We start from the raw sequence: 56,473 nt of genomic DNA, 5'->3' as shown, positions 1-56,473 counted from the left end.
GCTTCAACTTTCGCGGTGTCGGCCGCAGTCAGGGCAGCTTTGACAACGGTATTGGCGAACTCAGCGATGCAGCATCTGCGCTCGATTGGGTTCAGTCGATCCACCCAGAGGCGCAAACCACTTGGGTTGCCGGTTACAGCTTCGGCGCTTTGATCGGCATGCAGTTGCTGATGCGCCGCCCCGAAGTGCGCGGATTCATCTCGGTCGCACCGCCCGCTAACATGTATGACTTCAGCTTCCTTGCGCCCTGCCCGGCTTCGGGCATCTTCATTCAAGGTGCCGCGGACACGGTGGTGCAACCGACCGCCGTGCAGAAGCTGGTCGATAAGTTGCGCACGCAAAAGCACATCACGATCCATCATGAAGAGATCCCGCGCGCCAACCACTTCTTCGAGAACGAAATCGAAGATCTGATGGGCTCAGTCGATAATTATCTCGACTTCCGACTCGATCCGGACTGTCCGATCAAGTGATGACGTAAGCGGCGCAGAGTTCTGCGTCGACGCGCACAGTTCATCTGTTAATCAAACACTTAATTGTGCGAACGCGCGCGTAAATGAACATGCCTTGCATCAATTTATGTTATGTTGTAACATTTTATTTGTGGCGCCGCTTGCAGGTCCATAAATGGCAGAAAAGCCCCGATGCGGCCCCGCTTTGGAAAGAGAGGAGCCGAAAACATGGCATTTGCAGATCAGAAGAGCCTGAAGGAAAGCAGCGCTGGCATGGCAGGCGCGATAATCCTGCCCGCAGCGCTGGGCGCAATTTTTATCTCGGGATTGGCGGTAAAAGACATCATCCTGCCGCCAAAGCATAAGCCCATTAAAGGCATAACGGTCAAACTTCCGCCCCCACCACCGCCAGAGGAAATCGTCGAACCCAAACCGCAGCAAGACACAGCTTCCACTCAATTGGTGGCGCCGGAACGCCCGATTGAAATCCCGACTTCGGACTGGACAGTGAAGCCAATTGAACAATTGCCCCCGATCGGTGGCGAGGTAATCCCCTTCGCCTTGCCGCCGATTGACACCGGCCCAGGCTTCGGCTCGATCAAGCCGGCGGTCGCCACGCCGCGCAATGATCCGGGCCGTTGGGTGACGGAGAGCGACTATCGAACCGTCTGGATCAATCGCGATTGGACCGGCACTGCGCGTTTCTCGCTTGAGATCAATGCAAGCGGGCGCGTCACAGGCTGTGAGATCACGCGCTCAACCGGGCATAATACGTTGGACAATGCGACATGCCAGCTGATCGCCAAACGTGCTCGATTTAGGCCTGCGACCGATGCAAGCGGCCAAGCCGTCGCCAGCACTTATTCCAATGCAATCTCTTGGGAGCTACCCGACTAACTTCGATCACTCACCAGTGATCTGCTGCACCTGATCAAGCGGAGCCTCTCCGCTTGATCCGGGCAGCGTCCAGATCAACACATTCACCACTGCAATCACCGCAAGCAGAAGCATCAACAGCGGCTGCTTGAGCGGTGCGCCTTTACGCCAAAGCAGATACGCACCAACGACCAGCGCGCCCGCAGCCAACATGATGATCGAAAATACCGCATTCATGGCGTGAAACTCCTTGTATGGTCCGTTAGACGATTTGCACCCGGTAGCAAACGGGGCAAGATTGACACGGGCTTTCGCCTCGCTAACACCGACCGCATGATCAAAAGCTCCATTTCGCTCACACGTCGCCAGACCCTCGCCGGGCTTGGCGCGACGACCGCACTTACTTTGTCTGGCTGCGCCGCGATCCCGCGTCCAGAGGGGATTGCGCAGGCTCAAACGATCGGTGCTGAGCGTTTGCTCGAGGTGGTGGCGTATAATCTGCTCCATCACGAGCCGAGCCGCGCAACGACGCTCGGCGTTGATACCGGTCGCTATGCCTATCTTCGCGGAAAGCTTGAGGATCAATCGCCAGAAGGCCAGCAAGCCTATGCCAGTACTTTGCGTGAAGACCTGGCGCGGGTGCGGGCGTTTCCGAAGGATGGCCTCGACAGCACCAACCGCACCAATCTGGAAGTGGTCGAAAGTGCATATGAGCTCGCCCTCGACGGCTTTGCCCTGCCCTATGGCGATACGCCCGTCGGCAGCTGGCGCACCGCACCCTATGTGGTGATCCAGAATGTCGGTTCTTACATCGGCGCGCCGCGTTTCATGCAGTCAGACACGCCGATGGGAGATAGCGACGATGCCGACGCTTACATCGAACGGATGCAGCAGCTTCCCACTGCGTTCGACGGGGAACTGGCGCGGATCAAAGCGGCGCGCGCGATGGGCGTTGTTCCGCCCGATTTCCTGCTCGACAAGGCCATCAACCAGATGGAGCAAAGCATCGCCAGCGCCGGCAAAGGCGAACTGTTCGCGGAACCTCTGCGTGCAAGATTGCGTGAGGCCGGTATGCCGGAAAGTCATGCGAACCTGGCGAGCAGGCTGGAAACCGGCCCGATCGCTGAAGCGCTAACCCGTCAGTTGGAAGAATTGCGCGTAGAGCGCGGAGTTGCGACTTCCGAACCCGGGATTTCCACCCGTCCACGTGGTGATGAATTTTACGCCTGGGCGCTTCGTTCAAGCACCACAACACGTATGACGCCCGATGAAATCCACCAGCAAGGTCTGGAAGAACTCGAAGCGCTTCATTCGCGGATGGACCCCATCTTGCGCGAGATCGGTTATACTGATGGTACTGTAGGCGAGCGTATGCAGGCGCTTGGTTCTGACCCGCGATATATGTTTGCAGAGGGGGATGCGGGGCGCGAGGAAATCTTCGAATTCATCTGGGACCGGATCAACTGGATCAAGAGCCAAATGCCGCGCGCCTTCAACACGCTGGTCGATCCCAATCTGGAGGTCACCCGAATTCCCATCGCGGAAGAAGCCGGCGCACCGGGCGCCTACGGCGGCGCTGGTAGCAAGGACGGCACCATTCCCGGACGCTTCTGGATCAATCTGCGCAGCACAGACCTGCACCGTAAGTATGATCTGGCTGACCTGACCTATCACGAGGCCATTCCCGGCCACGTATGGGAAGGCGAATATTCCAACCGCTTGCCCTTGATCCGCTCGATCCTCGCCTTCAACCCGTTCAGCGAAGGTTGGGCATTGTACGGCGAGCAATTGGCCGACGAGCTTGGCGCTTATGACGATTTCAAGGTTGGGCGTTTGGGCTATCTGCAATCGCTCGCGTTTCGTGCTTGCCGTATGGTGGTCGACACCGGGCTGCACTCCAAGGGCTGGAGCCGCGAACGTGCAGTCAATTTCTTTGTTGAACGCAATGGCTCCAAACCGATCGAAGTGAGCGGCGAGGTTGACCGCTATTGCAGCTGGCCGGGCCAGGCGACGGGATACAAGCTTGGCCATAGCCGGATTGTCGATCTGCGCAGCCGCGCCGAGGCTGAGCTGGGCGCAGCGTATGACTTCAAGGCATTCAACGATGCTGTGGTGCTGGGCGGCAACGCTCCGCTCAACGTGCTGGAAGCGAATGTAGAGCGGTATATTGCCAGCGCCTCAAAATAGTCCAGATTATTGCTCTAGCCACACATGGCAATGATGCAGGAATTAACACTGGCGGTAACTACACCGTTGGACATGCTCATGACTTCTCACCACATTGGAGTAAAGTTTGAGTGATAACCGAAGGTCTGTGACGCCTGCGGCCAAATAAACAAATGAAAAGGGCCCGCTCCCGAATGGGAACGAGGCCTTCCTCTCCTCTACGTTAATCTTGTCAGGCGGCAACAATGCTGCGCGGAGCAGCTTCGCGAACACCTTGATCAACGTGATCTGCAAACTGCGCAAAATTCTCAACGAACAGCTTCACCAGCTTCTCAGCGGTGCGGTCATACTCTTCCTTGTCGGTCCATGTGCCGCGCGGATCGAGGATCGCGGTGTCCACTCCCGGAACGGCAACCGGCACATCGAAGCCGAAATTCACGTCCCTGCGGAACTCGACATCATTCAAGCTTCCATCGAGCGCTGCATTAAGCAGTGCGCGCGTCGCTTTGATCGGCATACGATTGCCCACGCCATATTTGCCGCCGGTCCAGCCGGTGTTGACCAGCCAGCACGCAACGCCGCCCTTGGCGATGCGTTCTTTCAGAAGATTGCCGTAAACGCTCGGGTGGCGCGGCATGAACGGTGCCCCGAAACATGTGCTGAAGGTGGCTTCAGGCTCGGTCACGCCGATTTCTGTACCCGCTACCTTTGCGGTATAGCCCGACAGGAAGTGATACATGGCCTGATCGGGTGTAAGCCGGGCGATCGGAGGCAAAACGCCAAATGCATCAGCGGTCAGCATGATAACATTGCTGGGCACCGGTCCGAGATTGTGTTCCGAAGTGTTCGGAATAAATTCGATCGGGTAAGCACCGCGTGTATTTTCGGCGAGCGTATTGTCATCGAAATCGAGTTCGCGGGTCTGCGGATCCATCACGACATTTTCGAGCACTGTGCCAAACCGTCGTGTTGTTGCGTAGATCTCCGGTTCAGCCTCTTCAGACAGGCGGATCATCTTGGCATAGCAGCCCCCTTCAAAATTGAAGACCGCGGTGTCTGACCAGCCATGCTCGTCATCACCGATCAGCGTGCGGCTTGCGTCTGCAGAAAGCGTTGTTTTGCCAGTTCCGGACAATCCGAAGAAGACGGCAGTCTTGCCGTCTGCGCCGACATTGGCCGAACAGTGCATCGGCATCACACCCTTGGTCGGCAGCAGATAATTGAGAATGCCGAAGACACTCTTCTTCATCTCTCCGGCGTAGCGTGTGCCGCCGATCAGGATCAGTTTCTCACTAAGGTTCACAGCAATCACAGTTTCGCTGCGAGTGCCGTGGCGTTCCGGATCAGCGCGGAAGCTTGGCAGATCAATGATCGTGTATTCAGGCGCGAAGTCAGCCAGTTGATCCGCAGTCGGGCGAACCAGCATCGTGCGGATGAACAGATTGTGCCAAGCAAGCTCGTTGATCACACGCACATTTACGCGGTATTCCGGCTGTGAACCACCGAAAAGGTCCGCAACGAAAAGCTCGTCCTTCTCCTTGAGCGCAGCCAGAAAGTCTTCCTTCAGCGCGGCGAAATGCTCAGGCGTCATGCTGGCGTTGACTTTTCCCCACCAGACGCTGTCTTCAGTCTCTGCATCGCGAACGATGAATTTGTCTTTCGCGCTGCGACCTGTGTGCGGGCCGGTTTGCACAACCAGCGCGCCATGGCGCGACAGTTCGCCTTCGCCCCTGGCTAATGCTTGCTCGACCAGTTGCGGTGTGCCGAGGTTTGAGTGAATGCGAGAGGCGGTTTCAATGCCCTGGGCGGACAAGGGAACGGCAAGCGAAATGGACACGCGATTCTCCTGGATGCTTCCGGAACTGACCTGAGCTGCAATCAGGCCTGTGTTTTGCTTCAATGCGCCGTTGCATGCACGGGCCCATAGATGAGCTATGCATACGAATGTGCGGAATCGAGTTGTTCTCTAGTCTGGAGCTTAGGTGAGGTCAAACCACGAGCGCCATATAGCCACAATCTGTCCGATTCTTGCGACCATTCGTTGTTTCATTTCGCCGGACACGCTAATTGCGTATGGATAGCGCGATGAAAGGGCCAGAAATGGACAATTCTGCGGCCGAATCTGGCCAAACAAGCGAGAAATCTGTGATCGCGCTGGTCGACGACGACCGCAACATCCTGACGTCGGTTTCGATTGCGCTTCAAGCGGAAGGGTTCACCACTCGCGTTTATTCGGATGGCGAAACGGCCTTGAAGGCCTTGCTGGACAATCCGCCAGATCTGGCCGTGTTCGATATCAAGATGCCAAAGATGGACGGGCTGGAGTTGCTGCGCCGCGTTCGGCGCGAGTCTGCCCTGCCTGTCATATTCCTGACCAGCAAGGATGACGAGCGCGACGAGGAGATCGGGCTAGAGTTGGGCGCCGATGACTACATCGCCAAGCCATTCAGCTTGCGTCTTTTGCTGGCTCGCATCCGCGCAATTTTGCGACGCGCTGATCATATCAATGCGGGCGAACAAAGCGACCCAGGCAATTCCGATCAGCGGCAAACAGTCATTGCACGCGGACGTCTCTATATGGACCCGTCACGGCATCATGTAACATGGAACGAGCAGCCCGTTTCGCTGACTGTCACGGAGTTTCTGATCCTTGAAGCGCTTGCGGGCCGTCCCGGGGTCATCAAGAGCCGAAACCAACTCATGGATGCGGCATACCCGGATGATGTCTTCGTCGATGACCGAACAATCGACAGCCATATCAAGCGGATGCGCCGCAAGTTCCGCCAGGTCGACGACGATTTCAGCGCAATCGAAACGCTTTACGGTGCAGGGTATAGTTTCACAGATGGCTGATCCCGCGCGTCCATCAGCCTTGGCCCCGGCAATTGACCGGCTGGGCTGGAGTTCCCGCCTGTCGCTGACTTCGCGGATCCTGGCTGTGAACATTCTTCCTCTGCTCTTTTTGGGCGGCGGCATCTTTTACCTCGACACCTACCGTACCCAGCTCCTCAACGAGCGCTACAAGCTGGCGCGGATCGAAGCGCAGATCACCGCTGAAGCGCTCGCTGGTGCTTCGCGGACACGTCAGGAAGCCTTGCTCGTGCAGATCGGTAAAGAACAGCGCATGCGGCTCCGCATGTTCGATGCGGAAGGCTTGCTGTGGGCGGATAGTTTCGCGCTCGATGAACCCTCTTTCCAACTCGATCAGCCCGGCGATGAACCGCCCGGTGAGCGCTTCGCCCGCTGGCTTGATCGAGCCCTAGATACGATTGTCAGCGCTGAACCGGTGACTGACTATATCGAACCCGAATCGCAGCGTGCGGATGCTTGGCCAGAGGTTGTTCGCGCACGCGACGAAGGGGTGAGCCAGATCACGTTGTATGACTGGCTCGACGGAACACCAGTTATCACTGCTGCAGCGCCGGTGGGCTTGAATGGCGCCACGCTGTTGACCACCCGCAATGCGGTAGACATCACTGAGTCTGTTCGCGCGGCCCGTTCAACGCTTGGCCTGGCTGTGCTGCTCGTTCTGGTAGCTTCGATCCTGCTTTCGCTCTTTCTTGCGCGGACTATCGTCGCGCCGATCAGGTTGCTATCATCAGCGGCGGCAAAGGTACGCCAAGGCCGCGACCGCGAAGTAGAGGTGCCACGTCTACCGAATCGCCGCGATGAGATCGGCACACTCGCACGCTCCGTCTCTGATATGACGAGCGCATTGAGGCATCGCATCGATGCCGTCGACAGTTTTGCCGCCGACGTCGCGCACGAGATCAAGAACCCACTGGCGAGCCTGCGCAGCGCAATGGAATCTCTTCCCCGCGTGGAAGACCCGGAACTGCGCAACCAATTGCTCGCTGTCGCCACCCATGACGTGCGACGGATTGATCGCCTGGTTTCCGAGATTTCTGACGCCAGCCGGATCGATGCAGAAATGTCGCGGGCGAAGCGTGAACGCATCGATATGACGCAATTGATAAAGGCAATCGTCGGCTCACGCGAAACCCGCGCCGAGAACGCGGACCACCAGATCGAGATCACTAGCCGCGGTCATGCGGCAATCGTAACCGGAGTTGCGCCGCGCCTGGAACGCGTGATCGAAAACCTGCTCGACAATGCCGTATCATTCTCGCCAGTCGACGCGCCCATCCTTGTCGATATCAGCAATGATGGAGACTGTGTGGCAATTACGGTCTGTGATGCTGGGCCAGGCATTCCGGAAGATGAGAGAGAGAAAGTGTTCGAACGATTTCACTCGGTTCGGCCCGAGGCGGAAAGCTTTGGCAATCACTCTGGCCTCGGCCTTGCTATCGCACGCGCCATTGCAGAAGCTCATGACGGGCGGTTAATCGCAGAAAGCCGGCCCGACGGCGCAGACGGCGCCTTCATGCGTTTCGAGATGCCAGCGGCGCGATGAGCGATGGCAAAACTCTGATAGGCGTTAGCGCGGTTGCGATCGACGGTCGTGCCGTCCTGATTGAAGGCCCTCCGGGAAGTGGCAAGAGCAGCCTGGCGCTCGCATTGGTCGATCGCGGTGCAGTGCTGATCGGAGATGACGGCGTGTGTCTCGCAAACGGCAGCGACCAAGTGATAGCCAGACCTCCGCCAAACATTGAGGGGAAAATGGAGATCCGCGGCGTCGGTATTGTGAACCTGGAAACCACATCCGCGCCGCTTGCCTTGATTCTTTTGCTCGAGGCCGAAGGTTCAAGACTTCCCGAAATCCTTGAGCAGCGCGAAATATTCGACTGCATTGTCCCGGTTCTGCCCTTCCGTAGAGGCGATGCAATTCAAGCGACCCGCGCCGAATGGGCATTGCGCAAACATGGGCTTAGCTTCTAGCGTCGATCACCATGAGCTCCACCGATCACCTCGACTCGGCGCCACAGCACATCCTGCTGGTCACAGGCATGTTGGGTGCCGGAAAGTCCACTGCACTCGATGTGCTGGAGGATTTGGGTTGGGAAGCAATCGACAATCTCCCGGTGCGATTTCTCAAGACAATGACAGCTGCTCCTGGCTTGTCAGGCACGCCCATTGCTATCGGATTTGATTCACGCACACGCGGGTTTGTACCGGACGAGATAATCGGATTAGTCGATAGGTTATCTCATCAGAACGCCTCAATCTCGACTATGTTCATTGACTGCTCGACCGAAGAATTGGAGCGACGCTACAATGAAACGCGCCGCCGCCATGCACTCGCAAGCGGGCGTCCACTAACAGAGGGAATACGTGCGGAACGCGATCTGTTGGCACCGCTCAGGAACTGGGCCGAAGTCGTTATCGACACCACCAGTTTCAATCCGAACGAGTTGCAGCAGAAACTGCGCGAACTCTATTCACAGTCCCCCAGCACTCCGATGACGGTAACGGTCTCAAGCTTTGGGTTTGCCAAAGGCCACCCTCCGCTCGCCGATCTCGTGTTTGACATGCGATTCCTTGATAACCCGCATTGGGTAGACGGATTACGTGAACTGACCGGGCTCGACAAAGCCGTGGGTGATCACATCAGGAATGATCCGGGCTTCAAATCCGCCACCTCTCAAATTCTCCCGCTGATCACGGATTTGCTGCCAAGATATCAGGCGCAGGGCAAATCGTATGTTCACATTGCCTTTGGCTGCACCGGCGGACGCCATCGTTCTGTCTTCACCGCCGAACACATCGCAGAAGGCTTGCGCGAGGCAGGATTTTCGCCCACTGTCCGCCACCGCAATCTGGGTTCACGCACCAGCGACGAGATCGAAGGGGCAAGGCGTTGAGCACCAATAGAAACACCATACGGCGTCGCGCCGCAGGAATGAACGGACTTCGCACACTCTCATGATCGGATTGATCCTCGTCACGCATGGCGATCTGGCCGACCACTTTGTGGACGCGATGGAGCATGTTGTCGGCCCGCAGCAAGACGTGGCCACCGTGTGCATCGGCCCCAATGACGATATGGAAAACCGGCGCCAGGAAATTGCCGACGCAATCTCGTCGGTCCAATATGGCGAGGGTGTAATAGTGTTGACCGATCTGTTCGGCGGCACGCCATCTAATCTGGCGATTTCGCTGCTTGATCGCGGCCATGTTGAAGTGATTGCCGGCATCAACCTACCGATGCTGATTCGTCTGGCTGGAGCGCGCAAGAAGATGAGTGTGATCGATGCCGTTGCCGCAGCGAAGAAGGCTGGCCGCAACTACATCACTGTTGCCAGCGAGTTTCTCGGCGACGAGGCTGCGCCGGAAGAGGCTCGCGCGTGAGCGAGTTTCGCAAGACAATTACTATCGTCAACAAGCGCGGGCTGCATGCACGCGCCAGCGCAAAATTCGTAGGTGCAGTTTCTGTCCTGCCCGAAGGCACGCATGTACGTGTTGCGAAGGACGGCAATGAAGCGGCTGGCGGTTCGATCCTGGGCCTGATGATGCTTGGCGCCGCCAAAGGCGACGATGTTGAGCTGATCGTTGGCGGAGTGAATGCCGAAAGTGTGGGCGGCGAACTGGCCGCTCTGATCGAAGACGGCTTTGGCGAAGAGTAACCTTTGTGTCTGATCGCCGAGAGATCACCGGCTTTTCCAACCCGACGGTCAAATATCTGCGCAGTCTGCGCGAAAAGAAGCACCGGAAGGCAGCTGGCCAATTTCTGGCCGAAGGATTGCGCCTGCTTACCGATGCGCGGGAATGCGGGCATGTTCCGGAAGTGCTGGTGATGGCCAGCGGGCGCGATCCGCATCCTCTGCTCAGCGCGCTTGAAGCAGACGTCCTAGCCGCGGGTGGCGAGATCATCGAGACTTCGCCCGATATCCTCAGCAAGATCACCGGCAAATCGAACCCGCAAGCGGTAGCAGGCGTGTTTGCTGAATTTGATAGTTCACTGGACGTTATCAAACGCGAAACCGCAAACATCTGGCTGGTGGCACAAGCGCTGCGCGATCCGGGCAATCTGGGCACCATGCTGCGCACAGGAGATGCTGTGGGCGCAGGCGGGCTGATCCTGATTGACGATTGCGCTGACCCTTTCAGCGTCGAAGCCGCACGCGCCAGCATGGGCGCGATTTTCACGCAGGCCGTGGCGCGTGCAAGCTGGGAAGAATTCCTGCCCTGGCTACGCAGTGGTTCGGGCCAATTGGTTGCCGCAAGCTTGCGCGACGCAGTGCCTTATCGCGGCGCACCTTATGAAAGCCCCTGCTTCATTCTCGTCGGCAATGAGTCGCAAGGCCTGCCCGAGGAATACGAAACCGCATGCGATTTGCGCGTCACGATGCCGATGAAAGGCCGCGCGGACAGCCTCAACGCGGCGGTAGCTGGGGCGGTGTTGGCTTACGAAGTGCTGGCCGGGCTGGACAGTTAACCGCTATTCAGCCCCGTCCTTGCCGCCATCGATGAGCAAGTCGTCCGACGTATATCGCGGCGCGCCTTCAACGAGTGGGACCTCCTCAATTTCGCGCTTGCCGATCTCGATGCCTTTTTCCGCCAACCTCTTGCCGGATGACAGCACATTGCGTTCAAAGCTGCCAACGAAGCTGTTGTAATTCTTGACCGCGCTTTCGAGGCCACCCCCCACCCGTTTCAGATGCTGTGCAGTGGTTGAAAGTCGCTCGTACAACTCTGCCCCCATGCGTCCGATTTCCTGCGCCTCTTTAGCAAGGCCATCCTGCCGCCAGACTTGCGCGACCGTCCGCGCGATGGCGACCAAGTTGGTCGGGGTAGCCAGCAAGACACGCCGTTCGAAGGCAAAGTCCCACAATGTTGGATCCGCATCCAGGGCAGCTGTCACAAAATGTTCGCCCGGAATAAACATGATGACGTAGTCGGGTGCTTCTTCAAACTGGCTTTGATAGCTTTTTGCGCCAAGCGTCTGGACGTGGTTGCGCATGGACTTCGCATGCATTTCCAAATGCGTCTTGCGCGCATCGTCATCATCAGCCTCGAACGCGGCCTGATAGGCGTTGAGCGAAACTTTGGAATCGATTACGAGCTTTTTCTGGCCCGGTACGTTGATAATGGCATCAGGGCGCAGGCGCCCGTCTTCGGTGTCGACCGACTGCTCCATCAGAAAATCGGTGTGTTCAGCAAGGCCGCATTGTTCGAGCAGGTTTTGCAGCGCCCTCTCGCCCCAGCGCCCACGTGCCTTGGGCGCATTGGTGAGCGAATTGCCCAGCCGCTGCGCCTCGCGGCGCACCTCTTCCTGCCCTTCACGCATTGACTGGATCAGGCCGGTCAGCTGACCAAAGGCATCGACCCGCTGTTTCTCCAGCGTTTCAACTTGTAGCTCATACTTGGCCAGCCGCTCACCCACGGGTTGCAGCAAGGTCTTGATCTTGGCTTCACCCGCTTCTTCGGACTGCTTGAAGCGCTCATCAGCACGCTTGAGGAATTCTTCCTGACTGCGCGACAGCACTTCGCTGCCGAGCGCCTTGAACTGTGTGAGCATCTCCTCACGCGCTTCTTTCATCTGCGCCATCTGCTTGTCGAAATTGGCAGCGTTCGCTTTCAGCGTGGCAAGCCCAATCTGCGCCTCACCCAGTTCCTTGATCGCGGTTTTGAATTCGGCTTCGCGTTCTGCAGCAACAGCCTCCACTTCGGCCAATTTGGCCCTTGTATCCGCCGCTTGGCGAGAACCGATAAACCACCCTGCCCCCGCACCAATTGCGAGACCAAGAACAAGCGCGATGATAGTAAGAAGTGTAGGGTCCATCCCGTCAACTTAGGCGGAACGGAACCGGAACGCCAGTGCTGAGTAAGGTTTACCCGCAGCTTACGCCGCCTGCCTTAGCTTCTTCAGCTTCTTGAGCGCCATCTGACGTTTCAGGCGCGACAGGTGGTCGATGAAGAGAATGCCCTCCAGGTGGTCCATCTCGTGCTGGATGCAGGTCGCGAGCAGGCCTTCCATACTCTCTTCATGGTGGTTGCCGTCCAGATCCTGATATCGAACCGTACAGGTCGCCGGACGATCTACATCGGCGTAAATTTCCGGCACGGACAGGCAGCCTTCCTGATAGGTCGACTGCTCTTGCGCGGGATCAACGATAACCGGATTGATGAACGTGCGCGGCTCTTTCTTGGTAGCCGGATGGGTGTGCTTGTGCCCGTCATGCTCGCATTCGATCGGATCCGCATCCGGGTCTTCCGGTTGCAGATCGATCACCAGCACGCGTTTGGGCACGCCAACCTGAATGGCGGCGAGGCCAATTCCGGGCGCGTCATACATCGTTTCGAACATGTCCTCGACCAGCTGTTTCAGCTCGTCATTGAACTCGTCTTCCGCAACGGGTTCAGAAACGACCTTGAGCCGGGGGTCCGGCACTTCCAGAATTTCACGTATAGCCATAAAGCGGAAATAGGCGGTTGAGAGCTATATTTCAACGAAACTGTTATCGCTCGCGGCAGTTCGCTTACGCGAACACCTCCGCGGGGGCGGCCTACAGGCCGACGGGCGGTCGCCCGTTGACTGCCGTGACTTTAGTCAACAGGCCTCCGCGCCCTAAGCGCCTGCGCCAGCGTGCCTTCATCCAGATAATCGAGCTCGCCGCCCACAGGCAGGCCATGCGCCAGCTGCGTGATGCGCAGCGGAAACGCCTCTAGCCGCTCAGCGAGGTAATGCGCCGTGGTTTGCCCCTCCAGCGTCGCGTTCATTGCCAGAACCACCTCGTCGATCCCGCCTTCTTCAATGCGAGACAAAAGCGAAGCGATATTCAGATCCTCCGGCCCGATGCCGTCGAGCGCGGACAGCTTTCCGCCCAGCACGTGATACCTGCCGGTGAACAGTCGCGCGCGGTCAAGCGCCCAAAGGTCTGCCACATCTTCGACCACGCAGAGCGATTTTAGATCGCGGCGGTGGTCGGCACAAATCCCGCAAGGGTTCTTCGTATCGACATTGCCGCAAATTTCGCATTCAACCAGCGTATCGCGAACCGCGCCCAATGCCTCTAGCAGCGTTGGCAGCGCCTGCTCACGGTTCTTGACCAACCACAAAACCGCGCGCCGCGCGCTGCGCGGGCCCAATCCGGGCAGACGCGACAATGCACCTGCCAATGCTTCGATCTCTTGCGATGCCATGTCATGACAGATAGGGGCTTGAGCGAATTCGAGAAAGGCCCGCCTGCACTGTTATGCGCCCCAAAATGACAATCGCGTTCATGGGAACCCCTGACTTCGCCGTTCCGGCGCTGGTTGCGTTGCACGAAGCAGGGCACGAGTTGGTGTGCGTCTATACCCAGCCGCCGAGCCCCGCAGGGAGAGGGAAAAAGCTTCAACCATCCCCGGTGCATCGCAAGGCGAAAGAACTGGGGATCGAGGTTCGGCATCCGACCTCTCTCAAGAACCAAGATGCGCAGGCGGAGTTCGCGGCATTGCAAGCAGATGTGGCGGTGGTATCTGCCTATGGCCTGATCCTGCCGCAAGCGGTGCTCGACGCGCCCAGCTACGGCTGTCTCAATATCCACGCTTCAATCCTGCCGCGCTGGCGCGGAGCGGCCCCCATCCACCGCGCAATTCTGGCCGGAGATGCGGAAACGGGTGTCACGATCATGCAAATGGAAGCCGGGCTGGATACAGGGCCCATGCTCGCCAAGGTGATAACACCGATAGATGCCAAGACCACGGGCGAACTGACAGAGGAACTGGCCGAACTGGGCGCCAATGCAATGGTGGGCGTGCTCAACGATCTGGAGCATCTGGCCGCGATCCCGCAGGATGATGGTGCGGCAACCTATGCGCCCAAAATAGATAAAGCCGAAGCGCGGATCGACTGGTCAAAACCGGCAGAGGAAATTGAACGGCTGGCGCGTGGCCTCGCCCCCTTCCCGGGCGCATGGTCTGAAAGCGACGGAGAGCGCGTAAAATTGCTGCGGGCAGAATTGGCCGAAGGTTCAGGTAATCCCGGTGAGGTTCTCAATGAAGATTTCACCATCGCTTGCGGGTCCGGCGCGATCCGCCCGCTCCGCCTGCAACGCGCGGGCAAACCGGCGATGGATCGTGAGGACTTCCTGCGCGGCAATCCCATTGCGAAAGGCACCATTCTGTCGTGACTCGTTTCGCGCTGACACTGGAATTTGACGGCACACCGTTTCAGGGCCTGCAGCGTCAGAAGCATGGTCCAACCGTGCAGCAAGCCGTCGAGGAGGCGGCCAATGCCGTGACAGGTGAAGATGTTCGCCTGTTCAGCGCTGGCAGAACTGATACCGGCGTGCATGCTCTGGCCATGCGCAGCCACATCGACATCGGAAAAGAACTGGCACCATTCCGCCTGATGGAGGCATTGAACGCCCATCTGCGCCCTAACCCCATCGCCGTGACACATTGCGAGATTGCGCCTGACGATTGGCATGCCCGGTTTTCGTGTATCGGGCGAAGCTATGTCTATCGCATCATCAACCGCCGTGCACCGCTGACGATCGATCATAAGCGCGCCTGGCAAGTCCCGCAGGAGCTTGATGAAAAGGCGATGCACGGCGCTGCGCAGGCGCTGGTTGGCAAGCACGACTTTACCACCTTCCGATCTGCGCATTGCCAGTCAGACAGTCCGGTCAAATCACTCGATCGCTTGGATGTTGAGCGAGACGGAAACGAAATCCGCATTCACGCCGCTGCGCGCAGTTTCCTGCACCATCAGGTGCGCAGCATGGTCGGCTGTTTGAAGCTTGTCGGACAAGGCGTTTGGCGCGAAGATCAGGTTGCAAAAGCACTCGCCGCACGCGACCGGCAGGAATTAGGGCTTAACGCCCCGCCACATGGTCTCTACTTCGTAGAAGCTACTTACGCCGATTCTTGAGAGGAATAATCATGACCACCACTGGCCAACAGCTTTTCACCACGCTTACCGCCGACGGCAAGCTGACGCTGGAAGTGAGCGAAGAGAGCTTTCCTGAACCAACGGGAAATCAAGTGCTGGTCAAGATGGAGGCTGCGCCAATCAATCCGTCAGACCTCGCGATCCTGACCAGTGCAGCCGATTTCGACAATGCCGAATATTCGCCGGGCAAAGTTGTCGCGCAAATGCCTGAACCTTTCCTCTCAGGCCAGAAAAGCCGCTACGGCCAACGTTTGCCAGCCGGCAATGAAGGTGCAGGCACCGTGGTTGCGACCGGCGAAAGCGACATGGCCAAAGCGCTGATGGGCCAGCGCGTGGCCTGCGTTCCCGGCAATGCCTTTTCGCAATACGCTATCGCCGATGCGATGATGTGTCTGCCGCTGGGTGACCATTCCAGCGAAGTGGGTGCGTCCAGCTTCGTTAATCCGATGACTGCGCTGGGATTTGTCGAGAATGCAAAGATGGATGGGCAGAAGGCAATCGTCCATACAGCCGCGGCATCAAACCTTGGACAGATGTTGATCAAGATTTGCCAGGAAGACGGTATCGAGCTGGTCAACATCGTGCGCAAAGCCGAACATGTCGAGATGCTGAGAGGTATTGGCGCGAAATATGTCGTCAACTCCTCTGACGATGATTTCATGGAACAGCTGCGCACAGCAATTGACGAAAGCGATGCTTTCTATGGGTTTGACCCGATCGGCGGTGGGCAAGCGGTCGACAATGTGTTCAAGGCGATGGAGCAGGTCGCGGTCAGCAAGATGACCGAATATTCGCGCTATGGCTCTAACCAGGCAAAGCGCATGTTCATCTACGGCCGCCTGGACTTCGGCCCGACGATCCTGACGCCAAGCTATGGCTTTGGCTGGACGCTGTCAGGCTGGCTGCTGACTCCATTCCTGGCCAATGCGGGGATGGAAACTGTCGTGAAGATGCGCACCCGCGTACAGCAAAACCTCACCACCACTTTTGCGTCGAGCTACAAGGCGAAGGTCAATCTGGAAGAGATGCTGACCAAGGAAGCGATCAGCGATTATCGCCAGATGAAGACCGGCGAAAAATATCTCGTCACGCCCTGGGGCTGAATTTTCAGCGGTTATCAAATGCTGACTGGATCGCGCCGGGATCACTGATCCCGTTCGCGATCAGCAGCTGCAGCAGAATTCGTGCCTTTTGCAGATTGAGTGCACGCACAGCGACGAACCCATTGGCATCGTCCTCCGGCTCGCGATCAACCAACCCCTCATCCGTGCGGCTGGCTCGGACAATAATCAGCCCATCTTTAGCAAAACGGGCCAGCTCGCGCCGCACCACGTCAGGCAATTTCCTGTCACCTCAAGGACAAGCATCGCCTGCTGCGCCGCCTATGGCGCATGTTCTTTCCGATGTGTCGCCACCAGTTCTCTATTCAGCGGGCAACAGCAGGTTTTCCCTGAAGCGCTGCACGAGACAATCTATCTTGAATTTCCGTATACACTGGTTCTGATTCTTTTGGTATTCTGGCTGGGCAAGGTGTTTCTGGGCGACCGGATAACCAAGCGGAAGATGCAGCGATCCACGGTATCCAAGGCCACTTGATCACAATGGGCCTGATAGCTGTCTGAACCAGAATGTCGTCAGATCACCCATTACTTTAAACTCTATGATTGATTTTCCATGAATCGGCGCTAGATAGCGCGTCTCCGCAGGACGGAATGGGCGATTAGCTCAGTTGGTAGAGCATCTCGTTTACACCGAGAGGGTCGGCAGTTCGAGCCTGTCATCGCCCACCATTCAGTCACTATGCACACGGGATCACTGATTCTGTGCGCTAGTGGGCTGAAGATCCCCTCGAATATTTCCGATGTTTACGAACGATCCGAAAAGCTCTTAAGCCTTGTAGGAGACCGGCTTGGTCATCAAACAGACGGGGCTATTCACGGCAATTTCTCTGCTTGCTGATTTCGAGGTCGGAGGATGTATTGCATTAATTATGGCGAATTGATGGGTTGAAAGGCATGCAGCAAGACAGCCGCATCGCTCTTAAAGCGCCTTACGCAAGATCCGGTTAAACAGAGGTGGTCGGGTTTCGTATCCACCGTACCAGTCTGTTCGATTGCCTGCATTAGGCCGCTCCATCAGCGGGCATCCGCATCGAACCAGGCGATCAGGTTACCGGATCGATGCTCAAGGGGCATCGTCGAAGCCTTATCTTTGCAAGCGGTTCAAGCAGCGATTCGTAAGGTCTTATGGTCGATGCAATGGGATGGCGATCATCGCTCACAGGATAGACCCCTTCTTTTCTGCCTTATGGTGCCTTGTGGGCAACGGTTCCGCTTTAAGTCAGTGATCCGCTTGCTGGAAACCTGCTCGACCAGCGATATCGGCATGCTGACCAGATCGTAGGCGTGTTACTAATCGGCCGTCGCAGCAAAAGCGGGCCTGAAGAAGCAGCGTCCTTCTTGTCGCTAAGAGGTGGCCAATACGCTGCATGGAAAGATGCCGGACTGGACGCGTGGAAGCGCGAATTCAGGCACACCTGATGTCAAGCTTGTTCGGGTTTCCGCTACAGCCATTGGGGTTGGAACTGCCGGACTAGTCTGCGATTACCGCTTCAATGGCCGCGATCGCTTCTTCCGAGTTCCAGTGATAGCCGCCCGCGACACGAAAAAGTTCCTTCGACTCGGCATCATACAGCACGGTGAGCGGCATCGCCCCGCTACCTCCGAAGCTCACACCCAGATCATTCGCGGGATCAAGCCAAGGCTCGAGATGCGTAAAATCGCGATCTTCGAAGAGCGGCACGACAGCTTCTGCGCCGCGCATATCCTGGCTTACGGTCAGCACGCGCAGCTCGTCCTCTTTCAGCGCAGCGAGTTCATCCAGCATCGGCATTTCGACAACGCATGGCGCGCACCAGGTGGCCCATAGGTTAATCAGAACCGGCTGACCTTGCAGAGCACCCAGATTGAGCTGCGCTCCATCCGGATTGGTCACACTGACTGCTGGCATCAATTCGCCTGCAAAGCTGTAATCGATCTCGCCGGTCAACTCCTGCTTGTCTACGCCCAATTCCTCTTGCGGTTGCGCGCCATGGCCAGCGCCACTATCGCAACCGGAAAGAAACAAGGCCGAGGCGCAGATGAGCGACCAAGACAACGATACCGGGCGAAAAGACATAGAGGCAGGCTCCAATCAGATGTGGGGCGGAAGGTTCTCTGAAGGGCCTAGCGCGATCATGCGCGAAATCAATGCTTCGATCCCGTTCGACAAAGCCCTGTGGCGCCAAGATATCCGCGCATCCAAGGCGCATGCAAGTATGCTGGGTGCGCAAGGCATCGTCAGCAAGGCAGATTGCGATGCCATTCTGGGCGGACTGGATCAGATTGCTGAAGGATACGCGCGCAATGGCGTGCCCGAGGATTGGGACCTCGAGGATATTCACATGACAGTCGAAGCACGTTTGACCGAATTGATCGGGCCAGCCGCTGGCCGCCTGCACACAGCGCGCAGCCGAAATGACCAGGTTGCAACCGATTTCCGACTCTGGGTGCGCGACACAATTGATGAATTGGATTCCACGCTGGGCCAGCTGCAACTGGCGCTGCTCAATCAGGCAGAAGCGCATGCTGACAGCATCATGCCTGGTTTCACGCATTTGCAGACTGCTCAGCCAGTAACATTGGGCCATCACCTGATGGCCTATTTCGAGATGATCGACCGCGACCGCGACCGTTTTAACGACGCTCGTACCCGGCTCAGCATGTGCCCTTTGGGCAGCGCAGCACTCGCCGGTACCGGTTTTCCGATAGACCGCGAAGCAACAGCCATGGCGCTTGGGTTTGCTGCTCCCACTCGCAACAGTCTTGATGCTGTTTCAGACCGCGATTTCGCCCTCGATTTCTTGATGGCTGCAAGCCAGTGCGCATTGCACCTTTCGCGGCTTGCAGAGGAATTCATTATCTGGGCCAGCCAACCCTTCGGTTTTGTGCGCATAGCGGACAGCCTATCGACGGGTTCCTCCATAATGCCACAGAAGAAGAATCCCGATGCCGCCGAACTAGTGCGCGGGCACACGGGTCGCATCATTGGCTGCGTGACCTCGCTCATGATCACCATGAAAGGGCTGCCGCTCGCCTATTCAAAGGATATGCAAGACGACAAACCGCCCGTGTTCGAAGCCGCGGGGCTGTTGGAGCTTTGCATCGCGGCCATGAGCGGAATGATTGCCGACAGCACTTTCAACACCGCACGGATGCGTGAAGCAGCCGAGCTTGGATACGCAACTGCGACCGACCTCGCGGACTGGTTAGTACGCGAGGCCGACATTCCGTTTCGAGAAGCGCACCACATCACAGGCGCTGCGGTTAAACGCGCAGAGGCAGACGGTGTTGCCCTGGACCAGCTGCCGCTCAGCGTGCTTCAGGAAATCGACAGCCGGATTGATGATGGAGTGTTCAAAGCGCTCTCAGTCGACGCCTCCGTCGCCTCGCGCAACTCATATGGCGGCACCGCGCCTGATCAGGTAAAGGCGCAGATTGCCGCAGCGAAAGAGCGGATGGGATTGAAGCAATGACAAAACGGTCGATCGTCACACTCACGCTTGCCGCGATAGCGCTTGGCGCTTGCGGGCAACGCGCCGACATTCAACCGCTCGCAAACTCCAGCTTGCCGCCAGCGCCCTATGGGAGCGAAGCCAAACCAGAAGCGGAACAGCTATTGGAACTGGAAACTTTGGCAGCGCCACAACGTAGTGTTGAGTTAAGGCGTCGTTCGGAAGAACGCGAAGACGACCCGTTCGATCTTCCCCCAGAATAGGGAAATTTTAGCAAGTCTATGGACCATTTTGCACTCAAAGACGGTGTGCTTCACGCCGAAAACGTGCCTTTGCCGCAGATAGCCAGAGAGGTGGGGACGCCGGTCTATGTCTATTCGCGCGCAACGCTGGAACGGCATGCACGCGTTTTTCGAGAAGCACTGGACGAAGTGCCTGACAAGCTGATTGCGTTTGCGGTCAAATCCAATCCCAATCTGGCTGTACTGAAAGTGCTGCAAAACCAGGGGTATGGTGCCGATGTCGTTTCCGTTGGCGAAATGCGCCGCGCGCTAGCCGCAGGTATCGCTCCGGAAATGATCGTCTTCTCTGGTGTGGGAAAGACCCGCCGCGAAATGATCGAGGCGCTTGAAGCCGGGATCGGTCAATTCAACATCGAGAGCGAAGAAGAAGGCCTGGAGCTGGCCGAAATCGCGGAAGGAATGGGCCTGACCGCAGATTGCGCGCTGCGAATCAATCCGGACGTCGATGCCGGAACGCATGACAAGATTTCGACGGGCAAGGCAGACAACAAGTTTGGCGTACCGATTGATCAGGCAGGGCAAATCTTCGGAAAGCTTGCCAGCCAGAAAGGCGTGAACCTGCGCGGCGTAGCTGTACACATCGGCAGTCAGCTGGCCGACATCACTCCGCTCGAAAGCGCGTTCGCAAAGCTCGGTGAACTTATTGCCGGGTTGCGCGGCGCGGGCCACACGATCACCCATGTCGATCTGGGCGGCGGCCTTGGCGTGCCTTATCGCAAGGGCGAAGTTCTGCCCAGTCCAGCCGAGTATGGAGCCATGGTCGCCTGCGTCACTAAAGACTGGGGGGTCAAACTGATCTTTGAGCCCGGCCGTGTTATCGCTGGCAACGCCGGGGTTCTGTTGACCGAAGTGGTGCGCGTAAAGCGCGGGCTCAACAACCCCTTCGTGATTGTCGATGCGGCAATGAACGACCTTGCCCGCCCCGCCCTATACGGAGCGTACCACCATTTTGAAGCGGTTACGCCCACCGGTGAAAGCATGATCGCCAACATCGTCGGCCCGATCTGCGAAACTGGTGACACCTTTGCGCGGGACCGCCAATGCGATCTCGTGAAGAGCGGCGATCTGGCGGTTTTTCGCACGGCTGGCGCCTATGGCGCGACAATGGCAAGTTCATACAACTCGCGCGGGTTCGTGGCCGAAACTCTGGTTGATGGTGACAAGTTTGCAGTCGTGGCCAACCGGGTTGGCGCCGATTCCTTCATTAATGCCGAGCGCGTTCCCGACTGGCTAGAATAGATGAAACACTCATGATCAATTCGCTCCCGCTATTCCATCGCATCAAGGGGCAGAAGGTACTGGTGCTGGGTAGCGGGGATACGGCTGAGCCCAAGATACGTTTAATTGAACGCGCCGGCGGTATAATCGAAGACGATATCCAACGCGCGATTGATGAGGGTGTGAAGGTGGCCTTTGTAGCCTATGACGATGCGGAGGCATGTAAAGTAGCGGCCATCAATTTACGCTGTGCCGGCATGCTGGTGAACGTGGTCGACATGCCGGATTTGTGCGACTTCACTACGCCGAGCATTTTGGACAGAGACCCGGTGCTGATCGCCATTGGTACTGGCGGGGCCTCGGCAGGGCTTGCCAAGCATGTGCGGTTGCGCCTTGATGCTATCCTGCCGCAATCTCTGGGAAAGCTTGCGAGTGCTCTACTCAGCGCTCGGGAAAAACTGCGAGCCAAACACCCCGATGGTGCTGATCGACGGCGCGTAATCGATGCGGCTTTGCGTGAAGGCGGCGAATTGGATCCATTTGACGCCGCAAGCGCCGACAAGGTCGAGAGCTGGCTGGCAAACGAGCAAAGCATCAACGATGGGAAGAACCAGATCATTCAGCTCACCAGCGAAGATCCCGAGGACCTGACGATAAGGCAAATGCGTTGGTTGGGTGTAGCGGACATCATTCTGATGGAAGGGGACGTCCCCGGCACAGTTCTGGCGCGAGCAAGAGCCGACGCACAGCGCGTGCCATCAGAACACGCCAAGGCAGACTACCCAGGTCAAACCGTAGTTCGAATTGTCGCGCCCATTCAAGCTGCTTGAGGCAACGCCAGATTGCCCTGCCGAACGAGTACAAAGGCCAAGCCTAGTAGCGCAAGAAACTGGTGAGAAATGCCAGCCGGGGGAGGAGCCCCTGCCCAAAATACTTACGTCGATGAATGTGAGCTACGCGGCCAGTCGGCGGGCCGTAATCCGGTTGAATAGGTAGCCTGTCAGGTTTTGCCTTGCGGCGAAGCCATCAATCGAGAAATGGATCGCGCACAAGAATGGTGTCATCACGTTCAGGGCTGGTCGATACCAGCGCGACCGGTGTTTCGATTAGCTCCTGAATCCGTTGAATATACTTGATCGCATTGGCTGGCAGATCCGCCCAACTGCGCGCGCCGGCTGTGCTCTCACTCCAGCCGTCCAGCTCTTCGTAGATCGGCTCAACCGCTGCCTGATCGCCGGCATGGCTTGGCAGATAATCCATCACATTGTTGCGCAGGCGGTATCCCGTGCAAATCTTAACAGTTTCCAAACCGTCCAACACGTCAATCTTGGTCAGCGCAATTCCAGTCACACCGCTGATCGCGCAGCTTTGGCGCACGATCACCGCATCGAACCAGCCGACCCGGCGTTGCCGCCCAGTTACTGTGCCGAACTCGTGACCACGTTCGCCCAGCAATTGTCCAACTTCATCGTCCAGTTCGGTCGGGAACGGACCGCTACCCACGCGGGTAGTATAGGCCTTCACAATACCGAGTACGAAGCCCGCGGCGCCCGGCCCAAGCCCTGAGCCCGATGCCGCTGTTCCGCTTACGGTGTTGGAGCTGGTGACAAACGGATAGGTGCCGTGATCGACATCAAGCAGCACGCCCTGCGCACCTTCGAACAGTATTTTCGCGCCAGCCTTGCGCACTTTCTTCAAACGCTTCCAAACAGGTTGAGCGAACTGCAATACGAAGGGCGCGATCTCTTTCAGATCATCCAGCAGACGCTTACGGTCGACCGGCGGCTGGTCAAAACCGGCGCGTAGTGCGTCATGATGCGCACAAAGTCGATCGAGCTGTGTATCCAGACTGTCCAGATGCGCCAAGTCGCAAACGCGGATCGCGCGGCGCCCGACCTTATCTTCATACGCTGGGCCAATACCGCGGCCTGTGGTGCCGATCTTGCCAGAACCCGCCGCAGTTTCCCTCAAGCCATCGAGATCGCGGTGGATCGGCAGGATCAGCGGGCAATTGTCTGCGATCGCCAGATTATCATCGCTGATCGTGACCCCCTGACCTTCAAGCTTTTGCACTTCATCCCGCAATGCCCATGGGTCCAGCACCACGCCATTCCCGATCATGCTCAGGGTGCCGGACACGATGCCGCTCGGCAACAAGCTCAGCTTGTAGGTTGTGCCATCCACCACCAATGTGTGACCCGCATTGTGCCCGCCTTGAAAGCGCACAACGGCATCGGCACGGCTCGCAAGCCAGTCAACAATCTTGCCTTTGCCTTCATCGCCCCATTGAGCGCCGATCACTGTAACATTAGCCATGCTTACACCTTACCCCCTGCCAGGGGGATCCTCATGGTCCTTCGACAGGACTCGACCAAGGGACGGAAACGTGGGGCGATATGCGCCCCGATTGCGCTCGGGCCGATAAAATGCCGAGCACTGCAAAGTCAAGCGCTCGAGCCAACGCTATCTGCATCTACTTTGGAGGCAAGCAACGGGATTGTTCGCTATGTGGATCAACAAGGGTGTAGAATGGGCTGCGCATGCCTGTGCCGTGATGGCACCGCTTTGGCCAGATCGCGGGCTGGCACTCTCAGCTATGGCTGAATTTCATGACCTCCCGGAGCCCTATATGGCCAAACAGATGCGAGCCCTTGCACGTGAAGGCATAATCACAGGGGGGCGTGGAAGAAGCGGTTTTCACAACCTCGCCCGCGCTCCAGATGAAATCACCTTGCTCGACATATTGCTCGCGGTGGATGGCGATAAGCCGATGTTTCGCTGGACGGAAATTCGTCAGAAGGGGCCTTGAGCGAGCAAACCGGCTGACTGCCAAGCGCCATGTAATATTGCAGCAGGATTCTGGCGCGCGCAGGAGGCCTACCGCCAAAGCCTGTCGGAAATCGACCTGGTAACACTCAGCCGCAGTGTTGCTGCTCAACTGGGCATGGAAAAGGTGATGCAAGCGGGCGTCTGGATCAGCGAACACGTGCGCTCGCGGAACTAGAGCGCAACCATATCCTTGCCGGAAAGCTTGTGCGTGCAGCCAAGCGCAAGGAGATCTTCGCCGTCTTCGATCTGGGCAAGAGTACGATAGCCTTTGGCACGAAGCTCCGCCGCTTTTTCTCTGTCATGCCCATTTGCGAGGTACACCAGATCGACTGTTTCGCTGCCCCGCGAGCCTTCGATCATCTGATCGACATATAGCGTGAAGCCGGTTGCTGGCTCATTGGCGCCGCCAATCAAATAGGTTCCACCCCGCCCCACTGCACCGCGAACACCTTCGGCATAAAGCGTGAAGCCAAACCAGCTTTGGTATTCGAAGCCATGGCGTTCGGTCGGATCCAATGTAACGCGCGCCGCGTCTCCGATCCGCTTCACAATTGCTTTCAGCCCCGCGATCCTGGAAGCGAGCGCCCCGCCGGCATCAATTGCACACAATTTCTCAAGTGCTTCTTCGAACGGGCCTGTCGCATAGAGCAGCGGTAGATAGGCTTCGCCACCTGCCGCGCGCAGTCCGCCTGCATCCTTCATATCCAGCTCTCGACGAACATTGCCGATCAATTCCGGTGCCAAGGGCAAAGCGCTTTCAGACAAAGTGTCGACAAGGTCTGGCAGCGTAAAATCAACCGAGATACCCGTCAGACCTGCTGCAGATAATGCCTCAATTGCGAGTGCAACCACTTCGCTTGCCGCAGCAACGGAATCTGCACCGATCAGCTCCGCCCCCAGCTGCGTTCGTTCACGCGCGGGTGCAAGCTGATCCGCTTTGATCTGCGCCGTCTCACCGCAATAGGCCAGCCGCAAAGGCCGCGGCGTGCCTGCCATACTGGTCGCTGCGATTCGGCCGATCTGCGGTGTGATATCGCTGCGCAAAGCGAGCGTACGCAGACTGACCGGATCTACGAACCGAAACATTCGGCGCGGCTGCACACCGTCCATACGGCCTGCAAGCGACTTCTCGAATTCGATCAGCGGCGGGCGTACGCGATCATAGCCATGGCTCCACAGCACATCGAGCGATGACCGCATGGCGCGCGTGATCGCCTCCGCCTCGCGCGGCAGCTTGTCTTCAAGCCCTTCAGGCAACAGGTCGTCTGGTTCGGTCATTACACGCGGGCGCTTGCCCTATCCGCGATCAGAATTCCAGCGCTTTGACCAGTTTCACACCTTCGATCTCAGTTGCCTGAGCGATCACATCGTCAGGGATCTTCTGATCGAGACTGAGAAGCAGCACGGCTTCGCCGCCGGCTTCGCGACGCCCGAGGTTGAAGGTTCCGATATTGATATCATGCGAACCAAGCAATGTGCCGATACGGCCGATGAAGCCCGGTTTGTCATCATTGACAACATAAAGCATGTGACCGCTCAGCTCGGCTTCGATACCGATTCCGAAGATTTCCACCAGCCGTGGGGCGTCGTTTCCAAACAGTGTTCCGGCCACGGAACGTGGTCCCTCGGCAGTCTGAACCGTCACACGGATCAGCGTGTTAAACGCCCCTTCGCGCGACTGGCGCACTTCGCTGACCTCGAGCCCGCGTTCCTTCGCGAGATATGGCGCGTTGACCATGTTCACCGTGTCTGAATAGCGGCGCATAAAGCCCGCCAGGACCGCACCCGTGATGGGTTTGCCGTTAAGCTCGGCAGCCGCGCCTTCGCGCTCGATACTGACCTTTTCGAGATTGCCGTGCGCGAGTTGTCCAACAAGCGAACCAAGCGCCTCCGCAAGGCCCATGTACGGCTTTAGTTTCGGCGCCTCTTCGGCACTAAGCGAAGGCATGTTGAGCGCATTGGTAACGCCGCCATTGACCAGATAATCGCTGATCTGTTCAGCAACCTGTAGCGCTACGTTCACCTGTGCCTCTGTCGTCGACGCGCCCAGATGCGGCGTGCAGATAAAGTTCGGCGCACCGAACAGCGGGTTGTCCGTTGCGGGCTCGGATTCAAACACGTCTAGCGCAGCTGCTGCAACCTGGCCGCTTTCCAGGCAATCCTTCAGCGCTGCTTCATCGATCAACCCTCCACGTGCGCAATTGACGATGCGGATGCCGGGCTTTGCATTCTCGAGCCGTTCGCGGCTCAAGATATTGCGCGTCTGGTCGGTCAACGGGGTGTGCAGGCTGACAAAATCAGCGCGGCCAAGCAGCGTGTCCAGATCGACCTTCTCGATACCGAGCTCGATCGCGCGCTCTTCGGTCAGAAATGGGTCGTAAGCGATCACTTTCATCTTGAGGCCTTGTGCGCGGCTCGCCACGATCGAACCGATATTGCCCGCACCAATCAGGCCGAGCGTCTTGCCGGTCACCTCGATGCCCATGAAGTCTTTCTTGGGCCATTCGCCGGCTTGCGTACGGGTGTTCGCCGCCGGGATCTGGCGCGCCAGCGCCATGATCATCGCAATCGCGTGTTCAGCAGTGGTGATCGAGTTGCCGAACGGTGTGTTCATGACGACTACACCTTTGCCAGAGGCGTAGGGGATATCGACATTGTCGACACCGATACCTGCACGGCCAATCACCTTCAGATTAGTGGCCGCATCCAGGATTTCTTTTGTCACAGTGGTCGACGAACGGATCGCGAGCCCATCGTACTGGCCGATGATCTCGGCCAATTGTTCAGGCGTGTGATCGGTGATCACATCCACTTCGCAGCCACGTTCTTCGAATATACGCGCGGCATTCGGGTCCATCTTGTCAGAGATGAGTACTTTAGGTTTGGTCATGTTACTGATCCTTTGCGTGCTCTTGCGAAAACAGGAGCCCAGAATTTCGGTTTGTTCGAGTTGGCGCAGGGTTCCTGCTTCCGCAGGAACTCACATCAGATGCCAGACTTAACGGTCTCGTATGCCCATTCGATCCAGGGCAGCAGACGCTTCAGGTCTTCCTGCTCAACCGTGCCACCACACCAGATGCGCAAGCTTGGCGGGGCATCTCGATAACCGTTAAAGTCATAGCCCACGTTGCGCTCTTCCAGCATCTTTGCGATTGTCTTTGGCACGGCAGCCTGATCTTCTGCAGAACGGCCTTCGTACCATTCGCCCTGAAAAACAAAGCACACACCGGTATTGGTGCGCTGCGCCGGATCGCTGACCATATTGCGCAACCAAGGCGTCGCCTCGATCCAATCGGTGACGATCTTTGCGTTTGCATCGGCCCGTTCGAACATAGCCTTGCGACCGCCGATCGACTGCGCCCATTCCAGCGCCGCGATATAGTCTTCAGTCGCGAGCAAAGATGGCGTGTTGATCGTTGCACCTTCAAAGATGCCGCGATTGATCTTGTCACCCTTCTTAAGGCGAAACAACTTGGGAAGCGGCCACTCGGGATCATAGCTTTCGATCCGCTCGACCGCCTTGGGTGAAAGGATCAGCATGCCGTGTTGCGCCTCTGAACCCATCACTTTTTGCCAGCTATAGGTCGTGGCATCGAGCTTTGCCCAATCCATTTCCTGCGCAAACACTGCGCTGGTGGCGTCATTGATGGTCACACCAGCACGGCCTGGAGCGAGCCAATCCGTGTTCGGTATCTTCGCGCCCGAAGTCGTACCGTTCCAGGTGAAGACAACGTCATTATCTTGCGGAATCTGGTTCAGATCGGGAATTTCGCCATAGTCGGCATCAAGGACTTGCAAGTCCTTTAGCTTGAGCTGTTTGACCGCATCCTGAATCCAGACATTGCCGAAGCTTTCCCATGCCGCGACGGTTGCGGGGCCCTGCCCCAGCATCGTCCACATCGCGCATTCCAGCGCGCCAGTATCAGAAGCCGGCATGATGCCAACGAGATAGTCCTCTGGCACGCCCAGCATCTCTTTGGACAGATCGATCGCGTATTTGAGACGCGCCTTGCCTGTCGCCGAGCGGTGCGAGCGACCGAGCGATTCTGTCTTCAGCTTATCTAGGGACCAGCCCGGGAATTTAACCGTGGGACCGGAAGAAAATTGTGGGCGCGCCGGCTTCAGTGCCGGTTCGCTGGGTATGCTAGTCATGTATTCTCTCCTTACAGAGAGCTCGCGCGGCGTTGGGACCGCGTGGCCCACGGATCGCATTAGTTTTGCGCCGCAACATGTCAAGCGATGCTGGCGGGCTGTGCAAAGCTATTCACGTCACGACTCGTCGCTGGAAAAGCGCCTCTTGCCGCAGCATAGAGCGTCGCAGCCTGTTAAAAAACTCGTGGAAATCTTCATTTTCAATTTTTTTATCAATATTTTACCGCGCAGCATGAAAGTTTCACTGGAAACGAAACTTCGGCTATCTTGTCTGCTCTCCATGGGGGAGAGATTGGGAGAGAATATATGGAAAAAGTTGGGGGACTGGCAGCTGGTTTGGCAGTGGTGCTAGCAATTGTTGGTGGGTTTGTATCCATTCCGGGCCTGGAAGTCGGATTGATCATACTCGTTCTGGGAATCATTGGCGGCATTGCCGCTGATCAGGACGGTGCCATTCGTATGTATTTGGCAGTTCTTGTTCTGCCTGCGGTTGGTGCAGTGCTTGGCGCGATTCCGGCAATTGGGGAATATTTGACCGCAATCTTCAGCAACCTTGCTGTTGCGGCCGCTGGTATGTCCGCATCGCTAATCACACGTCGCTTGTACGATATGGTGATGGGTGCGCTGAAAGGCCTTTCGTCAGGCTCTGACAGCTAAAGCAAAACCCTACTTCCGATCATGAGATCGGTGGAGGCGGCGCGCAAGTTGATTGCGCGCCGCTTTTCATTCGCAATGCTGTGCTATATGCCGACTTAGAATATGCACACCAGCGAACTTCGCATTGCCCTTTTCAGTGGCAATTACAACTACACGCGTGACGGCGCGAACCAGGCTTTGAACCGTTTGGTGGAGTATTTGCTCCGTCAGGGAGCGTCTGTGCGTGTCTACGCGCCTAAGGTGGCAAACCCGGATTTTGAGCCTACAGGTGATCTGGTTGGCGTGCCCAATGTCCGGATGCCGGTGAAGGGGCGCGGTGAATACCGCTTACCCACCGGACTAAGCCGGAAGGCTAAAGACGATCTGGTGAAATTTGAGCCAAATGTCGCCCATATTTCGTCTCCTGATCCAACGGGTCATGCCGCGTTACGATGGGCACAAGAATACGATTTGCCCGTGCTTTCATCGGTTCACACGCGCTTCGAAACCTATCCGCGCTATTATGGACTCTCATTTCTTGAGCCCACCATCGAGTGGATTTTGCGCCGGTTCTACAATCGTTGTGACGCGCTGGTGGCTCCATCGCAAAGCATGGTCGACACGCTGATTGAGCAAGACATGCATGATGACATCACGATCTGGTCGCGCGGGGTAGATCGAACGATCTTTGACCCCAGCAAACGCGACATGGAGTGGCGTCGTTCGCTCGGGCTGGAAGATGATGACGTTGCCATCGTTTTTCTGGGCCGCTTGGTCATGGAAAAAGGGCTTGATGTGTTCGCGGACACAATCATCGAGCTGCGCAAAAGGCAGGTCCCACACAAGGTTCTCGTCATTGGCGATGGCCCGGCGAAGGATTGGTTCAAGCAAGCCCTGCCCGGGGGCATTTTCGCCGGATTCCAGACCGGCGCTGACCTGGGCCGCGCGCTCGCAAGCGGTGACATTTTCTTCAACCCGTCAATAACCGAGACATTCGGCAATGTGACGCTGGAAGCCATGGCTAGCGGACTGCCGGTGGTTGCCGCTGGCGCGACTGGTGCGTCTTCGCTCGTTACGCCAGAAGAGACCGGGCAGCTTGTACCGCCCGGTGATGCCGCCGCTTTTGCAGAAGCTATCGCGCCTTATTGCACTGATGATGCGCACCGCCACGCGCATGGTGCAGCCGGTGAACGCAAATCGCGCGAATATAGCTGGGATGCCATCAATCAGGTGGTGGCCGACACCTATATCCGCCTCGTCACCGCGCGCGAGGAATTGCGCGCCGAAGACGAGGCGAAGATCAAGGCGGCGTTGGATTCAGCCTAGTTCAGGTCAGTCCAATATGCCTTCGGACTGCATCTTGCGGGCATACCAAAGCATAAACAGTGTGGTGGCCCAAATAGTCAGGTTTAGCGGCAGGCTCACCTCCGCCGGCACCTCGATCATGAAGTTCTGATAGATCGTTGTACCAACCAGGCCGACCACAGAAATGGCGATTGATGTCACTGCCCAACGCGAGCGCAAGAGCAACAGGATTGATCCGAAAAATGCGCCCCAGACTCCCATAGCCCAAAGCGCATTGGACCAGGCCGGGAATGAATCAAAGAAAGCTATCTGATCTGGCGTCATGCCAAGGTCTTCCAGCTTTCCCAGATGCGTCATCATGTAACTGAAAATGCCAACAGCATTCCAAAGCAGAGCCACAATCCCGACAGCCCATAGGTGCCACGGCGCTTTCGTTGCTTCACTCATGAAAATTCTCCCCTCCAGTCCGGTCTGGTGCCGGATCGATGAAGGAAAGATTATTGCGCGCTTGGCGCGATGGCAAATGCGTTAAGCCATTGCCTACGCAAGCCGATCACATCCGCTCGATGCGCTTGGCAACTTCATCAATAATATCAACGATCTGATCAACCGTATCCTTGTCGAGCTTGCCGGCCCTTGCGCGATTTTTCAGTACAGAGGCAAGATTCCCCATTGCGCGAAACAGGTCAGGTGATTTTTCTTTCACCTTCTCTGCGCGATCGCCGTGTTCATTGATGCGGCCCATCAATTCCTCGACTTCATCTGCACGGTCTTCGAGTTCAGCCGCACCCGATGTTGTAACTTCGAAAGGCTTCTTGCCGCTCGTTTCCTCATCAGCAGGCTTGCCCTTCTTCTTGGGCTTGGACTGTTTGATCTGGCCTTCTTCTTCCAGCATTTGCAGCGTCGGGTAGACTGCGCCAGGACTTGGCGCATAAGCACCTCCGGTCATCTCTTCGATCGCTTTGATCAGCTCATAGCCGTGACGCGGCTCTTCGTTGATGAGCGCCAGCAAGGCCAAGCGTAGCTCTCCTGTGCCGAACATCCGCCCTCGACGTTTGTTGCGGCGCGCACCGTCTTGCCAATCGCGCGACTTGCGGCGGTGACGTGAGCTTTTGAACTCGTCTTCCCACTCATTTGCGGCGGAAGCCATTGCCATTGCGATCATCGGCCCCAGATTGCTCCAACCACCGCGCCCAGATCTATTCCAAGTCATTCATTTAACTCCTGAGTATCTTTGATAGCTCAAAGATGTATCTTAGAGGCCGTTTTGCAAGAGGACTTTGGCTTTGAGCGATGAACGGCTTATGGCACTCGACCAATGGCAGATCTGTTTGGCAATGACCCTTCACAGCAAGCAAAAGCCAGCGCCGCTCCGCGTGAGGACGCACCGCTGGCCGACCGCTTGCGCCCACGGACATTGGACGAAGTCATCGGGCAGGAACATCTGACCGGACCGCAAGGGGCAATCGGCCGCATGGTCGCGGCAGGCAAGCTGTCGAGCATGGTGTTGTGGGGGCCGCCTGGCACGGGCAAGACCAGCACTGCGCGTCTGCTGGCGGATGCAGTGGGCATGCGGTTTATCTCTGTAAGCGCGGTTTTTTCAGGGGTGGCGGACCTCAAGAAAGCCTTTGCCGAAGCGGACAAGATGGCGGGCGTTGGCCAAAAAACACTGTTGTTCGTGGACGAGATCCATCGCTTCAACCGCGCGCAGCAGGACGGTTTCCTTCCCTTTGTCGAGCGCGGAACGGTGACGCTGGTCGGCGCAACAACCGAAAATCCGAGCTTTGAACTCAACGCAGCTCTGCTTAGCCGTGCGCAGGTTCTGATCCTCAATCGCCTGGACGCGGCTGCTCTGGAAAAACTGCTTGCGCGCGCGGAAGAGCTGGAAGGCCCCCTCCCCCTTGATGATGCCGCGCGTGACGCCCTGATTGGCAGCGCCGACGGTGACGGGCGGTTTCTGCTCAATCAGGCCGAAACGCTTTATAATGCGCAGATCAATACCCCGCTCGATCCCGCCGGGCTTGGCACCTTCCTGCAGCGGCGAGTGTCTGTCTATGACAAGGATCGCGACGGACACTACAATCTGATCTCGGCGCTGCATAAGTCGCTTCGGGGCAGCGATCCACAGGCCGCACTATATTACATGGCGCGAATGTTAGTGGCCGGTGAAGAGCCGCTCTACGTATTGCGCCGACTGGTACGCTTTGCGAGCGAAGATGTCGGGCTGGCCGACCCTCAAGCCCTCATTCAGTGCCTCGCTGCCAAGGATGCGTATGAATTTCTTGGCTCACCCGAAGGCGAGCTCGCGATTGTGCAGGCCTGCCTCTATCTGGCGACCGCCCCCAAATCGAATACTGCCTATGCTGCCCAGAAATCAGCTTGGAAGAGCGCGAGGGAAACCGGCAGTCTGCTGCCGCCCCAGAACATCCTGAATGCTCCGACAAAGCTGATGAAGGATGTCGGCTATGGCAAAGGCTATGCCTATGATCACGATACCGAAGAAGGCTTCTCTGGCGACAATTACTGGCCGAAAGATATGGAGCCTCAGACTTATTACACGCCGGTAGAGCGCGGCTTTGAGCGCAAGGTGAAAGAGCGGATCGCCTATTGGGAAAAGCTGCGAGCCGAACGCAAAGATGCGTGACTTCACACATTATCTCGCGATTGACTGGTCGGGCGCGAAAGGCGCGCGACAGAAGGGTATTGCCCTGTCACTGGCAGAAGGCACGGGCAGTGCGCCGGTGCTGGTTGAGCCACCAAGAGGAGGCTGGGCGCGCAAAGAAGTGCTCGCCATCCTGCGCGATGATATTCCGCGCGACACACTGGTAGGGATGGATTTAGGCATTTCGCTTCCGTTTCAGGACGCAGGCGCATTCTTTCCGCATTGGAATGACAGCCCCAAGGATGCAAAATCGCTTTGGGCGCTGATCGACCAGGTTTGCTCTGATGACCCGAATTTGGAGTGCGGCAGTTTTGTCTCGCATCCTCAACTAAGCGAATATTTCCGCCATTCCAAAGAACATCTCGGACAGCATTTTCACTTGGCCGACGCTCCCACTAGGCAAGGTCGCTTTCGATGCGCCGAACTGGCTCAGCGCGAGCAAGGTGTGCGCCCGGTCAGCAATTTCAACCTTGTTGGCGCCGCGCAGGTCGGCAAATCATCTCTGACCGGCATGCGAATGCTGCACCAATTGCGCGATGCCGTCGCGGTCTGGCCGATCGATCCGCTGCCCGATAGCGGCCCTGTTGTTGTCGAGATGTACACATCTATCGCTGCGCGGGGCGGAGGTGTCGGCGGCGCCAGGACCAAACTTCGCAGTTTCGAAGATTTGAACGTGGCACTCGCGCAATTGGGCTCGCCTCCTGTGGCCGGAACCGGCCCTATCGACGACCATTCTTCGGACGCTCTGGTGACCGCGGCGTGGCTCCGCAAGATCGGCCCGGATCCAGCCTATTGGGCCCCAAAGGGCTTAACACCGGAAATTGCGCGCACCGAAGGGTGGACCTTTGGTGCTCTTTAGAATTTTTCTATGCTATGTCAGTTCCCACTTGAGGCCCGAATAACTTTCGCCTAGGGGACCGCTTCCGTTTCGGATTGCCAGGTGTTGGCAGGCAAACGGCGAACAGAAAAGTGCCGGCTTAGCTCAGTTGGTAGAGCAGTTGATTTGTAATCATCAGGCCGCGAGTTCGAATCTTGCAGCCGGCACCATACCTTTCAATAACTTAACGGTCTTTTTGGTCCGCGTCTCAGCTGATTTTTCCCCGCGGGGTAACAAATGGGGTAACAAACGACGGGAAACAAAACCGGTTGCCATTCACCCTTTCCGCGCTACTCTGCGGCGGACACTAACTCTCTCAACCGCCCTTGATATCATTGCTGAAACTTTCAAGGTGTCGCTTTCTGGAGAAGCTAGTTATTTGCAGAGAACCTTTGGTGAGAATTTATGCGCAAATCTTTCGTAATCTTGGCCGCACTATCGGCTTTTGGTGGCCTTGGAGCACTTCAGGCACAGACCAGCATTTTCGATAGGCTCAAAACAGTTATTGAGAAAAAGACTGGTAATCCCAAGACTGCCCAGCAGGAACAAAAAGCCCCACAAGGTTCTACAGAAGCCTCACCTAACGATATTCGGCAGCGTCTGACCGGTGAGTGGAATAGCAATCTAGAGCAATGCTCTAAAAATCAAATGCAATCTGACACATCCATATTTTTCAAATACGAAGAATACTCTGGAGAAGGCAACTGGTACTGGAGTGGGTACGAGTGGGGCTGCGCTGTACCTGACGATAAAGTTACAGAGCTGGGTTTTGATGGAACCTTGGAATGCGGAGCCGAAGGAGAGGACCTCTATTTGGACCTTATAGTTGAATTGAGTGACGATCCCAATAAACTGACCTATTACGACAATACTTATGGTGAAGATCAGTGGACCATGTACCGCTGTCCCGCTGGCCAATTTGAATACTGACAGTGTTTTCCAAGCTATTTCAGTCTGGCAGAAATATTTATTGTTACTAGATTTTTAAGTCCAGCCTCCGCCTTGCGCAATTGCGCGCGCCAGCTGACCCCGTTGGAATAGCCACCCTCGAGGAAGAAAATCGGCATGACCTGAAAGCCTCATGTCAGCCATTGGCTCCACGACAAGATTCCCAACAAATGCCCACCCTGCACCGCTCCGCTAGAATCGATGTAGGGAGCGGCAACCAGCCAGTGCCCGAAAACCACCGCCAGGATTGACAGCGCGCGCAGGAAGTCGACCCAGCGATTGCGCTCTGGCGGCGCCATTTGCGCCATTTCGCGCGCGTTTACCCACATACTAGCCATCACTGCTTCTCCCGCCTCTGAAGTCGTTAGATAGTACCTTCTAACTCATTTCTCATGATTTTTCGCAGCGCACGAAGCTCGACTACACCCTTGCAACACGCTTCTTCATTGCCCCTTCCCCTTGCTCCTGCTAGCCGCGCGGCGATTGAAAAGAGGTTTCCAAGAATGCCAGATATCAAACGTGTTGTTCTCGCCTATTCCGGAGGTCTCGACACCTCGGTCATCGCGAAATGGCTAGAGGTAGAGCGCGGCTGCGAAGTGGTGACATTCACCGCCGACCTCGGCCAAGGTGAAGAGATCGAGCCTGCCCGTACCAAGGCGCGTGCGATGGGCATTCCGGACAAGCACATCTATATCGAAGATCTGCGCGAGGAATTCGTTCGCGATTTCGTATTCCCGATGATGCGCGCCAATGCACGCTATGAAGGCGACTATCTGCTGGGCACCTCCATTGCGCGACCTCTGATCTCTAAACGATTGGTCGAAATTGCGCATGAGACAGGCGCTGATGCGATAGCGCATGGTGCAACCGGCAAAGGCAATGATCAGGTTCGTTTCGAGCTGAGCGCATATGCGCTTGACCCCGACATCAAAGTCATTGCGCCTTGGCGCGAGTGGGACCTGACCAGCCGGACCGCGCTGATCGAATGGGCGGAGAAGCACCAGATCGTCGTGCCTAAAGACAAGCGCGGTGAGAGCCCGTTCTCGACCGATGCGAACCTGCTCCACACCTCGTCTGAGGGCAAAGTCCTGGAAGACCCGTGGGAAGAGACGCCGGATTATGTCTATTCGCGCACCGACAACCCTGAGGGCGCGCCGGATACACCCGAATATATCACCATCGATTTCGAACGCGGCGATGGAGTGGCGCTAAACGGTGAAGCGATGTCGCCTGCCGAGCTGCTGACCGCGCTGAATGATCTAGGTCGCAAGCACGGCATTGGCCGGCTCGATCTGGTCGAGAACCGTTTCGTCGGGATGAAGTCGCGCGGCATGTATGAAACTCCGGGCGGCGAGATTTATGCCCGCGCACATCGCGGGATCGAGCAGATCACGCTTGATCGCGGGGCAGCCCATCTCAAGGATGAGCTGATGCCCAAATATGCAGAGCTGATCTACAACGGGTTCTGGTTCGCCCCTGAACGCGAAATGCTGCAGGCGGCGATTGACCACAGTCAGGAGAAAGTCAGCGGTAGGGTTCGCCTGAAGCTCTACAAAGGTGTTGCAGGCGTAGTTGGACGTAAGAGCGCGAACTCGCTCTACTCCGAATCGCACGTCACTTTCGAAGACGATGCCGGCGCTTACGATCAAAAAGACGCTGAAGGCTTCATCAAGCTGAACGCTTTACGGCTCAAGTTGCTTGCGAAACGCGATCACGCCTGAGGCTAACACACATTTTCGACGAATGGTTGAGTTATCCACGCGCGTCCACAGGTGATCTGAGGGAAAGTGGATAAGTCGGGGTTGCAAAGCTTGCGCGACTCACTGCGAGGGCGCAGTCTTGAAACATCGGAAGGGAGAGAAACCCAACCGGAAATTTGGCTCCAACGAGTTGATTTCACGAGAGTTTCTCAAAAAACCGACGCAGTGGATTTTTTCCACGCGGACTTCGAGACTGGATATGCAGAAGGTGCAAACTGGAAGCAAGTGCAGTTGCCTGAGAAGAACGCGAAGCACATTCACTGGATAGGCCAGGAACCTGGTTGTGGACCGAGGAAGGTGGAAGCTGAGGCAGAAACCAGCCGTTTGAGGGAAGTGATCGCGAAGGGGGAATGGTCTCGGTAGCGTTGGAAGACACAGCACCGCTTGAAAAGGCTTCGGCACGGACAGGTAGGACTGAGTTGAAAGGCGAGACCGGATGCCGACGCGAGCGTCGGTGAAAAGAACCTCCAACCCGTTGGAGGGGATAGAAACCGAGTGCCAAGCGCTTCTTGAAAGGTTCGCCGGACAAGAAGACCACGCGACGGTAAGAGTGGGGTCGGCAGCAATGTCGGCCCCATTTGCTTTTGGTTCTTGGAGTACAGACTTCTTCCCGTACCGGGCACGCAGCTGGACGCAGATTTCGCACAACTTTCGCTCGATGCAGCCGCCCAAGCGCCGGCTTGCGCAGCGGAAATTTGCATATTGCTACCCTGCTTGGCTATTCTTCCGGAATGGAGAGGGCTTTCCATCTTCATGCGCGGATTTGCTGCGCCCTCATAGTGAGCTTGCTCGCTATAGCTTCGCCGCCGGTTGTAGGACAGGATGCGGGCGAGGACGGATATTCAGAAGCCCAGCAAGAAGACCAGAGCTTCCAAGATGGCTTTTCCGAGTTCGACATCCCCCTCCCTCCGCACGACCATCCTTACGACGCCGTCGACATTTCTGAGATCGAACCGCCACAAGAGCCAGCCGTCGGTGATGTCGTACGCGATCTCGGCACCGGTCACGCCTCCTACTACGGGCGCCGCTTTCACGGCCGAAGAACTGCCAATGGAGAGCGATTTGACATGCGGGCGATGACTGCGGCGCACAAGACGCTTCCCTTTGGCAGCATGGTGCTTGTCACTAATACCGGCAACGGCCGATCCATTATCGTCAGGATCAATGATCGCGGTCCCTTCACGCCTAATCGCGTGATTGACCTAAGCCGCGCCGCCGCAGAGGAAATCGGCCTGGTCCGACGTGGAGTGGGCGAAGTACGTATAGAACTGTTGGCGAGTTGATCTTGCACCAATTTCGCATTTGACTTGAGCGCCCCAGCACCCCAGTCTCCGGCTCGCAAACCGGGGGTGGTTTCCATGACACGCAACTTCGCAAACATCGCTTTCGTATCCGCCATCGCGCTGACACTCTCGGCTTGTGCAGAGCCGGCCGAGCAAGCGCCGGACACTGCGGCGTCAGCGACCGAGAACATGACAGCGGCCAGCTTCGGCTGCATCCGCGATCTGACCCAGGTTGACCGTTTCTTCGTCGGCAACCTTGATGGCGACCTGGAAGCGACCGTTGCAGTTGCGTCGTCCGAGGACGGCGGCGTCTTTCCGGTTGGTTCGGTCGTCCAGCTTGTTCCAGGCGAAGCGATGGTCAAACGCGCAAAAGGTTTCAATGCGGACACCAAGGATTGGGAGTTCTTCGAATTCGAAGTTTCTCCTGAAGGCACCGCGATCCGCAAGCGGGGACATGTCGACGTCGTCAACCGGTTCGACGGCAATTGCCTGGAATGCCATGAGAAGGCGCGGCCCGAGTTCGACATGATCTGCAGCACGGACAATGGCTGTGACCCGATCCCGATCAATGACGCGATGATCCGCGCACTTCAGAAGACCGATCCGCGCTGTGGCGCCCCGCTCGAGCTCACCAGCGAAGAGAGCGAAGGCCTGGCCGCGCTGATGGCCGCTACGGGGCGCTAACCGCCCCCGCCCGCACCCCGCGAGTTCTTCCAGTCGAACAGCTTCATCTACTGCGCGGCAAAGCTGAACAGCACGGTTCCCGTCAGCAGGAAGCTCAAAATCACCGCCACCACCGCATTGCCCGCGGGCGCATAGCCGAGCGCGTCTGCCCAGAAAAAACCCCCGGCACCCCAGCCCAGTGTGAATGACACCAAGGTGTATATCCAGCCGACTTCCCTGACTTCGGCCTGGCTCAGCCGCGAATAGAAGCCCGTCATCACGATACCGATCATGACGCTTGGAGCCCTCCGGCAAGGTGGAAACTGAGCAGTGCGGTCGCCTCGCTCGCGCCATAGGCATTGGCCGCGACCGACACGAAGGGTACGAATAGCAAGGGGTAGGCCCCGGTCAGCAACGCACGGCTGTGCATCCGGTCTGCCTTGCCGATCTCTCGCCCGCTCATCACGAAGGTCAGGAAGATCGTAACAAACCCGATCAACACGACGGAAATCTCCGCCGCCGTCAGAAAGAACGCTTCCAATTCCATGTGTCACCTCCCTTGGTAGAGGGGTTTATTTCGCCGCCTGCCTCGATTTGTCCAGCATGTTCGCAAGATACTGCCCCGTGAAAGAGCGCGGTTCGTGAGCCACTTCTTCGGGCGTCCCCTCCGCCACGATCTCCCCCCCACGCACGCCGCCATCAGGGCCAAGGTCGAGGATATGGTCCGCGGTTTTGATCACATCCAGATTGTGCTCGATCACCACCACCGAATTGCCCTGGTCGACCAGCCTGTGCAGCACTTCCAAGAGCTTGCGCACATCCTCGAAATGCAGGCCCGTGGTCGGCTCGTCCAGAATGTAGAGTGTTTGCCCGGTGCTGCGTTTGCTGAGTTCCTTCGCCAGTTTCACCCGCTGCGCCTCGCCGCCTGACAGCGTGGTCGCTTGCTGGCCCACTTTGACGTAGCCCAGCCCCACTTCATTCAGCATATGCATCTTGTCGCGGATGGGGGGCACGGCCTTGAAGAACTCCTCCGCATCCTCGATCGTCATGTCGAGCACGTCGGCGATGGAAAGCCCCTTGAACTTCACCTCCAGCGTTTCACGATTGTAGCGACGCCCGCCGCATTCCTCGCACGTCACATAGACATCGGGAAGGAAGTGCATTTCGATCTTGATCAACCCGTCGCCGGTGCAGGCCTCGCATCGGCCACCCTTGACGTTGAACGAAAAGCGCCCGGGTTTGTAGCCGCGCGCCTGCGCCTCTGGCAGGCCGGCGAACCAGTCCCGGATATTTGTGAAGGCGCCGGTGTAGGTGGCAGGGTTGCTCCGTGGGGTACGACCGATCGGCGACTGGTCAATCTCGATCACCTTGTCGCAAAACTCCAGCCCCGTAACCTTGTCATGCGCGCCCGCAATCACGCGCGCGCCGTTCAATGTGCGCGCGGCGGCGGCATAGAGCGTGTCGATCGTGAAGCTGGACTTGCCGCTGCCCGATACGCCGGTGATGCAAGTGAATATGCCGAGCGGGATGCTGGCAGTGACGTCTTTCAGATTGTTCGCCCGCGCGCCCTTCACCGTCAGCTTGTGGCCATTGCCCTTGCGCCGCGTGGCCGGAACCGCGATCTCGCGCCGCCCGGTCAGATAATCGGCGGTCATCGAATTCTTGGCCTTCATGATCTGTTTCAGCGTGCCTTGCGCCACCACTTCGCCGCCGCGCACACCCGCGCCGGGGCCCAGATCGACGATATGATCCGCCTGACGGATCGCGTCTTCGTCATGCTCTACCACGATCACGGTATTGCCGAGATCGCGCAGCCGCTTCAATGTCTCCAGCAGGCGATCATTGTCGCGCTGGTGCAGGCCGATGCTGGGCTCGTCGAGTACGTAGAGCACGCCGGAAAGCCCGCTGCCGATCTGGCTGGCGAGCCGGATACGTTGGCTCTCCCCACCTGACAGCGTGCCGGATGTACGGTCGAGGTTGAGGTAGTCTAGGCCGACATTGTCGAGGAAGCCCAGCCGCTCGTTGATTTCCTTCAGGATGGCGCGCGCAATCTGTTGCTGCGTTTCATTGAGCTTGGCTTCAAGGCCAAGGAACCATTCCTTGGCATCGGAAACGCTCATCCTGACCGGATCGGCAATATCGGTGCCCGCGACGCGCACCGCCAGCGCTTTCTCATTCAGGCGCTTGCCATGGCAGCTTTCGCACGGCTGCGCGGTCTGGAACTTGCTCAGCTCCTCGCGCATCCACGCGCTTTCGGTCTGAAGCAATCGGCGGTTGAGATTGCCGATCACGCCTTCGAACGGCTTGCGCACGGTATATTCCTTGCGCCCGTCCTTAAAGGTCAGCTCGACCGGCATGCCGCCCGTGCCGTGCAGGATGATCATCCGCTGATCCGGCTCCAGCTGGTTCCAAGGCGTGGTGATGTCAAAGTCATACGCCTTCGCAAGGCTGGTCAGCACTTGCATGTAATAAGGTGACGGGGGATTGCTCTTCGCCCAGGGCACCACCGCGCCTTGTTTCAACGTCAGGCTTTCGTTCGGCACGACCAGCTGCGGATCGAATAACAGTTTTTCGCCGATCCCGTCGCACGTCGCGCAGGCCCCCTGCGGCGCGTTGAATGAGAACAGGCGTGGTTCGATCTCCTCGATGGTGAAGCCGCTGACCGGGCAGGCGAATTTCTCGCTAAACACGATGCGGTTGGCAGGGATGCCCACACCCTTCATCGCGCCGCCAGTCTCGCCTTCATCCTCGCGCCCCGGCACAACGCCATCCGCCAGATCGACATAGGCCAACCCTTCGGTCAGCTTCAGCGCGGTTTCAAAACTGTCCGCGAGGCGGGTTTCCAGGCCGGCCTTCACCGCCAGCCGGTCAACCACCACTTCGATATCGTGCTTGTATTTCTTGTCGAGCGCGGGCGCTTCCTCGATCGCGTAAATCTCGCCATCGATTCGAACGCGGGTGAAGCCCGCCTTCTGCCATTCGGCTAGCTCCTTGCGGTATTCGCCCTTGCGCCCGCGCACCACCGGCGCAAGCAGATAGAGCCGCGTGCCTGCGGGTAATTCTATCACCCGGTCGACCATCTGGCCGACGGTCTGCGCGCTGATCGGTTTTCCCGTGGCGGGTGAATAAGGCACGCCCACCCTCGCCCACAACAACCGCATATAGTCGTAGATCTCGGTCACCGTCGCCACGGTGGAGCGCGGATTGCGGCTCGTCGTCTTTTGCTCGATCGAGATTGCGGGAGAAAGCCCGTCGATATGCTCGACATCGGGCTTCTGCATCATTTCGAGGAATTGCCGAGCATAGGCGCTGAGCGATTCCACATAGCGCCGCTGACCCTCGGCATAGATCGTATCGAATGCGAGCGAGCTTTTCCCGCTGCCCGAAAGGCCCGTCACCACGATCAGCGCATCGCGCGGCAGATCGATATCGATACCTTTGAGGTTGTGCTCACGCGCACCGCGTACAGAAATTTTGGTCAGGGACATGCAGACTCTATGTTCCGGTAATGTTCACGCTGTCAAGCTGCGGCTCGCTGGCGGTGGATATTGGTTGTGAATGGAGTGAGGGCAAGACGGCGAAGAAGGTTCCGCGCATCCCGGCGTGCTTTTCGATCAGTGCCTTGGGCGTGCGATAGGTCTCAACGGCTTGCTGAAACCATTTGCCCCATTTGGTATCGGCCCAGCTGTAACTGATGAAAGCCTTGTAAGTGTATTCGGCCATTGCAACCCCGCAGGCGTCCGAGCGCAAAAATCCAATGCTTTCAGCCCGAAGCGGCGACCCGAGAACAGCTTGGGCGATAATTGCGTGCTCGCAAGGCTTTCGCAATCAACTGCCGCCCCTTATGTTATACCTATACGTCACTTTATGTTTTGGTTGAGACTACACGCGCGGTGCGACCTGCAGGAAACGTCAGGTCGAAAACGTGCCGCCAGTAGCCGAAACAATACCTCTCTTTGCGGAGTCAAACCCCAAGCCCTTCGGGTCGCACCAAGGGGATTATGCGGCGATTTCTACTCAAAGGGTCGCACGGCGAACCGGGCAAGAGGGCTCCCCGCTTGCCCGGTTCATTTGCGCCAATATTCGACCAGCGACATATGTCTCCCGACATGCGACGGCAGACTGGTTGCAAATGTTATCAATCTGAGGTTCAAGCGCCGAACGGCATTAGAGATGCCGTTTGGTCGCATCACCGGAATCGCGCACGCGCAGCCCGGCAAATCTATTGGACTGGAGAATTACGAATGAAGGCCCGAATTTTGGCCCGCGTTGCACCTATCGCATTGGCCGCTGCCGTATTGGGCGGTTGCAACATGACCCCTGCTGAGATCTACAGCAGTGACGAGATTTTCGCTGGCATTGAATCCATCCCGCAAGGCACCGGATACTTCGCTTCAGAAAGCACGCTGCCGTTCCATGCACCCGATTTCAACGCAATCAGTGAAGACGATTACATGCCCGCCTTTGAACAGGGCATGGCGATCCAGAAGGCCGAAGTCGCTTCAATTGTGAACAATCCTGAAGCGCCGACTTTCGAGAATACCATCGTCGCGCTGGAAAAATCGGGCCTGATGCTGGGCCGGGTCAGCTATGTTTTCTCCGCTCTGACGGGCGCGAACACAACGGACCGCCTTGACGAGATTGATACCGAAGTCAGCCCGCTGCTGACCGCGCATTATGACGCGATCAACCTGGATCCGGGCCTCTTTGCGCGCGTGAAAACCATCTATGACAATCGCGCAGCAATGACGATGGAACCCGAAGATGCGGTGCTGCTGGAAAAAACCTATGCAGACATGGTGCAGGCTGGCGCGCTGCTGGACGAAGACCAGCGCGAGCAAGTGAAGGCAATCAACAGCCAGCTATCCAAACTGACGACCGAGTTCGGCCAGAAGGTGCGCAAGGCGACCGTGGACGGCGCAGTGATCGTTGACACGCGCGACGAACTGGCCGGTCTGTCAGATTCCGACATTGATGCGGCCGCAACGCTGGCAGCGGAAAAGGGCATGGAAGGCAAGTTTGCACTCGCTTTGCAGAACACCACGCAGCAGCCGTTGCTGCCCGCGCTGGAAAACCGCGAAGTGCGTGAGCGTCTGTTCAAGGCCAGCGCATACCGCGCGGATCAAGGCGGCGATAACGATACACGGCTTCTGCTGGCGAAAATCGCTACATTGCGCGCCGAGAAAGCCGAGATTTTCGGCAAACCCGACTGGGCGACCTACACCATGTATGATCGCATGGCGAAGGAACCGGCCACCGCATTGGGCTTCATGGAAGATATGGTACCGGCCCTTGCCGCCACACAGCGCAGCGATGCCGCAATGCTTAACAAGCGGATCGCCGCCGCCGGGCTCGATTTCGAAGTCCAGCCGTGGGATTGGTATCGCTTTGCCGAGAAGGTGAAAGCTGAACAATTCGCGTATGACGAAAGCGAAGTGATGAAGTATTTCGAACTCGAGCGGGTGCTTGAGGACGGCGTGTTCTTCATGGCCGAAAAGCTTTACGGCCTTACTTTCGAAAAGCGTGACGATATCCCCGTCTACCATCCGGATGTGTGGGTCTACACAGTGTTCGACGCTGACGGCAGCGAACTGGGCCTGTTCTATTTTGACCCGTTCCAGCGCCCGTCAAAACGGGGTGGCGCGTGGATGAGCAACTTCGTCGATCAAAGCTATGAGACAGGCAACAAGCCGGTGATCTACAACGTGCTCAACATCCCGAAGGCCGCCGATGGCGAGCCGCAGCTGGTCAGCTTTGACTGGGTAGAAACCACTTTCCACGAGTTTGGACATGCGCTGCACGGCTTCTTCGCGGATCAGAAGTACGAGACATTATCAGGCACCGCTACCGCGCGCGACTTTGTCGAATACCCCAGCCAGGTTCACGAGATGTGGGTGACCTACCCGGAAGTGCTGCAGAATTACACCAAGCACTATGAAACGGGCGAAACCATTCCGATGGAACTGGTGGAGAAGGTCCAGGCCGCGTCCAAATTCAACCAGGGTTACGACTTTGGTGAAGTGGTGACAGCCGCGCTGCTCGACATGAAATGGCACGCGCTTTCACCGGAAGAAGCCGCAGCGATCGATACACCGGAAAAGGTTGATGCGTTTGAACGTAACTCGCTGTTGGCCCTGGGTCTGGAAATCGATCTGGTGCCGCCACGCTACCGGTCGAACTACTTCAACCACATCTTCTCGGACCCTGCGGGATATTCGGCTGGCTATTACAGCTATCTATGGACCGAGATGCTCGACAAGGACAGCCGCAAGTGGTTCCTCGACAACGGCGGTTTGAGCCGCGAGAATGGAGATCACTATCGCCAGACCGTGCTCAGCCGTGGCGGAACGATGGATTATTTCCAGATGTTCGAAAACTTTGCCGGTCGCCAGCCGGACGTGCAGCCGATGCTGATCAGCCGCGGGCTGCTTGAAGAGTAAGCTCTTCGGGGAATGCAGATATGAGAGGGCGGCCTTCGGGTCGCCCTTTTAATATGTGATAAGCGCGCGTGCGCCCGGCTCGCCAATCCACCGCGCATCCACGCCCCACACACGCTTGATGTTATGGGCCGATAGCGCTTCCTCTGGCGCGCCATCGGCAGCAACGTGTCCCGCAAATTCGTCTTCACTCAGAACGATTACTCTGTCCGCATGATTCATCGCAGCGGCAAGATCGTGCATCACGATTACCACGCCGGCACCAGCATTCGCAGCCTTTCGCAAGTGGCTCAGCAAGGTCTGCTGATGCGCCAGATCAAGCGCGGCAAGCGGCTCGTCCGCCAGGATCCATTGTGGTTCGCCCGCCAGCACGCGGGCAAGCAACGCGCGCGCTTTCTCACCGCCGGAAAGTTGAGAGGCTGGCCGGTGCCGCAATCCTTCGAGATCGAGCGCAGCGATGGCCGCTTCTACCGCCGCATCACCGCGATCGCGATAGGGCATACGCCCCAGCCGTACGAGGTTCTCAACCGCGACATCCCACGCAATTTCGGCCTCTTGCGGAAGATATCCAATGCGTTGCGCGCGTATTTGAGGATGCAACCCAGACAGCTCGTTCTCAGCGAGCAAAACGCACCCTGCCTTCGTTTCGAGGAGTCCGGCCAGCGCCATCAAGAGCGAGGACTTACCCGCGCCATTAGCGCCACAAATGGCTGTGATCTTGCCGGGTTCCAGCCTGATCGAAACCTGGTCCAAAACGAGCCTTGCCCCGCGAGAAAGCGAAATATTGTCTGCGCAGAGGATCATAGCCGCCCTCGCCGCATCTTGAGCAACAACCAGAGGAAGAACGGCGCGCCGAGCAGGCTCAAAGCGATGCCAAGTCTCAGCTCTGTGACCAGCGGCAAGATGCGCACCACGCTGTCGGCTGCCAGGACCAGGCACGCGCCCGCAAGTGCGCTTGGCAGGATCAGGCTGGAGGGCAAGCGGTCAGTCAATGGACGCACCAGATGCGGCACAATCAAGCCGACAAATCCGATAATTCCCGCGACAGCTACGCTCGCACCTACAGTCAGCCCCACTCCGCCGACCAGCAATGCGAGCAACAGATCCGCGCGGGCGCCCATGGACCGGGCCGCCACTTCGCCCAGTGTCAAAGCATCAAGCGAGCGCGCCTTAATGCCAAGCAATGCAATTCCCGCAAGCACCAGCGGTGCAGCCAGATAGACATCGCGCCAGCTGCGGTCGGTCAGCGCGCCATTCAGCCACATCACAATCTCGCTCATGGCAAAGGCGCTGGGCGCCAAGGTGATGGCGAGCGCGGTCAGCGCGCCCGCTAGGCTCGCGATCATCAGGCCCGCCAGTGTGAATAGCGCAATTCCGCCAGTGCGACCCGCAATAATCGCGAGCAGCGCCATGCCCAGTGCCGCTCCGGCCAAAGCCATCACCGGCAATGTCCATTGGCTGGCTGAAACACCCAGCCACAGGCTGGCCACAGCGCCCAACGCCGCCATCGGCGCGATACCGAACAGGCCGGGATCCGCCAGCGGATTGCGCAAATAGCCTTGCATCGCAGCGCCTGCCGCGCCCAACCCCGCACCGATCACAATCGCCAGCAACGCACGCGGCAAGCGCAGCTCCATAAGGATCAGAGACGCACGCGGATCGGTAAAGGGATCGAGCCACACGCGCCCGGCAAGCAATGACAGCGGGAGCAAGATCACAAGAAGAGCAGCAAACAAGAGCGCGGCTCGGTTCATGATATCTGCTCACGTATCTGGCGCAGCCGCTGCATCGCGCGCGGTATCGTCGGACCGCCGCAATAAAGCAGCGTAGGATCGAATTGGGCGATCAATGTATCGGTTCGGGCTAACGCAGGATGCTGCTGTGCACGACTTTGCCCGGCCACTATCAGCACATCTGGCGGTGACGCGACAACTTGCTCAAGCGAAAGATAGTCTGCTTGCCCTAGCCCCAATCGGGCAGAATGGCTGGCAAATCCGGATGCTCGCAACAATTCGCTGATCAATTGCTGTTCGCCCGGGACAATCCCGCCCGGTTGCCACAAAACCGCGGACCTCTGTTCTCCAGCTCCAACGATTGAGACGGAATTGCGAATGTCTGCAGCTAGCGCTTCGCCGGAAGTCTTGCGGTCTATCAGCTGTGCAAGTCTGCCCACCTGATCAATGCTTTCTTCGACCGACATCGGGCTGTCAAAAGCCTCCACTCGCACGCCCAGCTTATCGAAGGCAGCGCGGGTGGCGGGCGCCATAAATGTGCTCGCCAGTACAATGTCAGGTTGCAACGCGACAATTTCCTCCACCGTTCCGCCCGTGACGTCATAACGCCGCGCGATTTCTTGCGGGATAGAGCTGGATTGCGGGTTGGCGTTATAGTGTGACAGTGCGAGAATTTGATCGGGATGGGCTACTTCGACCACTATCGCATCAAGGCAAGGGTTGAGACTGACGACGCGCGGCGCGCCGTCATCGCCGGCCTTTTCGCCAACCTCCGCAGGCGCGCAGGTGGCCAAGCCGGCCGTTAGTGCCGCGGTTAAGGCAAGCCGGCTACCGATAGCCATTGATGTGCGAAAACTCCCCATCATTCACGCGATAGGGACGTGCCCCTTTGCCTGCAAGCACCGGAAAGCTTTAGGCGAAATATCGTTGTCAATCCGGCGTTAACCCTGTCCCTGAACGCGACGTTAGCACCCATGCACTAGACGGGACGGCTTAACACACAGGTCGGGGTCGCACAATGCCAAGTCATTCAAATATTGCGTATTCTACCAATCGCGGCGCAATGTCGCGATTGCTGTTCGTGCCGGCGCGCGTGGTCGCCGCAAATGATAATGGCGCAGTAAAATCTACTGACCCTGCGATTGTCGAAGCGGCTTTGCGCCATTTCGCAGAGCATGGGCTTGGTGCTGCCCGCGCGGCGCGCCACCGTGCGGAACAAGCCTTCTTTGCGGACAAGCAGCCGGAATATCGCTGGTGGCTGGAGATTTGCCGTCAGCTGGACCGGCGCATGGCAGTAATTGCGGCGCGCGAACTTCAGGCCTGATCCCCTAATCTCCCTGCAACATAGAATGCGCCCGCCAATCCGCAGAAACCCTCCGTCTTTTTGGTAAGCACCTCGTTAACCTGTCATTGACAAGTTTGGGTTAATCCCGAGCGGTAATGGGAATGTCAGCGACAATCAACGCCATCAAAAGGCGCCTATCTGTCCGTTCGAGCCAGGACACATTGTCTGCGCGCGTGCGGCGAACCCTCGTATCGACCCTTTATACCCAACCAGCCAGCCTTGCGATCGGCGCGTTCAATGGGGTGGCCTCTACCGCGATTGCAGCGTGGGTCTCCGGTGAGCATATCCTGTACATCGGATGTATCCTGCTGACGGTGATCGCGATGGCACGCGTGGTTGCCTCGCTTGGTCTTTCCCCTGATCAAACGCATACCAGCACGCAGAAGCTCGAGCTGGTGTACGAAGTCGGTGCGTTCAGCTACGCCTTTGTGCTTGGCGGAATTGCCGCCTTGACCATTGCGCTGCAAACCACCGCTTCGGTCGAAGTGCTGATGATCGCCAACGCCACCTGCTACGGTGTTGGCATTTGCGCACGCAATGCAGGCCGTCCAACAATCGCGATGGGCCAGCTTTGTCTGGTCTGTTTTCCCATCATGGCCGCGGCGCTTTACATCGGCTCGCTCGCCCTGCTCGCACTTTTCGTGAACATGTTGCTGCTGATCCCGGCGATGGCTTCAATCACTTTGAATGTGTTCAAGGTTCTGCGCGATTCCATCGCTTCAGCGGAAACCAGTGCACGCATGGCCGACAAGATGCAGATCCTTGCTCGTACCGATGTTGTTACAGGACTCGCGAATCGTGCGGGCCTCAACCATGTGATGGTCGAAAGCATGAGGGGCCTGAAGGGCGACCAGCAGATGGCATTGATCTGGATCGACCTGGATCGATTCAAGGAAGTGAATGATTTGCTGGGCCACCCGATCGGCGACAAAGTGTTGGCAGAAGTGGCCAATCGCCTGCGCGAAGTCGTGCCTGAAGGTGCAACCTTAGCGCGCTTCGGCGGCGATGAATTCGTCCTCTACGGCCCGGTCGAAGACCGGAGGGAAGCCGAGCGGCTGGCCAGCGAAATTCATATTGAAGTCATGCGCCCACTAAGGGTTGACGGAAGATCGCTGGATGTGCGGGTCTCGCTCGGCGTTGCGATGATGCCCGATGATGCAAAAGACATCGAAACGTTGATGCAGCGTTCCGACCTCGCACTCTATCATGCCAAGGTCGCCGGCCGTTCGCAGACCAGCTTCTTCAACCCGAAGATGACGCGCGATCTGGTGCGCCGCCGTGAGATCGAAGACGAGTTGCGCAGTGCAATCATGCGGGACGAACTGTCGATCTACTTCCAGCCGATCATTCATCTGGATACAGGCAAGATCCACACCTTCGAAGCGCTGGTACGCTGGTTCCATCCTGAAAAAGGTGAGCTGCGCCCGGACGAGTTCATTCCCGTAGCTGAAGAAACCGGCGTTATTGTTACACTGGGTAATTGGATTACCGCGCAAGCCGCCAAAGCTTGCGCGCAATGGCCGGAGCATGTCAGCGTTGCGGTAAACCTTTCGCCTATGCAGATCCGCGCTCCGGGGGCAGCTCTGGGCATCATCAACGCCTTGCGCGAAGCAAATCTTGACCCGCACCGGCTCGAACTTGAAGTCACAGAGAGCCTGTTCGTGGATGACAATCATGCCACTGCGGTATTTATGGAAGAGCTCTCGAGCCGCGGCGTCCGTTTCGCGCTTGATGACTTCGGCACGGGGTATTCTTCGCTGGGCTATATCAACAGCTTCCCATTCTCGAAGATCAAGGTCGACCGCAGCTTTGTGTCTGGCCCCAATGTTGGCAAGAAGACCGATGCTATTATTCGCGCAGTGGCCAAGCTTGGCTCGCAACTCGACATGGATATTGTCGCCGAAGGCATCGAGACGATCGATCAGGTCCAATCCGTTCGCGAAGCCGGATGTACGCTGGGGCAAGGTTATTACTTCAGCCGCGCTGTCCCAGATTATCTTGCGGCTATGCTGCTTACGCAGGAAAGCGATGACGATAAGCCTGCGCGCGCGCAGGCCTGACACACTTCGCCTTTGCGGGCACTTCTTGCAAAACAGCGCAAATTCAACAATTTTGATAGCGCTTATTGCTATTGCGAATAGTTATCAAATATTCAATCGAGCTGCATGCTTTTCGCGGTTGCTTTCGCGCGCGTAGCCGCCTAGGCCTCTGGCAAGTGTCCCGGTGCGAAATCCCCCCGGACGCAGGGGAAGCGTGCCAATGTGGCTAGGCAGTTTTTATGCGTCTGATGCATTAATCGCGGAAAGGATTTTCCCTCACCATGGCTCGTAAAAAGATCGCGCTCATCGGCGCCGGCATGATCGGCGGCACGCTCGCCCACCTCGCGGCGAAGAAGCAAATGGGCGATATCGTCCTCTTCGACATCGCGGAAGGCATGCCGCAGGGCAAGGCACTGGATCTGTCGCAATGCGGCCCGATCGAAGGCTTTGACGCGAATATCAAGGGTTCGAACGACTATGCCGACATCGCGGATGCAGATGTAGTGATCGTGACCGCTGGTGTGCCGCGCAAGCCGGGCATGAGCCGTGACGATCTGCTAGGCATCAACCTCAAGGTGATGAAGTCGGTCGGCGAAGGCATCAAGAACAACTGCCCTGACGCATTTGTGATCTGCATCACCAACCCGCTTGATGCGATGGTCTGGGCGCTGCGCGAATTCAGCGGCCTGCCGCACAACAAGGTCGTCGGCATGGCAGGCGTGCTCGACAGCGCGCGCTTTGCGACCTTCCTCGCATGGGAATTCGGATGCTCGGTCAAGGACGTCAACGCATTCGTCCTCGGCGGCCACGGCGACACTATGGTCCCGGTCACCAGCTACACCACGATCAACGGCATTCCGGTGAATGACTATGCTAAGATCAAGGGCGTGCCCGCAGACCGCATTGATGAAATCGTAAAGCGCACGCGCGCAGGCGGCGGCGAAATCGTCCAGCTGCTCGGCAATGGCTCGGCCTATTACGCGCCTGCCACCAGCGCGATCGCGATGGCCGAAGCATACCTCGGCGATCAGAAGCGCATCCTGCCGTGTGCGAGCTATGTCGAAGGCAAATACGGCCTCGACGGGCTCTATGTCGGCGTTCCGACAGTGATCGGCGCAGGCGGCACCGAAGAAGTGATCGAGATCGAACTCAGCGACGAAGAGAAAGCGAATCTCAAGGTCAGCACCGACGCGGTCGAGGAACTGCTCGAGGTGTGCAAGGGGCTTGATAGCAGCCTTGCTTAAGCAGGTTTCCCTTCTTTGCCTCCTTGCGCTGTCCGCATTCCCCGCAGCCGCACGTGAGGTTCATCGTGCGGAAATTGGCGAGGATTTTGCTCCCAATGTCGCGCCCGAGCGGCGTGTCTATTGTTCTGACACGCAAGTGGTAACGCTGGCTGACGGAACCGAGTACCGCGCTTGCGTCAATTGGCGCGCACAAAGCAAGTCGCGCCTGATCCGCACCTATGCCGCACTCGAAGGGCCAGATGGCGATACGGATGCCAATGTTGAAATCGCACGCGCGTGTTTCGATCTGGCTGTTGCCAGTCAGAACGATCCCTATCGAACAGCATTCGATGTCAACACTTTTGTCGATGGTGCGCGGGCGCATTTTTCCCTCAGCGCCAAAACCCGCGCGATGATGCGCACCAATGAATACTCTCTGCGCGTCTACGAACGTGGCGTGTGGCTTGGCTGAACCGAATTAGAAAGACGGAGTTTTGTGAATGTCTATCCTCGTCAACAAGGACACCAAGGTCATCACGCAAGGGATGACCGGTAACACAGGTACGTTCCACACAGAGCAAGCTGTCGCTTACGGCACGCAGATGGTGGCAGGTGTTACGCCTGGCAAAGGCGGCACCGAGCATATCGGCATTCCGCAGTTCAACACGGTTGGCGATGCGAAGGCGGCAACCGGCGCGACCGCTTCGTGCATTTACGTGCCGCCTCCGTTCGCGGCGGACGCGATCCTTGAAGCGATCGATGCAGAGATCGAGCTGATCGTTGCCATCACCGAAGGCATTCCGGTGCTCGACATGGTTCGCGTGAAGCGCGCGCTGCAAGGTTCCAAATCGCGCCTGATCGGCCCGAACTGCCCGGGTGTTCTGACACCGGGCGAATGCAAGATCGGCATTATGCCGGGCAGCATCTTCAAAAAGGGCAGCGTCGGCGTTGTCTCACGTTCCGGCACGCTCACTTACGAAGCCGTCCACCAGACAACTATGGTTGGTCTTGGCCAGACCACCGCGGTGGGCATCGGCGGTGACCCCGTGAACGGCACCAACTTCATAGACGTGCTCGACATGTTCCTGGACGATGATGAAACCAAGTCGATCATCATGATCGGCGAGATCGGCGGCAGCGCGGAAGAAGAAGCCGCTGAATTCATCGCCAATGAAGCAAAGAAAGGCCGCAAAAAGCCGATGGTTGGCTTTATTGCTGGCCGCACAGCGCCTCCGGGCCGCCGGATGGGCCATGCTGGCGCAATCGTATCGGGCGGCCAGGGCGGCGCGGATGCCAAGATCGCAGCGATGGAAGCTGCGGGTATCCGCGTATCGCCAAGCCCCAGCGAACTTGGCACAACGCTCGACGCGCTACTGAAAGAACTGGCTTAACTTTTCCTCCTCCCCGGAGACCGAAATGGGTAACGAAAACCACGAGTTTCTGCCTGAAATGGGCGACCAGGAAGTCCCTCAACAGGGGCCCAGCTGGGGCAATCCGCGCTGGCTGGAAACCGTTGCGGATTCAGGCGCAGACCTGACAGCTGCGCTTGATCCCACGACGCTCAAGGCAGAGGTCAAACAAGCTGCCGCGGCGGCTGGCAAGCCAACTGACCCCAAAGCGGTCGAAAAGGCGGCGAGCCTATCGATAGCGGCGATGACTCTGGTGCGGCTATATCGTGTGCGCGGCCATATGGCGGCGGATCTGGATCCACTTGGTCTGCACAGCCATGAGACACCAAACGACCTAACACTCGATTTTCACGGGCTTGCCGGCAATGAAGATCAGGAAGTCTATGTTGGCGGCGTATTGGGTCTGGAATGGACGACCGTTCGCGAACTCTATGACACTTTGCGCGCGGCCTATTGCGGCAAGGTTGGCCTTGAATACATGCACATTGCCGACACAGAAGAGCGGCGTTTCCTGCAGGACAAGTTCGAAAGCCCGGGTGAAACGATCCAGTTCACCGACGAAGGCAAACGCGCGATCCTGGCCGCTGTGGTTCGCGGCGAGGAATATGAAAATTTCCTCGGCAAGAAATACGTTGGCACCAAGCGTTTCGGCCTGGATGGCGGCGAAGCGATGATCCCTGCCCTGGAGGCGGTGATCAAGCATGGCGGCCAAGCCGGCGTGCGCGAAATCATCTATGGCATGGCGCACCGCGGCCGATTGAACGTGCTCGCCAATGTGATGGCCAAGCCTTACAAGGTGATCTTCCACGAATTTTCCGGCGGTTCTGCCAGCCCGGAAGACGTAGGCGGCTCTGGCGACGTGAAATATCACCTGGGCACCAGCACCGATCGTGAATTTGACGGGATCGAAGTGCATATGAGCCTGGTCCCCAACCCGTCTCACCTTGAAGCGGTTAATCCGGTGGTCCTGGGCAAAGCCCGCGCGCAGCAAGCGATCCGCGGCGACCTGGACAAGCACGAGCAAGTCTTGCCAGTGCTGATCCACGGTGACGCAGCATTCGCAGGGCAAGGCGTGGTGTGGGAAAGCCTGAGCCTTACGGGCATCAACGGTTACAACACTGGCGGTTGCCTGCACTTTATCATCAACAACCAGATCGGTTTTACGACCGCGCCCAAATTCTCGCGCGGATCACCTTACCCGTCTGACGTTGCCAAGGGCGTTCAGGCACCCATCCTGCACGTCAATGGCGATGATCCAGAGGCCGTGACCTTCGCGTGCAAGCTCGCGGTCGATTATCGTCATCGCTTCAAGCGCGATATCGTGATCGACATGTGGTGCTATCGCCGCTTCGGCCATAACGAGGGGGACGAGCCGAAATTTACGCAGCCGTTGATGTATGACGCGATCGGCAAGCACAAAAAGGTCAGCTATCTCTATGCAGAGCGCTTGATTGAAGAAGGCGTGATCGAAAAAGGCTATACGCCTAAATTGCGCGACGACTTCACCGCATTGCTCGACGAAGAGTTTGAAGCAGCCAAAAGCTACAAGGCCAATGAAGCCGACTGGTTCGGCGGACGCTGGGCGGGCCTGAACAAACCGGCCGACCCCGAAGGTTCGCGGCGCAACATTGAAACGGCGATCGAAAAGAAGCTGTTCGACAGTTTGGGCCGAACATTGACGACGATCCCGGATGATCTGAACGCGCACCGCACGCTGCAGCGCGTGATCAAGGGCCGCGCAGACATGTTCGAGAGCGGTGACGGTTTCGACTGGGCGACTGCGGAAGCGCTCGCATTCGGCAGCCTCGTAACCGAAGGATACGGCGTGCGCCTGTCCGGACAGGATTCGGGCCGCGGCACCTTCAGCCAGCGCCACGCAGTCTGGGTCGACCAGAAGACCGAGGACAAATACCTGCCGCTGTGTCAGCTGCCGCATGGCAAGTTCGAAGTCTATGACAGCCCGCTGTCCGAATATGGCGTGCTCGGTTTTGAATATGGCTTTGCCATGGCAGACCCGAAAACACTGGTCCTTTGGGAAGCGCAGTTTGGCGATTTCGCCAATGGTGCACAGATCATGATCGACCAGTTCATCGCGAGCGGCGAAGCCAAATGGTTGCGCGCAAACGGGCTCGTGATGCTGTTGCCGCATGGATATGAAGGTCAAGGGCCAGAGCACAGTTCTGCGCGGCTTGAGCGTTTCCTTCAGCTATGTGCGAATGACAATATCCAGGTCTGCAACATCACAACGCCGGCGAATTACTTCCATGTGCTTCGCCGCCAGATGCATCGCGATTTCCGCAAACCGCTGATCATCATGACGCCCAAGAGCTTGCTGCGCCATCCCCTCGCCAAGAGCAGCGCAGACGAGTTCATGGGAGACCATCACTTCATGCGGATCAAGTCTGACATGACAGATATTGCAGACACGAAGGTAAAGCGTCTGGTACTGTGCAGCGGCAAAGTCGCTTACGATCTAATGCAGAAGCGGGACGAGGAAAGGCTCGACGATGTCTCGATCATCCGGATCGAACAATTGTACCCCTTCCCCGGCGATGCGCTTGCGGTGCGCCTCAAGCGTATGAAAAAGCTTGAGGACGTTGTCTGGTGTCAGGAAGAGCCAAAGAACAATGGTTCATGGTTCTTCGTTGATCGGCTGATCGAGCAATCGTTGAGCGATGCTGGTCATCCCGGCTTGCGACCGATCTATGCCGGGCGCGATGCATCCGCTTCGCCAGCGACAGGTCTCGCAAAACGGCATCAGGAACAGCAGGAAGCGCTAATCGCGGAAGCACTGGGCCTGAACAGCAAAACCAATTCCAGTAAGTCTAAGGGCTAAGGACCACATCATGGCCACAGAAGTTACAGTACCAACTCTGGGTGAATCAGTCACCGAAGCGAGCGTTGGCGAATGGCTGAAGCAGCCGGGCGACACGGTAGAGGCCGATGAGCCGATTGTTTCGCTAGAGACAGATAAGGTCGCGGTTGACGTACCTTCGCCTGTCGCGGGTGTGATCGGCGAGCACAAGGTTGCGGTTGGCGACACCGTTGAAGTCGGCGCAGTGATCGCGATCATCGAAGAAGGCTCCGGCGCACCGGCCAAGAAGGCTGAAAGCAAGGAAAGCGCCCCTGCCCCGGCTGCAGCGAAAGAAGATACCTCTGGTAGCAGCGATTCCATCACCATGTCGCCGGCGGTGCGCCGCGCCGTACTGGAACACGGGGTCGATCCGACGACGATCAAGGGTACCGGCAAGGACGGTCGCTTGACCAAGGAAGATGTTCTGGCCGCAGCGCGCAACAAGCGCGATGGCGAGAGCGCATCTGCACCGGCCGCGGCACCGGCGCCTGCCGCTGCTGTAGCAGCAGGTGATCGCAAAACTGAGCGCGTCAAGATGACACGGATGCGCCAGACCATCGCCAAGCGTTTGAAAGGCGCGCAAGACAATGCCGCGCTGCTGACTACGTTCAATGATGTCGACATGTCGGCGGTGATCGAAGCGCGCAGCAAGTACAAAGACATGTTCGCAAAAAAGCACGATATCCGTCTGGGATTCATGGGCTTTTTCGCGAAAGCCGCATGTCTGGCGCTGAAGGATGTGCCCTCGGTCAACGCCTATATCGAAGGCGATGAGATCGTCTATCACGACTATGTCGACATCTCTGTCGCAGTGTCCGCGCCAAACGGGCTGGTCGTTCCGGTGGTGCGCGATTGCGATGCCAAGGGCTTTGCTCAGATCGAGAAAGACATCGCAGACTTCGGCAAGCGCGCCAAAGATGGCACGCTGACGATGGAAGACATGTCGGGCGGTACCTTCACTATCTCTAACGGC

55 protein-coding genes and 2 tRNA genes (2 of these 57 only partly in view) are annotated in these 56,473 nt (G+C 57.6%); 36 read left to right on the top strand and 21 right to left on the bottom strand.

The window, feature by feature from the left end; genetic code table 11:
• Positions 1-473, top strand: partial view of an alpha/beta hydrolase gene (locus QZ487_RS06570; protein ID WP_285974863.1) — the 3' portion only. The gene continues 184 nt to the left of window position 1, outside the view; only the last 473 of its 657 coding nucleotides appear in the window; its start codon lies off the left edge, out of view; it ends in the stop codon at positions 471-473.
• Positions 474-680: 207 nt separating this feature from the next.
• A complete protein-coding gene (locus tag QZ487_RS06565; protein ID WP_296023851.1) occupies positions 681-1,349 on the top strand; it encodes an energy transducer TonB in 669 nt (222 codons plus the stop codon).
• A gap of 6 nt (positions 1,350-1,355) precedes the next feature.
• Here QZ487_RS06565 and QZ487_RS06560 read toward each other — a convergent pair whose 3' ends face one another.
• Entirely contained in the window at positions 1,356-1,565 is a 210-nt protein-coding gene (locus tag QZ487_RS06560; protein WP_296023850.1) for a hypothetical protein, read from the bottom strand.
• Positions 1,566-1,661: 96 nt separating this feature from the next.
• Between QZ487_RS06560 and QZ487_RS06555 the strand changes: the two genes are divergently transcribed.
• A complete protein-coding gene (locus QZ487_RS06555; RefSeq protein WP_296023849.1) occupies positions 1,662-3,515 on the top strand; it encodes a DUF885 family protein in 1,854 nt (617 codons plus the stop codon).
• A 211-nt stretch (positions 3,516-3,726) separates the two neighbouring features.
• Here QZ487_RS06555 and QZ487_RS06550 read toward each other — a convergent pair whose 3' ends face one another.
• The gene (locus QZ487_RS06550; protein ID WP_296023848.1) at positions 3,727-5,331 is read right to left on the bottom strand and encodes a phosphoenolpyruvate carboxykinase; all 1,605 of its coding nucleotides are present in this window, start codon (positions 5,329-5,331) and stop codon (positions 3,727-3,729) included.
• Between the two features lie 263 nt (positions 5,332-5,594).
• Here QZ487_RS06550 and QZ487_RS06545 point away from each other — a divergent pair, with 263 nt between their 5' ends.
• From QZ487_RS06545 to QZ487_RS06515, 7 genes are all read left to right on the top strand, one after another.
• A complete protein-coding gene (locus QZ487_RS06545) occupies positions 5,595-6,347 on the top strand; it encodes a response regulator transcription factor (protein ID WP_296024122.1) in 753 nt (250 codons plus the stop codon).
• Complete coding sequence (locus tag QZ487_RS06540; protein WP_285974858.1) at positions 6,340-7,908, top strand: ATP-binding protein; 1,569 nt, start codon at positions 6,340-6,342, stop codon at positions 7,906-7,908. Before QZ487_RS06545 ends, QZ487_RS06540 begins: the two co-directional genes overlap by 8 nt.
• Positions 7,905-8,333: an HPr kinase/phosphorylase gene (locus tag QZ487_RS06535; RefSeq protein ID WP_285974857.1), complete on the top strand. Its 429-nt coding sequence runs from the start codon at positions 7,905-7,907 to the stop codon at positions 8,331-8,333. Before QZ487_RS06540 ends, QZ487_RS06535 begins: the two co-directional genes overlap by 4 nt.
• A gap of 11 nt (positions 8,334-8,344) precedes the next feature.
• Entirely contained in the window at positions 8,345-9,256 is a 912-nt protein-coding gene (gene rapZ / locus QZ487_RS06530; protein ID WP_296023847.1) for an RNase adapter RapZ, read from the top strand.
• Between the two features lie 61 nt (positions 9,257-9,317).
• Positions 9,318-9,743: a PTS sugar transporter subunit IIA gene (locus QZ487_RS06525; RefSeq protein WP_285974855.1), complete on the top strand. Its 426-nt coding sequence runs from the start codon at positions 9,318-9,320 to the stop codon at positions 9,741-9,743.
• Complete coding sequence (locus tag QZ487_RS06520) at positions 9,740-10,018, top strand: HPr family phosphocarrier protein (RefSeq protein ID WP_285974854.1); 279 nt, start codon at positions 9,740-9,742, stop codon at positions 10,016-10,018. The genes QZ487_RS06525 and QZ487_RS06520 overlap by 4 nt, the downstream gene beginning before the upstream one ends.
• A 5-nt stretch (positions 10,019-10,023) precedes the next feature.
• Positions 10,024-10,830, top strand: a complete 807-nt coding sequence (locus QZ487_RS06515; RefSeq protein ID WP_296023846.1) for an RNA methyltransferase — start codon at positions 10,024-10,026, stop codon at positions 10,828-10,830.
• Between the two features lie 3 nt (positions 10,831-10,833).
• On the opposite strand, the gene QZ487_RS06510 is transcribed toward QZ487_RS06515, so the two are convergent.
• The 3 genes from QZ487_RS06510 to recR all read right to left on the bottom strand — a co-directional run bounded on the left by QZ487_RS06510 (position 10,834) and on the right by recR (position 13,538).
• Positions 10,834-12,177: a DNA recombination protein RmuC gene (locus QZ487_RS06510; RefSeq protein WP_296023844.1), complete on the bottom strand. Its 1,344-nt coding sequence runs from the start codon at positions 12,175-12,177 to the stop codon at positions 10,834-10,836.
• 60 nt (positions 12,178-12,237) lie between these two features.
• The gene (gene def, locus QZ487_RS06505) at positions 12,238-12,810 is read right to left on the bottom strand and encodes a peptide deformylase (RefSeq protein ID WP_296023843.1); all 573 of its coding nucleotides are present in this window, start codon (positions 12,808-12,810) and stop codon (positions 12,238-12,240) included.
• Between the two features lie 131 nt (positions 12,811-12,941).
• Complete coding sequence (gene recR / locus QZ487_RS06500) at positions 12,942-13,538, bottom strand: recombination mediator RecR (protein WP_285974850.1); 597 nt, start codon at positions 13,536-13,538, stop codon at positions 12,942-12,944.
• A 65-nt stretch (positions 13,539-13,603) separates the two neighbouring features.
• Between recR and fmt the strand changes: the two genes are divergently transcribed.
• Genes fmt through QZ487_RS06485 form a run of 3 tightly spaced genes read left to right on the top strand, consistent with a single transcriptional unit; the run spans position 13,604 to position 16,376 of the window.
• Positions 13,604-14,509 carry a methionyl-tRNA formyltransferase gene (fmt, locus tag QZ487_RS06495; RefSeq protein WP_285974849.1) on the top strand — a complete coding sequence of 302 codons (906 nt, stop codon included), beginning with the start codon at positions 13,604-13,606 and terminating at the stop codon, positions 14,507-14,509.
• Positions 14,506-15,252, top strand: a complete 747-nt coding sequence (gene truA, locus QZ487_RS06490; RefSeq protein WP_285974848.1) for a tRNA pseudouridine(38-40) synthase TruA — start codon at positions 14,506-14,508, stop codon at positions 15,250-15,252. Before fmt ends, truA begins: the two co-directional genes overlap by 4 nt.
• An 11-nt stretch (positions 15,253-15,263) precedes the next feature.
• Positions 15,264-16,376, top strand: a complete 1,113-nt coding sequence (locus QZ487_RS06485; protein WP_296023841.1) for a zinc-binding dehydrogenase — start codon at positions 15,264-15,266, stop codon at positions 16,374-16,376.
• 4 nt (positions 16,377-16,380) lie between these two features.
• On the opposite strand, the gene QZ487_RS06480 is transcribed toward QZ487_RS06485, so the two are convergent.
• Entirely contained in the window at positions 16,381-16,605 is a 225-nt protein-coding gene (locus QZ487_RS06480; protein WP_285976968.1) for a hypothetical protein, read from the bottom strand.
• Positions 16,606-16,987: 382 nt separating this feature from the next.
• Here QZ487_RS06480 and QZ487_RS06475 point away from each other — a divergent pair.
• Positions 16,988-17,063, top strand: a tRNA-Val gene (locus QZ487_RS06475).
• 802 nt (positions 17,064-17,865) lie between these two features.
• On the opposite strand, the gene QZ487_RS06470 is transcribed toward QZ487_RS06475, so the two are convergent.
• A complete protein-coding gene (locus tag QZ487_RS06470) occupies positions 17,866-18,429 on the bottom strand; it encodes a TlpA disulfide reductase family protein (protein WP_285974846.1) in 564 nt (187 codons plus the stop codon).
• A gap of 40 nt (positions 18,430-18,469) precedes the next feature.
• Here QZ487_RS06470 and argH point away from each other — a divergent pair, with 40 nt between their 5' ends.
• From argH to QZ487_RS06450, 4 genes are read left to right on the top strand one after another with little or no spacing between them, the layout of a single operon-like run.
• Positions 18,470-19,846: an argininosuccinate lyase gene (gene argH / locus QZ487_RS06465; RefSeq protein WP_296024121.1), complete on the top strand. Its 1,377-nt coding sequence runs from the start codon at positions 18,470-18,472 to the stop codon at positions 19,844-19,846.
• Positions 19,843-20,088, top strand: coding sequence for a hypothetical protein (locus QZ487_RS06460; protein ID WP_285974845.1), 246 nt, complete (start codon positions 19,843-19,845; stop codon positions 20,086-20,088). The genes argH and QZ487_RS06460 overlap by 4 nt, the downstream gene beginning before the upstream one ends.
• 18 nt (positions 20,089-20,106) lie before the next feature.
• Positions 20,107-21,366 (top strand): diaminopimelate decarboxylase, encoded by a 1,260-nt coding sequence (gene lysA, locus QZ487_RS06455; RefSeq protein ID WP_296023839.1) that lies wholly within the window; start codon positions 20,107-20,109, stop codon positions 21,364-21,366.
• Positions 21,367-21,377: 11 nt separating this feature from the next.
• A complete protein-coding gene (locus tag QZ487_RS06450; RefSeq protein ID WP_296023838.1) occupies positions 21,378-22,175 on the top strand; it encodes a siroheme synthase in 798 nt (265 codons plus the stop codon).
• Between the two features lie 196 nt (positions 22,176-22,371).
• On the opposite strand, the gene QZ487_RS06445 is transcribed toward QZ487_RS06450, so the two are convergent.
• Complete coding sequence (locus QZ487_RS06445; protein WP_285974842.1) at positions 22,372-23,661, bottom strand: adenylosuccinate synthase; 1,290 nt, start codon at positions 23,659-23,661, stop codon at positions 22,372-22,374.
• Between the two features lie 190 nt (positions 23,662-23,851).
• Here QZ487_RS06445 and QZ487_RS06440 point away from each other — a divergent pair, with 190 nt between their 5' ends.
• A complete protein-coding gene (locus tag QZ487_RS06440) occupies positions 23,852-24,154 on the top strand; it encodes an Rrf2 family transcriptional regulator (protein ID WP_296023837.1) in 303 nt (100 codons plus the stop codon).
• Positions 24,155-24,345: 191 nt separating this feature from the next.
• On the opposite strand, the gene QZ487_RS06435 is transcribed toward QZ487_RS06440, so the two are convergent.
• From QZ487_RS06435 to QZ487_RS06425, 3 genes are all read right to left on the bottom strand, one after another.
• The gene (locus QZ487_RS06435; protein ID WP_285974840.1) at positions 24,346-25,452 is read right to left on the bottom strand and encodes an ATP phosphoribosyltransferase regulatory subunit; all 1,107 of its coding nucleotides are present in this window, start codon (positions 25,450-25,452) and stop codon (positions 24,346-24,348) included.
• A 28-nt stretch (positions 25,453-25,480) separates the two neighbouring features.
• Positions 25,481-27,064 carry a phosphoglycerate dehydrogenase gene (gene serA, locus QZ487_RS06430; RefSeq protein WP_285974839.1) on the bottom strand — a complete coding sequence of 528 codons (1,584 nt, stop codon included), beginning with the start codon at positions 27,062-27,064 and terminating at the stop codon, positions 25,481-25,483.
• 95 nt (positions 27,065-27,159) lie between these two features.
• Positions 27,160-28,326, bottom strand: a complete 1,167-nt coding sequence (locus QZ487_RS06425) for a phosphoserine transaminase (protein ID WP_285974838.1) — start codon at positions 28,324-28,326, stop codon at positions 27,160-27,162.
• Between the two features lie 306 nt (positions 28,327-28,632).
• On the opposite strand from QZ487_RS06425, the gene QZ487_RS06420 reads away from it, so the two are divergent.
• Together QZ487_RS06420 and QZ487_RS06415 are read left to right on the top strand one after the other, a co-directional pair.
• Complete coding sequence (locus QZ487_RS06420; protein ID WP_285974837.1) at positions 28,633-28,983, top strand: hypothetical protein; 351 nt, start codon at positions 28,633-28,635, stop codon at positions 28,981-28,983.
• 102 nt (positions 28,984-29,085) lie between these two features.
• Positions 29,086-30,288 carry a glycosyltransferase family 1 protein gene (locus QZ487_RS06415; protein WP_296023835.1) on the top strand — a complete coding sequence of 401 codons (1,203 nt, stop codon included), beginning with the start codon at positions 29,086-29,088 and terminating at the stop codon, positions 30,286-30,288.
• Between the two features lie 6 nt (positions 30,289-30,294).
• Here the strand turns inward: QZ487_RS06415 and QZ487_RS06410 are convergent, their stop codons facing one another.
• Together QZ487_RS06410 and QZ487_RS06405 are read right to left on the bottom strand one after the other, a co-directional pair.
• A complete protein-coding gene (locus QZ487_RS06410) occupies positions 30,295-30,714 on the bottom strand; it encodes a hypothetical protein (RefSeq protein ID WP_296023834.1) in 420 nt (139 codons plus the stop codon).
• Between the two features lie 106 nt (positions 30,715-30,820).
• Entirely contained in the window at positions 30,821-31,480 is a 660-nt protein-coding gene (locus QZ487_RS06405) for a PadR family transcriptional regulator (RefSeq protein WP_285974834.1), read from the bottom strand.
• Positions 31,481-31,585: 105 nt separating this feature from the next.
• Between QZ487_RS06405 and QZ487_RS06400 the strand changes: the two genes are divergently transcribed.
• From QZ487_RS06400 to QZ487_RS06385, 4 genes are all read left to right on the top strand, one after another.
• Positions 31,586-32,911, top strand: a complete 1,326-nt coding sequence (locus QZ487_RS06400) for a replication-associated recombination protein A (RefSeq protein ID WP_296023832.1) — start codon at positions 31,586-31,588, stop codon at positions 32,909-32,911.
• Positions 32,904-33,788, top strand: coding sequence for a hypothetical protein (locus tag QZ487_RS06395; RefSeq protein ID WP_296023831.1), 885 nt, complete (start codon positions 32,904-32,906; stop codon positions 33,786-33,788). Before QZ487_RS06400 ends, QZ487_RS06395 begins: the two co-directional genes overlap by 8 nt.
• A 112-nt stretch (positions 33,789-33,900) precedes the next feature.
• A tRNA-Thr gene (locus QZ487_RS06390) sits at positions 33,901-33,976 on the top strand.
• A 235-nt stretch (positions 33,977-34,211) separates the two neighbouring features.
• Complete coding sequence (locus QZ487_RS06385) at positions 34,212-34,736, top strand: hypothetical protein (protein ID WP_285974831.1); 525 nt, start codon at positions 34,212-34,214, stop codon at positions 34,734-34,736.
• Positions 34,737-34,885: 149 nt separating this feature from the next.
• Here QZ487_RS06385 and QZ487_RS06380 read toward each other — a convergent pair whose 3' ends face one another.
• A complete protein-coding gene (locus QZ487_RS06380) occupies positions 34,886-35,092 on the bottom strand; it encodes a hypothetical protein (protein ID WP_285974829.1) in 207 nt (68 codons plus the stop codon).
• A gap of 165 nt (positions 35,093-35,257) precedes the next feature.
• On the opposite strand from QZ487_RS06380, the gene QZ487_RS06375 reads away from it, so the two are divergent.
• From QZ487_RS06375 to QZ487_RS06365, 3 genes are all read left to right on the top strand, one after another.
• Entirely contained in the window at positions 35,258-36,475 is a 1,218-nt protein-coding gene (locus QZ487_RS06375; RefSeq protein ID WP_285976915.1) for an argininosuccinate synthase, read from the top strand.
• 818 nt (positions 36,476-37,293) lie between these two features.
• On the top strand, positions 37,294-37,797 hold the full coding sequence (locus QZ487_RS06370) for a septal ring lytic transglycosylase RlpA family protein (RefSeq protein WP_285976913.1): 504 nt from the start codon (positions 37,294-37,296) through the stop codon (positions 37,795-37,797).
• A 75-nt stretch (positions 37,798-37,872) separates the two neighbouring features.
• On the top strand, positions 37,873-38,481 hold the full coding sequence (locus QZ487_RS06365) for a hypothetical protein (protein WP_285976912.1): 609 nt from the start codon (positions 37,873-37,875) through the stop codon (positions 38,479-38,481).
• A 47-nt stretch (positions 38,482-38,528) separates the two neighbouring features.
• Here the strand turns inward: QZ487_RS06365 and QZ487_RS06360 are convergent, their stop codons facing one another.
• From QZ487_RS06360 to QZ487_RS06345, 4 genes are read right to left on the bottom strand one after another with little or no spacing between them, the layout of a single operon-like run.
• The gene (locus QZ487_RS06360; protein WP_285976911.1) at positions 38,529-38,753 is read right to left on the bottom strand and encodes a hypothetical protein; all 225 of its coding nucleotides are present in this window, start codon (positions 38,751-38,753) and stop codon (positions 38,529-38,531) included.
• Positions 38,750-39,007: a hypothetical protein gene (locus QZ487_RS06355; RefSeq protein WP_296023828.1), complete on the bottom strand. Its 258-nt coding sequence runs from the start codon at positions 39,005-39,007 to the stop codon at positions 38,750-38,752. Before QZ487_RS06355 ends, QZ487_RS06360 begins: the two co-directional genes overlap by 4 nt.
• Positions 39,008-39,032: 25 nt before the next feature.
• On the bottom strand, positions 39,033-41,948 hold the full coding sequence (gene uvrA / locus QZ487_RS06350) for an excinuclease ABC subunit UvrA (protein ID WP_296023827.1): 2,916 nt from the start codon (positions 41,946-41,948) through the stop codon (positions 39,033-39,035).
• Positions 41,949-41,955: 7 nt separating this feature from the next.
• Positions 41,956-42,183 (bottom strand): hypothetical protein, encoded by a 228-nt coding sequence (locus QZ487_RS06345; RefSeq protein ID WP_285976908.1) that lies wholly within the window; start codon positions 42,181-42,183, stop codon positions 41,956-41,958.
• Positions 42,184-42,704: 521 nt separating this feature from the next.
• Here QZ487_RS06345 and QZ487_RS06340 point away from each other — a divergent pair.
• Complete coding sequence (locus tag QZ487_RS06340; protein ID WP_296023825.1) at positions 42,705-44,900, top strand: M3 family metallopeptidase; 2,196 nt, start codon at positions 42,705-42,707, stop codon at positions 44,898-44,900.
• Positions 44,901-44,948: 48 nt separating this feature from the next.
• On the opposite strand, the gene QZ487_RS06335 is transcribed toward QZ487_RS06340, so the two are convergent.
• The 3 genes from QZ487_RS06335 to QZ487_RS06325 are packed head-to-tail and all read right to left on the bottom strand — an operon-like array spanning position 44,949 to position 47,472.
• On the bottom strand, positions 44,949-45,701 hold the full coding sequence (locus QZ487_RS06335) for an ABC transporter ATP-binding protein (protein WP_285976906.1): 753 nt from the start codon (positions 45,699-45,701) through the stop codon (positions 44,949-44,951).
• Complete coding sequence (locus QZ487_RS06330) at positions 45,698-46,651, bottom strand: iron ABC transporter permease (RefSeq protein WP_285976905.1); 954 nt, start codon at positions 46,649-46,651, stop codon at positions 45,698-45,700. Before QZ487_RS06330 ends, QZ487_RS06335 begins: the two co-directional genes overlap by 4 nt.
• Positions 46,648-47,472 (bottom strand): ABC transporter substrate-binding protein, encoded by an 825-nt coding sequence (locus QZ487_RS06325; RefSeq protein ID WP_285976904.1) that lies wholly within the window; start codon positions 47,470-47,472, stop codon positions 46,648-46,650. The genes QZ487_RS06330 and QZ487_RS06325 overlap by 4 nt, the downstream gene beginning before the upstream one ends.
• 176 nt (positions 47,473-47,648) lie before the next feature.
• Between QZ487_RS06325 and QZ487_RS06320 the strand changes: the two genes are divergently transcribed.
• The 7 genes from QZ487_RS06320 to odhB all read left to right on the top strand — a co-directional run.
• The gene (locus QZ487_RS06320; RefSeq protein ID WP_285976903.1) at positions 47,649-47,954 is read left to right on the top strand and encodes a hypothetical protein; all 306 of its coding nucleotides are present in this window, start codon (positions 47,649-47,651) and stop codon (positions 47,952-47,954) included.
• 122 nt (positions 47,955-48,076) lie between these two features.
• A complete protein-coding gene (locus tag QZ487_RS06315; protein WP_296023824.1) occupies positions 48,077-50,035 on the top strand; it encodes an EAL domain-containing protein in 1,959 nt (652 codons plus the stop codon).
• Between the two features lie 260 nt (positions 50,036-50,295).
• Positions 50,296-51,258 carry a malate dehydrogenase gene (gene mdh / locus QZ487_RS06310; RefSeq protein ID WP_296023822.1) on the top strand — a complete coding sequence of 321 codons (963 nt, stop codon included), beginning with the start codon at positions 50,296-50,298 and terminating at the stop codon, positions 51,256-51,258.
• Positions 51,251-51,709 (top strand): hypothetical protein, encoded by a 459-nt coding sequence (locus tag QZ487_RS06305; protein ID WP_285976900.1) that lies wholly within the window; start codon positions 51,251-51,253, stop codon positions 51,707-51,709. Before mdh ends, QZ487_RS06305 begins: the two co-directional genes overlap by 8 nt.
• A gap of 28 nt (positions 51,710-51,737) precedes the next feature.
• The gene (sucD, locus tag QZ487_RS06300; protein ID WP_296023821.1) at positions 51,738-52,628 is read left to right on the top strand and encodes a succinate--CoA ligase subunit alpha; all 891 of its coding nucleotides are present in this window, start codon (positions 51,738-51,740) and stop codon (positions 52,626-52,628) included.
• 25 nt (positions 52,629-52,653) lie between these two features.
• On the top strand, positions 52,654-55,482 hold the full coding sequence (locus QZ487_RS06295) for a 2-oxoglutarate dehydrogenase E1 component (RefSeq protein ID WP_285976898.1): 2,829 nt from the start codon (positions 52,654-52,656) through the stop codon (positions 55,480-55,482).
• A gap of 10 nt (positions 55,483-55,492) precedes the next feature.
• Positions 55,493-56,473 carry the 5' portion of a 2-oxoglutarate dehydrogenase complex dihydrolipoyllysine-residue succinyltransferase gene (gene odhB / locus QZ487_RS06290; RefSeq protein WP_285976897.1) on the top strand. Its footprint extends 240 nt past the window's final position, so the window shows 981 of its 1,221 coding nt (coding positions 1-981); its start codon is at positions 55,493-55,495; its stop codon lies beyond the right edge, outside the window.

This window comes from uncultured Altererythrobacter sp. (assembly GCF_913057185.1).
Taxonomy (GTDB): Bacteria; Pseudomonadota; Alphaproteobacteria; order Sphingomonadales; family Sphingomonadaceae; genus Erythrobacter; species Erythrobacter rubellus.
The sequence above is the reverse complement of the archived record's forward strand: the minus strand, read 5'-3'. Positions and strand labels throughout refer to the sequence as shown.

What these genes read in the sequence shown, in the direction of transcription:
- QZ487_RS06565 (WP_296023851.1), top strand. Translation starts at nt 681, where the DNA reads ATGGCATTTGCAGATCAGAAGAGCCTGAAGGAAAGCAGCGCTGGCATG.
- QZ487_RS06560 (WP_296023850.1), bottom strand. Translation starts at nt 1,565, where the DNA reads ATGAATGCGGTATTTTCGATCATCATGTTGGCTGCGGGCGCGCTGGTC.
- QZ487_RS06555 (WP_296023849.1), top strand. Translation starts at nt 1,662, where the DNA reads ATGATCAAAAGCTCCATTTCGCTCACACGTCGCCAGACCCTCGCCGGG.
- QZ487_RS06545 (WP_296024122.1), top strand. Translation starts at nt 5,595, where the DNA reads ATGGACAATTCTGCGGCCGAATCTGGCCAAACAAGCGAGAAATCTGTG.
- QZ487_RS06540 (WP_285974858.1), top strand. Translation starts at nt 6,340, where the DNA reads ATGGCTGATCCCGCGCGTCCATCAGCCTTGGCCCCGGCAATTGACCGG.
- QZ487_RS06535 (WP_285974857.1), top strand. Translation starts at nt 7,905, where the DNA reads ATGAGCGATGGCAAAACTCTGATAGGCGTTAGCGCGGTTGCGATCGAC.
- rapZ (WP_296023847.1), top strand. Translation starts at nt 8,345, where the DNA reads ATGAGCTCCACCGATCACCTCGACTCGGCGCCACAGCACATCCTGCTG.
- QZ487_RS06525 (WP_285974855.1), top strand. Translation starts at nt 9,318, where the DNA reads ATGATCGGATTGATCCTCGTCACGCATGGCGATCTGGCCGACCACTTT.
- QZ487_RS06510 (WP_296023844.1), bottom strand. Translation starts at nt 12,177, where the DNA reads ATGGACCCTACACTTCTTACTATCATCGCGCTTGTTCTTGGTCTCGCA.
- def (WP_296023843.1), bottom strand. Translation starts at nt 12,810, where the DNA reads ATGGCTATACGTGAAATTCTGGAAGTGCCGGACCCCCGGCTCAAGGTC.
- recR (WP_285974850.1), bottom strand. Translation starts at nt 13,538, where the DNA reads ATGGCATCGCAAGAGATCGAAGCATTGGCAGGTGCATTGTCGCGTCTG.
- fmt (WP_285974849.1), top strand. Translation starts at nt 13,604, where the DNA reads ATGACAATCGCGTTCATGGGAACCCCTGACTTCGCCGTTCCGGCGCTG.
- QZ487_RS06485 (WP_296023841.1), top strand. Translation starts at nt 15,264, where the DNA reads ATGACCACCACTGGCCAACAGCTTTTCACCACGCTTACCGCCGACGGC.
- argH (WP_296024121.1), top strand. Translation starts at nt 18,470, where the DNA reads ATGTGGGGCGGAAGGTTCTCTGAAGGGCCTAGCGCGATCATGCGCGAA.
- QZ487_RS06460 (WP_285974845.1), top strand. Translation starts at nt 19,843, where the DNA reads ATGACAAAACGGTCGATCGTCACACTCACGCTTGCCGCGATAGCGCTT.
- lysA (WP_296023839.1), top strand. Translation starts at nt 20,107, where the DNA reads ATGGACCATTTTGCACTCAAAGACGGTGTGCTTCACGCCGAAAACGTG.
- QZ487_RS06450 (WP_296023838.1), top strand. Translation starts at nt 21,378, where the DNA reads ATGATCAATTCGCTCCCGCTATTCCATCGCATCAAGGGGCAGAAGGTA.
- QZ487_RS06445 (WP_285974842.1), bottom strand. Translation starts at nt 23,661, where the DNA reads ATGGCTAATGTTACAGTGATCGGCGCTCAATGGGGCGATGAAGGCAAA.
- QZ487_RS06440 (WP_296023837.1), top strand. Translation starts at nt 23,852, where the DNA reads ATGTGGATCAACAAGGGTGTAGAATGGGCTGCGCATGCCTGTGCCGTG.
- QZ487_RS06435 (WP_285974840.1), bottom strand. Translation starts at nt 25,452, where the DNA reads ATGACCGAACCAGACGACCTGTTGCCTGAAGGGCTTGAAGACAAGCTG.
- serA (WP_285974839.1), bottom strand. Translation starts at nt 27,064, where the DNA reads ATGACCAAACCTAAAGTACTCATCTCTGACAAGATGGACCCGAATGCC.
- QZ487_RS06425 (WP_285974838.1), bottom strand. Translation starts at nt 28,326, where the DNA reads ATGACTAGCATACCCAGCGAACCGGCACTGAAGCCGGCGCGCCCACAA.
- QZ487_RS06420 (WP_285974837.1), top strand. Translation starts at nt 28,633, where the DNA reads ATGGAAAAAGTTGGGGGACTGGCAGCTGGTTTGGCAGTGGTGCTAGCA.
- QZ487_RS06415 (WP_296023835.1), top strand. Translation starts at nt 29,086, where the DNA reads ATGCACACCAGCGAACTTCGCATTGCCCTTTTCAGTGGCAATTACAAC.
- QZ487_RS06410 (WP_296023834.1), bottom strand. Translation starts at nt 30,714, where the DNA reads ATGAGTGAAGCAACGAAAGCGCCGTGGCACCTATGGGCTGTCGGGATT.
- QZ487_RS06405 (WP_285974834.1), bottom strand. Translation starts at nt 31,480, where the DNA reads ATGACTTGGAATAGATCTGGGCGCGGTGGTTGGAGCAATCTGGGGCCG.
- QZ487_RS06400 (WP_296023832.1), top strand. Translation starts at nt 31,586, where the DNA reads ATGGCAGATCTGTTTGGCAATGACCCTTCACAGCAAGCAAAAGCCAGC.
- QZ487_RS06395 (WP_296023831.1), top strand. Translation starts at nt 32,904, where the DNA reads ATGCGTGACTTCACACATTATCTCGCGATTGACTGGTCGGGCGCGAAA.
- QZ487_RS06385 (WP_285974831.1), top strand. Translation starts at nt 34,212, where the DNA reads ATGCGCAAATCTTTCGTAATCTTGGCCGCACTATCGGCTTTTGGTGGC.
- QZ487_RS06380 (WP_285974829.1), bottom strand. Translation starts at nt 35,092, where the DNA reads ATGGCTAGTATGTGGGTAAACGCGCGCGAAATGGCGCAAATGGCGCCG.
- QZ487_RS06375 (WP_285976915.1), top strand. Translation starts at nt 35,258, where the DNA reads ATGCCAGATATCAAACGTGTTGTTCTCGCCTATTCCGGAGGTCTCGAC.
- QZ487_RS06365 (WP_285976912.1), top strand. Translation starts at nt 37,873, where the DNA reads ATGACACGCAACTTCGCAAACATCGCTTTCGTATCCGCCATCGCGCTG.
- QZ487_RS06360 (WP_285976911.1), bottom strand. Translation starts at nt 38,753, where the DNA reads ATGATCGGTATCGTGATGACGGGCTTCTATTCGCGGCTGAGCCAGGCC.
- QZ487_RS06355 (WP_296023828.1), bottom strand. Translation starts at nt 39,007, where the DNA reads ATGGAATTGGAAGCGTTCTTTCTGACGGCGGCGGAGATTTCCGTCGTG.
- uvrA (WP_296023827.1), bottom strand. Translation starts at nt 41,948, where the DNA reads ATGTCCCTGACCAAAATTTCTGTACGCGGTGCGCGTGAGCACAACCTC.
- QZ487_RS06345 (WP_285976908.1), bottom strand. Translation starts at nt 42,183, where the DNA reads ATGGCCGAATACACTTACAAGGCTTTCATCAGTTACAGCTGGGCCGAT.
- QZ487_RS06340 (WP_296023825.1), top strand. Translation starts at nt 42,705, where the DNA reads ATGAAGGCCCGAATTTTGGCCCGCGTTGCACCTATCGCATTGGCCGCT.
- QZ487_RS06335 (WP_285976906.1), bottom strand. Translation starts at nt 45,701, where the DNA reads ATGATCCTCTGCGCAGACAATATTTCGCTTTCTCGCGGGGCAAGGCTC.
- QZ487_RS06330 (WP_285976905.1), bottom strand. Translation starts at nt 46,651, where the DNA reads ATGAACCGAGCCGCGCTCTTGTTTGCTGCTCTTCTTGTGATCTTGCTC.
- QZ487_RS06325 (WP_285976904.1), bottom strand. Translation starts at nt 47,472, where the DNA reads ATGGCTATCGGTAGCCGGCTTGCCTTAACCGCGGCACTAACGGCCGGC.
- QZ487_RS06320 (WP_285976903.1), top strand. Translation starts at nt 47,649, where the DNA reads ATGCCAAGTCATTCAAATATTGCGTATTCTACCAATCGCGGCGCAATG.
- QZ487_RS06315 (WP_296023824.1), top strand. Translation starts at nt 48,077, where the DNA reads ATGTCAGCGACAATCAACGCCATCAAAAGGCGCCTATCTGTCCGTTCG.
- mdh (WP_296023822.1), top strand. Translation starts at nt 50,296, where the DNA reads ATGGCTCGTAAAAAGATCGCGCTCATCGGCGCCGGCATGATCGGCGGC.
- sucD (WP_296023821.1), top strand. Translation starts at nt 51,738, where the DNA reads ATGTCTATCCTCGTCAACAAGGACACCAAGGTCATCACGCAAGGGATG.
- QZ487_RS06295 (WP_285976898.1), top strand. Translation starts at nt 52,654, where the DNA reads ATGGGTAACGAAAACCACGAGTTTCTGCCTGAAATGGGCGACCAGGAA.